The sequence below is a fragment of the Levilactobacillus senmaizukei DSM 21775 = NBRC 103853 genome, from assembly GCF_001592085.1.
Lineage (GTDB): Bacteria > Bacillota > Bacilli > Lactobacillales > Lactobacillaceae > Levilactobacillus > Levilactobacillus senmaizukei.
Window position 1 is genome coordinate 1 of sequence record NZ_BCWD01000015.1, and the last position, 57,671, is coordinate 57,671.

Annotated in this window: 46 protein-coding genes and 1 riboswitch (1 of these 47 running past the window's edge); of the genes, 44 read left to right on the forward strand and 2 right to left on the reverse strand. The window is 50.8% G+C overall.

Features of this window, described 5'->3' with window-relative positions; genetic code table 11:
- The 32 genes from LSE01S_RS06705 to LSE01S_RS06860 form a co-directional block, all read left to right on the forward strand.
- Window positions 1–2,714, forward strand: a 2,714-nt coding sequence (locus LSE01S_RS06705; protein WP_061776863.1) for a leucine-rich repeat domain-containing protein, incomplete at its 5' end; no start/stop codon positions are given.
- An 89-nt stretch (window positions 2,715–2,803) separates the two neighbouring features.
- Window positions 2,804–2,938 (forward strand): LPXTG cell wall anchor domain-containing protein, encoded by a 135-nt coding sequence (locus tag LSE01S_RS11060; RefSeq protein ID WP_169798695.1) that lies wholly within the window; start codon window positions 2,804–2,806, stop codon window positions 2,936–2,938.
- A gap of 338 nt (window positions 2,939–3,276) precedes the next feature.
- Window positions 3,277–4,200, forward strand: coding sequence for a glycine--tRNA ligase subunit alpha (gene glyQ, locus LSE01S_RS06715; RefSeq protein ID WP_061776865.1), 924 nt, complete (start codon window positions 3,277–3,279; stop codon window positions 4,198–4,200).
- On the forward strand, window positions 4,200–6,275 hold the full coding sequence (gene glyS, locus LSE01S_RS06720; RefSeq protein ID WP_061776866.1) for a glycine--tRNA ligase subunit beta: 2,076 nt from the start codon (window positions 4,200–4,202) through the stop codon (window positions 6,273–6,275). The genes glyQ and glyS overlap by 1 nt, the downstream gene beginning before the upstream one ends.
- Window positions 6,276–6,477: 202 nt before the next feature.
- Window positions 6,478–7,086, forward strand: a complete 609-nt coding sequence (locus LSE01S_RS06725; RefSeq protein WP_061776867.1) for an SdpI family protein — start codon at window positions 6,478–6,480, stop codon at window positions 7,084–7,086.
- A 226-nt stretch (window positions 7,087–7,312) separates the two neighbouring features.
- A complete protein-coding gene (dnaG, locus tag LSE01S_RS06730) occupies window positions 7,313–9,151 on the forward strand; it encodes a DNA primase (RefSeq protein ID WP_061776868.1) in 1,839 nt (612 codons plus the stop codon).
- A gap of 10 nt (window positions 9,152–9,161) precedes the next feature.
- Window positions 9,162–10,292, forward strand: coding sequence for an RNA polymerase sigma factor RpoD (rpoD, locus tag LSE01S_RS06735; protein ID WP_420843289.1), 1,131 nt, complete (start codon window positions 9,162–9,164; stop codon window positions 10,290–10,292).
- A gap of 273 nt (window positions 10,293–10,565) precedes the next feature.
- Window positions 10,566–11,087, forward strand: coding sequence for an RrF2 family transcriptional regulator (locus LSE01S_RS06740; protein WP_061776870.1), 522 nt, complete (start codon window positions 10,566–10,568; stop codon window positions 11,085–11,087).
- Window positions 11,088–11,123: 36 nt separating this feature from the next.
- The gene (locus tag LSE01S_RS06745; protein ID WP_235808315.1) at window positions 11,124–14,390 is read left to right on the forward strand and encodes an MMPL family transporter; all 3,267 of its coding nucleotides are present in this window, start codon (window positions 11,124–11,126) and stop codon (window positions 14,388–14,390) included.
- A 367-nt stretch (window positions 14,391–14,757) separates the two neighbouring features.
- Window positions 14,758–18,258, forward strand: coding sequence for a KxYKxGKxW signal peptide domain-containing protein (locus LSE01S_RS06750; protein WP_061776872.1), 3,501 nt, complete (start codon window positions 14,758–14,760; stop codon window positions 18,256–18,258).
- A 136-nt stretch (window positions 18,259–18,394) separates the two neighbouring features.
- Complete coding sequence (locus LSE01S_RS06755; protein ID WP_061776873.1) at window positions 18,395–19,102, forward strand: tRNA (adenine(22)-N(1))-methyltransferase; 708 nt, start codon at window positions 18,395–18,397, stop codon at window positions 19,100–19,102.
- Window positions 19,089–19,895 (forward strand): Nif3-like dinuclear metal center hexameric protein, encoded by an 807-nt coding sequence (locus tag LSE01S_RS06760; RefSeq protein WP_061776874.1) that lies wholly within the window; start codon window positions 19,089–19,091, stop codon window positions 19,893–19,895. The genes LSE01S_RS06755 and LSE01S_RS06760 overlap by 14 nt, the downstream gene beginning before the upstream one ends.
- Before the next feature lie 55 nt (window positions 19,896–19,950).
- Window positions 19,951–21,192: a peptidase T gene (gene pepT / locus LSE01S_RS06765; protein ID WP_061776905.1), complete on the forward strand. Its 1,242-nt coding sequence runs from the start codon at window positions 19,951–19,953 to the stop codon at window positions 21,190–21,192.
- 144 nt (window positions 21,193–21,336) lie between these two features.
- On the forward strand, window positions 21,337–23,943 hold the full coding sequence (clpB, locus tag LSE01S_RS06770; RefSeq protein WP_061776875.1) for an ATP-dependent chaperone ClpB: 2,607 nt from the start codon (window positions 21,337–21,339) through the stop codon (window positions 23,941–23,943).
- Window positions 23,944–24,086: 143 nt separating this feature from the next.
- Entirely contained in the window at window positions 24,087–27,437 is a 3,351-nt protein-coding gene (gene dnaE, locus LSE01S_RS06775; RefSeq protein ID WP_061776876.1) for a DNA polymerase III subunit alpha, read from the forward strand.
- A 94-nt stretch (window positions 27,438–27,531) separates the two neighbouring features.
- Window positions 27,532–28,260, forward strand: a complete 729-nt coding sequence (locus tag LSE01S_RS06780; RefSeq protein ID WP_061776877.1) for a transaldolase — start codon at window positions 27,532–27,534, stop codon at window positions 28,258–28,260.
- A gap of 260 nt (window positions 28,261–28,520) precedes the next feature.
- Complete coding sequence (pyk, locus tag LSE01S_RS06785) at window positions 28,521–30,278, forward strand: pyruvate kinase (RefSeq protein ID WP_061776878.1); 1,758 nt, start codon at window positions 28,521–28,523, stop codon at window positions 30,276–30,278.
- 246 nt (window positions 30,279–30,524) lie between these two features.
- Window positions 30,525–31,415 carry a CvfB family protein gene (locus tag LSE01S_RS06790; RefSeq protein ID WP_061776879.1) on the forward strand — a complete coding sequence of 297 codons (891 nt, stop codon included), beginning with the start codon at window positions 30,525–30,527 and terminating at the stop codon, window positions 31,413–31,415.
- Between the two features lie 21 nt (window positions 31,416–31,436).
- Window positions 31,437–32,324, forward strand: coding sequence for a site-specific tyrosine recombinase XerD (gene xerD, locus LSE01S_RS06795; protein ID WP_420843288.1), 888 nt, complete (start codon window positions 31,437–31,439; stop codon window positions 32,322–32,324).
- A 39-nt stretch (window positions 32,325–32,363) separates the two neighbouring features.
- Window positions 32,364–32,759, forward strand: a complete 396-nt coding sequence (locus tag LSE01S_RS06800) for a hypothetical protein (protein WP_061776880.1) — start codon at window positions 32,364–32,366, stop codon at window positions 32,757–32,759.
- Entirely contained in the window at window positions 32,713–33,504 is a 792-nt protein-coding gene (locus LSE01S_RS06805; protein WP_061776881.1) for a segregation and condensation protein A, read from the forward strand. Before LSE01S_RS06800 ends, LSE01S_RS06805 begins: the two co-directional genes overlap by 47 nt.
- Window positions 33,482–34,084, forward strand: coding sequence for an SMC-Scp complex subunit ScpB (gene scpB, locus LSE01S_RS06810; protein WP_061776907.1), 603 nt, complete (start codon window positions 33,482–33,484; stop codon window positions 34,082–34,084). The genes LSE01S_RS06805 and scpB overlap by 23 nt, the downstream gene beginning before the upstream one ends.
- Window positions 34,085–34,807 (forward strand): pseudouridine synthase, encoded by a 723-nt coding sequence (locus LSE01S_RS06815; RefSeq protein ID WP_061776882.1) that lies wholly within the window; start codon window positions 34,085–34,087, stop codon window positions 34,805–34,807. It abuts the gene before it with no gap.
- A gap of 61 nt (window positions 34,808–34,868) precedes the next feature.
- Window positions 34,869–34,986: riboswitch (FMN riboswitch) on the forward strand.
- A 108-nt stretch (window positions 34,987–35,094) separates the two neighbouring features.
- The gene (locus LSE01S_RS06820; protein WP_061776883.1) at window positions 35,095–35,676 is read left to right on the forward strand and encodes an ECF transporter S component; all 582 of its coding nucleotides are present in this window, start codon (window positions 35,095–35,097) and stop codon (window positions 35,674–35,676) included.
- 97 nt (window positions 35,677–35,773) lie between these two features.
- A complete protein-coding gene (locus LSE01S_RS06825; protein ID WP_061776884.1) occupies window positions 35,774–36,817 on the forward strand; it encodes a helix-turn-helix domain-containing protein in 1,044 nt (347 codons plus the stop codon).
- Window positions 36,810–38,234, forward strand: coding sequence for a RecQ family ATP-dependent DNA helicase (locus LSE01S_RS06830; RefSeq protein ID WP_061776885.1), 1,425 nt, complete (start codon window positions 36,810–36,812; stop codon window positions 38,232–38,234). The genes LSE01S_RS06825 and LSE01S_RS06830 overlap by 8 nt, the downstream gene beginning before the upstream one ends.
- Before the next feature lie 71 nt (window positions 38,235–38,305).
- Complete coding sequence (locus LSE01S_RS06835; RefSeq protein ID WP_061776886.1) at window positions 38,306–38,905, forward strand: LysM peptidoglycan-binding domain-containing protein; 600 nt, start codon at window positions 38,306–38,308, stop codon at window positions 38,903–38,905.
- A gap of 30 nt (window positions 38,906–38,935) precedes the next feature.
- A complete protein-coding gene (cmk, locus tag LSE01S_RS06840; protein ID WP_061776887.1) occupies window positions 38,936–39,616 on the forward strand; it encodes a (d)CMP kinase in 681 nt (226 codons plus the stop codon).
- A gap of 78 nt (window positions 39,617–39,694) precedes the next feature.
- The gene (gene rpsA / locus LSE01S_RS06845) at window positions 39,695–41,005 is read left to right on the forward strand and encodes a 30S ribosomal protein S1 (RefSeq protein WP_061776888.1); all 1,311 of its coding nucleotides are present in this window, start codon (window positions 39,695–39,697) and stop codon (window positions 41,003–41,005) included.
- Between the two features lie 98 nt (window positions 41,006–41,103).
- Window positions 41,104–42,411: a ribosome biogenesis GTPase Der gene (gene der / locus LSE01S_RS06850; protein WP_061776889.1), complete on the forward strand. Its 1,308-nt coding sequence runs from the start codon at window positions 41,104–41,106 to the stop codon at window positions 42,409–42,411.
- 239 nt (window positions 42,412–42,650) lie between these two features.
- Entirely contained in the window at window positions 42,651–42,926 is a 276-nt protein-coding gene (gene hbs / locus LSE01S_RS06855; protein ID WP_011667553.1) for a non-specific DNA-binding protein Hbs, read from the forward strand.
- A gap of 113 nt (window positions 42,927–43,039) precedes the next feature.
- Window positions 43,040–44,299, forward strand: coding sequence for a tetratricopeptide repeat protein (locus tag LSE01S_RS06860; RefSeq protein ID WP_061776890.1), 1,260 nt, complete (start codon window positions 43,040–43,042; stop codon window positions 44,297–44,299).
- Between the two features lie 117 nt (window positions 44,300–44,416).
- On the opposite strand, the gene LSE01S_RS06865 is transcribed toward LSE01S_RS06860, so the two are convergent.
- Complete coding sequence (locus tag LSE01S_RS06865) at window positions 44,417–45,310, reverse strand: YitT family protein (RefSeq protein WP_061776891.1); 894 nt, start codon at window positions 45,308–45,310, stop codon at window positions 44,417–44,419.
- A gap of 162 nt (window positions 45,311–45,472) precedes the next feature.
- Here LSE01S_RS06865 and LSE01S_RS06870 point away from each other — a divergent pair, with 162 nt between their 5' ends.
- The 4 genes from LSE01S_RS06870 to LSE01S_RS06885 are packed head-to-tail and all read left to right on the forward strand — an operon-like array spanning window position 45,473 to window position 50,061.
- Entirely contained in the window at window positions 45,473–46,663 is a 1,191-nt protein-coding gene (locus LSE01S_RS06870; protein ID WP_061776892.1) for a CCA tRNA nucleotidyltransferase, read from the forward strand.
- Between the two features lie 33 nt (window positions 46,664–46,696).
- Window positions 46,697–48,592, forward strand: a complete 1,896-nt coding sequence (locus tag LSE01S_RS06875; RefSeq protein WP_061776893.1) for an ABC-F family ATP-binding cassette domain-containing protein — start codon at window positions 46,697–46,699, stop codon at window positions 48,590–48,592.
- Window positions 48,593–48,603: 11 nt separating this feature from the next.
- Entirely contained in the window at window positions 48,604–49,554 is a 951-nt protein-coding gene (locus LSE01S_RS06880; RefSeq protein ID WP_061776894.1) for a thymidylate synthase, read from the forward strand.
- Window positions 49,555–49,569: 15 nt separating this feature from the next.
- Complete coding sequence (locus tag LSE01S_RS06885) at window positions 49,570–50,061, forward strand: dihydrofolate reductase (RefSeq protein WP_061776895.1); 492 nt, start codon at window positions 49,570–49,572, stop codon at window positions 50,059–50,061.
- 47 nt (window positions 50,062–50,108) lie between these two features.
- Here the strand turns inward: LSE01S_RS06885 and trhA are convergent, their stop codons facing one another.
- The gene (gene trhA / locus LSE01S_RS06890) at window positions 50,109–50,750 is read right to left on the reverse strand and encodes a PAQR family membrane homeostasis protein TrhA (RefSeq protein WP_061776896.1); all 642 of its coding nucleotides are present in this window, start codon (window positions 50,748–50,750) and stop codon (window positions 50,109–50,111) included.
- Window positions 50,751–50,899: 149 nt separating this feature from the next.
- Here trhA and LSE01S_RS06895 point away from each other — a divergent pair, with 149 nt between their 5' ends.
- The 8 genes from LSE01S_RS06895 to topA all read left to right on the forward strand — a co-directional run.
- Window positions 50,900–51,751 carry a DegV family protein gene (locus LSE01S_RS06895; protein WP_061776897.1) on the forward strand — a complete coding sequence of 284 codons (852 nt, stop codon included), beginning with the start codon at window positions 50,900–50,902 and terminating at the stop codon, window positions 51,749–51,751.
- Between the two features lie 67 nt (window positions 51,752–51,818).
- Complete coding sequence (locus LSE01S_RS06900) at window positions 51,819–52,736, forward strand: GDSL-type esterase/lipase family protein (protein ID WP_061776898.1); 918 nt, start codon at window positions 51,819–51,821, stop codon at window positions 52,734–52,736.
- Between the two features lie 15 nt (window positions 52,737–52,751).
- Window positions 52,752–53,351, forward strand: coding sequence for a YpmS family protein (locus tag LSE01S_RS06905; RefSeq protein ID WP_061776899.1), 600 nt, complete (start codon window positions 52,752–52,754; stop codon window positions 53,349–53,351).
- 11 nt (window positions 53,352–53,362) lie between these two features.
- Window positions 53,363–53,584 carry a YozE family protein gene (locus LSE01S_RS06910; RefSeq protein WP_061776900.1) on the forward strand — a complete coding sequence of 74 codons (222 nt, stop codon included), beginning with the start codon at window positions 53,363–53,365 and terminating at the stop codon, window positions 53,582–53,584.
- 129 nt (window positions 53,585–53,713) lie between these two features.
- Complete coding sequence (ylqF, locus tag LSE01S_RS06915; RefSeq protein WP_061776901.1) at window positions 53,714–54,577, forward strand: ribosome biogenesis GTPase YlqF; 864 nt, start codon at window positions 53,714–53,716, stop codon at window positions 54,575–54,577.
- On the forward strand, window positions 54,570–55,355 hold the full coding sequence (gene rnhB, locus LSE01S_RS06920; RefSeq protein WP_061776902.1) for a ribonuclease HII: 786 nt from the start codon (window positions 54,570–54,572) through the stop codon (window positions 55,353–55,355). Before ylqF ends, rnhB begins: the two co-directional genes overlap by 8 nt.
- 31 nt (window positions 55,356–55,386) lie before the next feature.
- The gene (gene dprA, locus LSE01S_RS06925; RefSeq protein WP_061776903.1) at window positions 55,387–56,262 is read left to right on the forward strand and encodes a DNA-processing protein DprA; all 876 of its coding nucleotides are present in this window, start codon (window positions 55,387–55,389) and stop codon (window positions 56,260–56,262) included.
- Between the two features lie 150 nt (window positions 56,263–56,412).
- On the forward strand, window positions 56,413–57,671 hold the 5' portion of the coding sequence (gene topA / locus LSE01S_RS06930) for a type I DNA topoisomerase (protein WP_061776904.1). The gene runs 853 nt beyond the window's last position; only the first 1,259 of its 2,112 coding nucleotides appear in the window; its start codon is at window positions 56,413–56,415; its stop codon lies beyond the right edge, outside the window.

Consider the following 57,671-nt stretch of genomic DNA (forward strand, 5'->3'; position numbering starts at 1 on the left):
CCCTGAGTACCGGATTAATGGGTACGACACTGGTCCATGCGGCCGCAGAACCGGTCATATCCCAGAATTCGGGAAGTAAAGGGGACGCGGGTAAGCCGGTAGTACCCGCAAGTACTGGCGACGATGACCCGCAGGCTAATCAGAATAGTAAAAATAGCGGTGACCCATTGACTGACGATAAAGAACAATCTGGTGATGGGACTGGCGACCTGGCTGACAAGAATGGCTCGGCGGCTGAAAAAGTCACGCCAGTTACCGTGAATGCCAAATATCAGCGTAGGACCCGGGCGCTGGACATTCCGGCGGCACCCACCCCCAACGCCGACGTGACCCCGACACCCGATGCCACGGGCGCGGACACGGCGGGACTTCAGTATGCCCTTAACAGTGACCAGACTGCCTATACGGTAACGGGTTACACGGGCGATGCGACGGCGATCACCATTCCGGAACAATTTGAAAACCTTAATGTCACGGCGATTGCCGATAAGGCGTTTGCTAATGGCAACTTAACTAGCGTGATTATCGGGGATAAAGTGGGCACCATTGGTGCGAGCGCCTTTGCCAATAACAAGTTAACCAGTCTGACCATCGGTAACGAGGTTCAAGTGATCGGGGCCTCCGCATTTGAAAACAATCTATTGGAAACTATCGACTTCCGAGCTAATCAGACGGGTAGCGGTTGGCTTTGGAAGATTGGTGCGGCGGCCTTTAAGGGTAACCAGTTGAAAGGGACGTTGACGCTGCCGGTTGGAGTAGCAGAGATCGATACAGCTGCATTTGAGAATAACTTATTAGAATCAATTGATTTCAAGGGTGTTCAAGCGGGAAGTACATCACTCTGGGACATTGATACGGCGGCTTTTAAAAACAATCGGTTAAAAGGCATCTTAAAGTTACCAGCTGGAGTTAAGAACATTGGTGATTCTGCCTTCGAAGGCAGTGATCAGGAAGCAATCACCGAAAATCAGTTAACCGGTGTCGATTTTGGTGTGCGCCCACTTAATGATGGGAAGAATCTCGACCTAACCATCGGTGTTGACAGTTTTAATTATAATGCCTTGACGAGCATTGCCTTGCCTGATGGCACGACCACGGTGAAAGACACAGCCTTTGCCAACAACCACCTCGTCACGGCAACGTTGGGAACGGATCTGACTACCATTGGCAATGGGGCATTCCAGAATAACCTGTTACAGACCATTACGATTCCTAAAAATGTTGACCCGATTGGTAATTCGGCATTTGCTAATAATCAGCTGACCGAAGTGACCTTTTTAGATGGCAGACTAGACACCATTGGGGTTGGAGCGTTTGAAGAGAATCACATCACTAGTCTAAAAATTCCTGACAGCGTCAGGATCATTCAAGGATCTGCCTTTACAGAGAATCCGCAATTAACCAGTCTGGAACTGGGTAATCATGTGGATACGATCGGAGCCGCTGCTTTTGCTGGCGATGCGATTAGCGGTAATCTAACTTTTCCTGACTCCGTGAGAGTCATTGGGAATACGGCTTTTGCCGGTAACCAATTGACGGGGGTCACGTTCGGTAATCAACACAGCTCTAAGCTGGAGACCATCGGTTCGGCCGCCTTTGTGGGCAACCCTGGCCTGACCGGTGAGCTGGTCATTCCCGATCAGGTTAATTTTATCAACGCTGGGGCGTTCTCAGGGGACGCCTTGACCGGGATTGACTTCGGCAAGAGTACCGGGACCATTGGCAATGGTGCCTTCGCCAATAATAAACTGGTTGGGACCTTAACGTTGTCCGATGGCATTGAGCACATCAATAGTGCCGCTTTTCAAAATAACGCACTGACTGGCTTGAAGCTGGGACAGGCCTTAATGACCATTTTAGGCGAGGCCTTTGCTGGCAATCAGATTGCTGGTGACTTGGTCATTCCGTCCAAGGTGACCACGATTGGTGAGCAGTCCTTTACCGGTAATCAATTATCCCGGTTGACGCTCGGTGATAGCGTCGCAACCATTGGGACGTCGGCCTTCGCCGATAATGCCTTGGTCGGGGATGTCTTGCCGGATGATGATACCAGCGCTGAGCACGGGTTAACGATTCCCGCCAGTGTGACCTCGATTGGCAAAACGGCCTTTGCCGACAACGCTCTCGTTGGCGTCACCTTTGCCGGAACCGTCGATTCGATCGACAACGAGGCCTTCGCCGGCAACAACCTGCAGAAAATTCAGGCGGCCGATCCCGTTACCCACCTGGGTGATCAGGCCTTTGCTGATCAACAAACCCTCACCGCCATGGTGGGTCATGCCAGCGATCAGCTGACGGGCGTCAAGACGGCCATCGCGGCGGCCTTGAAACTACGGAACTTCTCCCTCACGGATCCGATGGTCTTTACCCATAACGGGACACCGTTAAGCTATGATTCCACCACGGATCGGTTGACCTTACCCAGCGGGTTTACCGGAACCAGTCTGGTCTTGACCTTGAGCTCGGGGACCACCGGGCAGGCCACCGATCACTCCGGTAACTATGGGGTTAATCAGTTAACCCTTAAATGGACGGACCCAAGTAGCGGTGGTAGTTCTGGGACAACTGATCCGGTGTCGCCGGATCAGCCCACGCCGCCAACTATCCCGGTCATTCCGGGGAAGACGCCAACGGCCCAACCAATCCCAAGCAGAAGAGGGGCACCCATCGTTCGCCAAGGTCGCCGCAGACTCGGCAACCATGGACGCCATTGAAGGCGTATGGCCGTTCAGGAGTCAAAGCGAACGGCTGGACTTATCGTGAAGGGATCCAACCGGGCCTAACGAGGCAACCGGGTCATTCGGTGGCTGGTCAACGTCCAACGGCTACTGATTTGCCCCAAACCAACGACTCGACGACCGGTTGGTCTTGGATTGGGGCCATGCTCCTGACGATCCTGAGTTGGTTGGGACTGGCTAATCACCGGCGTCAAGGGTAAGGATTTCACCTAAATTCATTGACAAGCCTGAGCCAGACGACTATTATGAAAAACAGTTAAATAAGTCGATTATGATGAATGAAAAACACAGCGATTATTTTCAGCGAATCCGGGATAGTGTTAGCCGGGTAGTGATTTCTGTGGGTTGGCACATTCGGAGTCGTTTCCAATAAAGCTGCTAGTCCATGGACTAGAAGTAGGGTGGAACCGCGAAATTAAAACTTCGTCCCTACGTGAATTTGCCTCGGTGAATTCTCGTAGGGACTTTTTTTGCGCTTATTTATTCATTAGGTTAGCGACATTGACTGAATCACATCTTTTGAGGAGGAAACGCACCCATGACAGAAAAACTGTCCATGCAAGCAATCATCTTAAAGTTACAACAGTATTGGTCCGCCCAGGGCTGCATGCTGATGCAAGCTTACGATACAGAAAAAGGGGCCGGTACCATGAGCCCTTACACCTTCCTACGGGCGATTGGACCAGAGCCTTGGAACGCCGCCTACGTTGAGCCATCTCGGCGACCAGCCGACGGGCGTTACGGGGAAAACCCTAACCGGTTATACCAACATCATCAATTCCAAGTGGTCATGAAGCCTTCACCAGACAACATTCAGGAACTTTACCTGAACAGTCTGCAAGAGTTAGGTATCGACCCACTTGAACATGATATTCGCTTCGTTGAAGATAACTGGGAAAACCCATCCATGGGTTGTGCCGGTGTTGGTTGGGAAGTTTGGTTGGACGGGATGGAAATCAGCCAGTTCACCTACTTCCAAGTCGTTGGGGGGATGGAAGTTGATCCTGTGACCTCCGAAATCACCTACGGCTTGGAACGGCTAGCATCCTACGTTCAAGACGTGAACTCCGTCTTTGATCTGGAATGGGCCGATGGGGTTAAGTACGGGGATATCTTCAAGGAACCCGAGTATGAACACTCCAAGTACAGTTTCGAAGAAAGCAATCAAGCCATGTTATTACGGCACTTCGATGAGTATGAAGATGAAGCCAAGAAACAAATTGCTAACGGCTTGGTTCACCCGGCCTACGATTATGTTTTGAAGTGCAGTCACACCTTTAACCTGCTGGATGCTCGTGGGGCCGTTTCCGTTACAGAACGGGCCGGCTACCTTTCACGGATTCGGAATATGGCCCGGGCTATTGCTAAGGCCTTCGTTGCCGAACGGAAGAAGCGCGGGTTCCCATTAATCAAAGATGACCAGGTACGACAAGCATTATTAGCGGACGAGGAGGCCAAATAATGGCACACACATTTTTACTAGAAATCGGTTTGGAAGAAATGCCAGCCCACGTGGTTACACCGGCCATCAAGCAGTTGGTTAAGCGGACCGCGGATTACTTAAAAGAACAGCGCGTGGCTTACGATGACATCAAGCCATTCTCAACCCCACGTCGGTTGGCCCTGTTGATCAGTGGCTTGGCCGATAAGCAAGACGATATCAGCGAATCCGTTAAGGGTCCGGCCAAGAAGATTGCTCAGGATGCGGATGGTAACTGGAGCAAGGCCGCCATCGGGTTTACTCGAGGCCAAGGTCTCACGCCAGACGATATTACCTTTAAGGAAATCAAAGGGACCGAATACGTTTATGTCGACAAGTTCATTGCCGGTGAACCCGTTGCCGCCGTTCTGGCAGGGCTAAAGGACGTGATTACCGCGATGACGTTCCCAACCATGATGAAGTGGGGCGCCCATCACTTTGAATACATCCGACCAATCCGTTGGTTAGTGGCCTTACTAGATGCTGACGTCATTCCCTTTAGCATCCTGGACGTGACGACCGACCGCAATACTCGCGGCCATCGTTTCCTCGGCAAGGACATCGAGCTGAAGCAGGCGGGCGATTACGAAGCCGACCTGACCAGTCAATTTGTCATTGCCGATGCCGACAAGCGTAAGGCCTTGATCAAGACGCAAATCGACAAGATTGCCACGGATAACCAGTGGACGGTCAATGTCGATGCTGGCCTCTTGGAAGAGGTTAACAACTTGGTTGAATGGCCAACGGCCTTTGCCGGGAGCTTTGACGAAAAGTACCTGACCATTCCGGAAGAAGTGTTGATCACCTCAATGCGGGATCATCAACGGTTCTTCTATGCGCGGGATACTAGCGGCAAGTTATTGCCTAACTTCATCTCCGTTCGTAACGGGAACGATCATGACTTGCAAAACGTGGTTGCCGGGAACGAAAAGGTTCTGACGGCGCGGTTGGAAGATGCCATGTTCTTCTACACCGAAGACCAACACAAGACGATTGCCGATTACGTTGAACGGTTGAAGTCGGTTAGCTTCCATGACAAGATCAGTACCATGGCTGAAAAGATGGCCCGGGTGACGGCCATTGTGGGTGTCTTAGCCAAGCATTTTGACTTAAACGATGCCCAGACGAAGGCGGCTTTGCGTGCCAGTGAAATCTACAAGTTTGACCTGGTTACCGGGATGGTCGGTGAATTCGCCGAACTTCAAGGGGTTATGGGTGAGAAGTATGCCCTGCTTGAAGGCGAAGATCCTGCCGTTGCCCAAGCCATTCGCGAACATTACGAACCAATCTCTGCCGATGGCGCCTTGCCAGCTTCCGTGCCCGGTGCCGTCCTGGCATTGGCCGACAAGCTCGACAGTATCCTGACGTTCTTCGCCGCCGGAATGATTCCTAGTGGTTCCAACGACCCTTACGCCCTGCGTCGCCAGGCAACGGGGATTGTGCGGATTGCTCGCGACCAACAGTGGTCTCTGCCAGTCGCTGACTTGGCACGGGATGCCATTGCCGCCGAAACGGCCGCTAACGTGGCACCAGACCTGGACCAAACGGCCCAAGTCGAAGCGCTAGTCAACTTTGTTAAGGACCGGATTCGGAAGATCTTGCGTTCCAGCAAGCAACGACACGATATTATTGCCGCCGTTACCGAAGGTTCCAGCAGTGACGTCTTGCAGATCTTCACGGCGGCCAATATCTTGGCGAGCCACGCCGATGACGCCAACTTTAAGGATGTCATTGAATCCCTGACGCGGGTCATCCGGTTGGCCCAGAAGGCGCCAGCCGAATTGGCTACGGCCAAGGTTAATCCCGAACTGTTTAATAACGACAGTGAAGGGGCCTTGGACCAAGGCGTCGCCAAGGTCGCTGCGGCTGCCGATCAGGGCTTAGATGCGTTGTACGCCAGCCTGGCTGACATTCAACCAACGATTGCGGCTTACTTTGAAGCCACGATGGTGATGGACAAGGATGAAGCCGTTAAGAACAACCGGCTTACGGAACTCAGTCATTTGGCTCAGTTAGCGCTGACCTTGGGTGACCTGGACCAGTTAGTCGTCAAGTAGCCGTTATTTCATTAAATTGATTAATAAGTTAGCGAGAGTCTGGGATTAATCCCAGACTTTTTTATTAGGGCATCAGCTTTTATCGTTAAGGAATTAACCGATGGACGCAGTGCGGATCGATTGAAAAATTTCGAGCGTGAGGCCATGCTCACGATAATTGATGGGGACTGTCAGTTCAATCGAGCAAGAGGGATGATTGAGAATGTTTAAAACGAAGATGTCTGCTAAGTGGCAGTGGGGAATTCGAATCCTGAATCTTGGCCTCTTAGCGTTAATCGATCTGTTTCAGCGGTTGTCGGTGCGATTCGGGACGGTTCAGCCGGCGCGCACGGTAACCAGTCTCTTGTGGTTTACGTTGATCGCGTTGGTGACGATCAGTCTGCCGGTGATTATTCCTAGCAGCCTTAGGGCGCGGCTAGCGGAATCGGTTCAAACGGAGCTGCCCTTTGACTTAAACGTCGTGTTATTCTTATACAGTCTTATTTTTCTCATTTGGCCAACGGCCTTATTGACAACCCGGCAACCACATCAAGTGGGCGTTGTCGTCATGATCTTTCTGTCGATTATTGCCGCCATCTTGCCTTACGTTCCTCGTAATCACCTGGTCGGCATTCGGATCCCTTGGACCTACAACTCGCCGGTTATTTGGCACAAGGTGAATGTGCTTGGCGGGCAGGTTATGTTAGTCGTTTCGTTGTTGAGTCTCTTAGCCTTGGGCATCAACCAATCTTGGTTTATCGCTATCCTAACGATTGGCACTGTGGTGCTGGTGGGAACGACCATTTGGTATGCCTACGAGTTAGCCAAGTGACCGATTAAAATTTGCAAAAAAATAGTAGCCAAATCATCGTAAAATACCCGGCATTTTTCTCCCGGAACCGCGAGGCCTAAGTGTTGACACCGGCTGTAATAGGAGTAGTATGTATAGTGTATTTTTACGCACGTAGGCCAATTAAAGAGTCGCACTTTTCGGGATTCCGGGGTGCGACTTTTCATAGCTTTTAGCGCGATGGAGCTCACGGTAAGGGAGTGATGGTTTGGCAAAGATACCCGAAGACGTGATTGAAACGGTTCGAACGGCGACCAACATTGCTGATGTGGTTGGCCAATATGTTCAGCTTAAGAAGTCCGGTAAGAATTTGTTTGGACTCTGTCCGTTTCACGAGGAACGGACGCCATCATTTTCAGTAGCGGAAGATAAACAAATTTTTCATTGTTTTAGTTGCGGCCGTGGGGGCAACGTGTTTAAGTTCTTAATGGAACTCGAACACGTGAACTTTCCAGAAGCCGTGGTCAAGGTTGCTGACTTTAGTCACGTTGACCTGGCCAGCGAATATCGGCAAGACGCTAATGGTCCTGCCGTGGATTCCAAGACTGGCCAGCTGATTGACCTGCAGGAACAGGCGGCAAAGCTGTATCATCATATCCTGGTGAATACCGAGATGGGTGAGTCGGCATTAACCTATCTGCACGATCGGGGCCTCACGGATGCAACCATTGAGACCTATCAGTTGGGATTCGCCCCGGCCAAACGATTATTGAAGCCGTTCTTTGACGGTCGGGATGCGGATTATCAGCTGTTACGACAGTCGGGCTTGTTCATTGAGAACGCTGACGGCGAGCTCAGGGACCGATTTACCGAACGGGTCATGTTTCCCTTGCGGAATGCTAGCGGCCATGTCGCGGCCTTCTCAGGGCGTTTGTTACAGGTCACGGATGGCCAACCGAAGTATTTAAACAGTCCGGAGACGGCTTTGTTTAACAAGAGTCGATTGTTGTTCAATTTTGATTTGGCTCGTCCGGCGATTCGGCAACACGGCGAGGTGACGTTGTTTGAAGGCTACATGGACGTCATTTCCGCCGCCCAGGCCGGCGTTCAAAATGGGATTGCTTCCATGGGGACCAGCCTGACGACCGAACAGATTTATGCGATCGAACGGACGACGGATAAGCTCAACGTATGTTACGATGGTGATGAGCCCGGTCAACGGGCTATCGCTCGGGCCTTAACCTTGCTAGGCCAGCATAGTCATTTACAGTTGAGTGTCATCCAGTTACCCGAGGGGCAAGACCCCGACGAGTATCGGCGGGCTAACGGTGACGAGGCCTTTCGGCAGATGTTGCAAACGGCCAAGGAAACCCCAATTCGGTTTCATCTACGGTACTTGCGGCGTAATCGCGCCCTGGATACCGACAGCGAACGACTGGACTACCTGCAGCAGATCATGCCGCTCTTGGCCCAGGTGAAGGAGCCGGTTGAACTGGATCTGTATTTGAATCAACTGGCCAGCGAGTTTCAGTTGGACAAGTCAGCATTGCTGGCTCAGCTCAAGCAAACGCAGCGAACTTCCGCGGCTGAGCAAGAGCGGCAGCGCCCGGCGCAGACACCAACTCGTCAGGAACAGCCGGTGATGGTTCATCAGCAGCAACGGCCGTTGAATCGGCTAGAACGGGCCGAACGAGGGCTCCTCTACCGGTTATTACATGACCGGAACGTGTGGGCTCGCGTGAGCGCGGTTCCCGACTTTTGCTTTGTGCATGATGACTATCAGGTCATTTACACGCTAGCTCAAGGGTACTTTCAAACGCATCAGGTCTATCAGAGTGCTCAGTTCACTGATTTTATTCAGGAGGACCGCTTGCAGCAACTGGTGATTGACTTGGAAACCATGAACATGACGGCGGCCGTAACCGAACGCGAGATTGACGATTATCTCGCGGTAATTATGACCGACGCACCGGTGGAAGAGCAGCTCCGACAAAAGAAGAATCAATTGGCAGAAGCCTCACGATTGGGTAATGCCGAACAACAACAGCAATTAGTGATTGAAATTGTTCGCTTAGAGCAACAACGCCAGGCGAACAAGCAAGTTTAATCTAGGGGGTATTTTGATGGCGAAAAAGACCACAGATCAACCAATGTTTGACCAAAAAGCTTACAACAAGACGGTGCGAGCTTTAATTAAAAATACCAAAAAGGCCGGACACATCACGTATGACGAACTGTCCGATCAGGTTGCTACACCGTACACGTTGGATGCCAAGCAAATGGATAAGTTACTCGAGACCATTTCCGATGCTGGGATTAGCGTGGTTGATGCCAAGGGTGAGCCAGACCCACGGGCGGTTAAGGCGCAAAAGACCGTTTCTAAAAAGGAACTAAAGGACGCCGGCACCACGACCGGGGTTAAGATCAACGATCCCGTTCGGATGTATCTGAAAGAAATCGGGCGGGTTAACCTGTTAACTGCCGATGAAGAAGTGGCCTTAGCACTCCGGATCGAAAAGGGTGAAGAAGCGGCCAAACAAGAATTAGCCGAAGCCAACTTACGGTTGGTGGTTTCCATTGCCAAGCGTTATGTGGGCCGGGGGATGCAATTCCTGGACTTGATTCAAGAAGGAAACATGGGCCTGATGAAGGCGGTCGAAAAGTTCGATTACCGTAAAGGATTCAAGTTCTCCACGTATGCCACTTGGTGGATTCGGCAAGCCATTACACGGGCGATTGCTGACCAAGCACGGACCATTCGGATTCCGGTGCACATGGTTGAAACGATTAACAAGTTAATTCGGATTCAGCGGCAGTTACTCCAAGACTTAGGACGGGAACCAACACCCGAAGAAATTGGGGCCGAAATGGATATGCCAACGGAAAAGGTTCGTGAAATCTTGAAGATTGCGCAAGAGCCGGTTTCCTTGGAAACTCCTATTGGTGAAGAGGATGACTCCCACCTGGGCGACTTCATCGAAGATCAAGACGCGACTAGTCCGGCAGACCACGCGGCTTATGAACTTCTGAAGGAACAGTTGGAAAGTGTCCTTGACACGTTGACTGACCGGGAAGAAAACGTTCTGCGGTTACGGTTTGGCCTGGATGATGGTCGGACCCGGACTTTGGAAGAAGTCGGTAAGGTCTTTGGGGTAACGCGTGAACGGATTCGGCAAATCGAAGCCAAGGCACTGCGTAAGTTACGGCACCCATCACGGAGCAAGCAACTTAAGGACTTTTTGGAATAGATTAGAAATGATGGTGTAATCAGTGATGAGGCTGGTTGCACTATTTTTTTGTTCAAAAAACGCGAAAAAATCCGGTAAAATTTCGTTAGTAGGAGTGAGGACATCACTTACTTGGCGAATGTAGCCAAGTTGGAATCGTTTACATAGAAAAATAGCTGAAGGTAGGTTATTTTATTGCGTCAAAAGTCTTGAAATATTCGCTAAAGGGGATATAATGTATCTCGTTTAAGAATTAAGGCTTTCAAAAGTTTTTGCGGTAAAGGAGGGTCGTTTTTGAAGGCAAAGCCAAGCTTAGAGCAGGCGCTGTGCATTGTGGCATTACTGGGGATCCAGGATCGTGAGATTCCACTACATAGTCAACTTGTGGCTCAACGACTGGGGATTTCGACCAGTTATCTGAAAAAAATTGTTCAAAAATTGGCGGGAGCCAAGATTGTTAAGACGGTATCTGGTCGTGAGGGCGGCATTGTTTTGACCCGCGACCCGCATGAGATCACGTTACTCGAGGTCTTTGAAGCCATCGAAGGACAATCATTGTTTGTTAAGAACACGGGATTAGTGAATAAGGTTTTTGGATTTGACCAGAAACAAGCTTTCATGAACACCTATCAGCTAACGGACCTGCAGGACCAACAACCGGTCGCTAACGTCTTAGCCGTGTTTGGCAAGGCGGAGGATCTGTATCGGCAGGAGTTAGCAAAGTTGACCATTGGCGAGGTCTTACCCACGTCGGCTAACCAACCCGTTGAGTTGGACTGGACGAAATGGTTAAAGCAACACCCATCAGCAGAATAGAGTAGAAAATATTTAGGAGGTTTTCCCGTGCGTTGGATGAATAAACATTACACCTGGAACGTCATCGGGTGGCTAGTGATTGTCTTACTGGCCGTCCTGACGCTACCGAATATGAGTCAACTGGTGGCGGACAAGGGGCAGATTACGGTCCCCGACAGTTATCAGAGTACTCGTGCGACGAATATGCAAAAGCAGTGGGGCCGCTCCCAACGCGGTACCACGGCGGTCGTGGTGGTTTTCAGCAACGGAAACTCGGCCCTAACGAGTTCCCAGAACACCGCGATTGACGAAACGATTCAGCGAATCAAAAATCATGAATCACAATATGAAATCCGGTCGGTGACTGCAGCCAGCGATAGTTCAACGGCGGCATCACAGCTGATTTCAAAGGACAAGAGTACGCAGTTACTGCAGCTAAACGTCCACAAGTCCTCCAGTCATGGGGTGGCCACGATTCGTAGCCAAATCACAAACCTGGCCAAGACTAGTGGCGTTAGGACCTACGTCACCGGTGCCGATGTCTTGAACCAAGACTTCTCCGACGCCACGCAGGCTGCGGTCCAAAAGACCGAAGTGATTGCGGCAATTTTCATCTTCTTGGTCCTATGGTTAGTCTTTCGTTCACCAATCACGCCATTATTCTCACTATTAACGGTGGCCGTGTCCGTTATCACGTCGATTTCCGTGGTGGCCAACATGGTTGACCGCTTCAACTTCCCGTTCTCCAACTTTACGGAAGTGTTTATTGTCATCGTGTTATTCGGGATTGGGACGGACTATAACATTCTCCTATACAATGAATTCCGGGAGCGATTGGCCCAAGGGCAGGATCGCTACTCGGCAACCAAGGATGCCATTAAGATCGGTGGCCGGACAGTGCTTTACTCCGGACTGTCCGTTTTAATTGGGATGAGTGTATTGGGCTTTGCCAACTTCTCACTGTACCGATCCGCGGTTGGCATTGCCGTCGGGGTGGTGGTCTTATTGGCCGTTCTCCTGACGTTAAACCCATTCTTCATGGCGGTCTTCGGCAAGCGGATGTTCTGGCCGGTCAAGAAATTTGCCGGTGAAGGCGACAGTCGGTTGTGGCATGGAATGGCTAAGCACGCCATGATTCGCCCAATTATTACCTTAATTGTTACTGGGATCGTCTTTGTGCCATTAGCCCTCACGTCCCATGGGACCTTGGACTACGACAACCTGGTTGAAATCGGCAATAACGTTCCCGCTAAGCAAGGGTTCAAGATTGTTCAAAAGCATTTCTCTAAGGGGACGGCGGAACCAACGACCATTTATATTCAAAGTGATCATAAGTTGGATAACGAAAAGTCTTTGATGCTAATCGACCGGTTGACCAAACAATTGCAAGCCTCAACTGGGGTTAAGACCGTGGCTTCCGCGACCCAACCGGGTGGTAAGGAAATTAAAAAGCTTTACGTGCGGGACCAAATGAGTACCGTCACCAGCGGATTGGCTCGGGCCCAGGCCGGGGTTAATAAGGTCAACAAGGGCCTTAAGTCCGCCAATGACCAATTGAGTAAGCAAGATGTTTCGGGTTCGGTCACGTCGGCTAAGAAGCTAGCCAGTGGGGCCCAACAGGTCAGCACCGGGACCAACCAGTTACAATCGGCCATTTCTCAGGTTTCAACCGGGGTTAATTCCCTGAATAGTCAGGTATCTTCGGTCTCTGGTGGTAAGCAGGCGGCTCAATTAGCCCAGCTGGAAGCGGCCTTGCCACAGCTAAACGCGGCCATTCAGGAACTGAATCAACAGGTCGCTGGCAGTCGCACCAATACCAGCGGGATCAAGAGTTCCCTGACCACCATTGGCGGGCAGACGCAGGATATTGGGAAGCAATTGGCCACCGTTCAGAGTACGATGAAGAGCTTGCCAAGCATGGATGCTAGCACGGTTAGTGCCGCCTTCACCAAGGCCGGTGCACCGTTATCTGCCGCTCAAAAGCAGGTGTTAGCGGGAGTTCTTAAGCAACAGACCGCGGCTCAAGCGAAATTACAGACCGAATTAACTACGTCGCTGACTAAGATTGGGACGGATGCAAAGGCCATCGGCGCCGCCGACAAGTCGGTTGCCAGCCAATTAACCAGTCTGCAAAATTCAACGTCCACGTTGCAAAAGGCCGTGGCGACGTTGGCTCAAAAGTCCAATATCGCGTTGCCGGGTGCGACAAAAGCCCTGAATGCAGCTAGCGCTCAATCGAGCAAGTTATCCGGTGCCACTGGGAAACTCTCCAGTGCGATGTTTACCATCAATGGTAAGATGCCGGCGTTGACCAGTGGGGCCAGTCAGGTGGCTAATGGAAACCAAACTATGGCCGAAAAACTGGCGGCCATGAGTCAGCAATTGACCGATCTCCGGAATGGGTTAACGTCCGCTTCGAGCGGCTTGACTCAGGTTTCTACTGGAGTTGGCTCGGCCAACGTTTACCTAAAAGAACTGCAGGATTCTGCGGCTACCGAGACCTTCTACATTCCTAGTGCGCAGTTGCATGGGGAATCGTTCAAGCCGGCGCTGACGACCTACATGTCGCCTAACCGCAAGTTGACCAAGTTAACGTTGGTTCTCGATGACGATCCAAGTTCCGCAGCCGCCATGGCTCGGTTGCCGCAACTCGAAAAGGTTGTGAACGGGTCGCTTAAGGGAACGAGCCTAGGCCATGTCAAGGTCGCCTTTGGTGGTAACACGTCACAAACCAACGACATTAACGACATGGCTTCCGGTGACTTTACGCGGACCGTCATTATCATGTTAGCAGGAATCTTTATCGCCTTGATGGTGGTGACGCGTTCACTGGTTCAACCAATCGTTATCGAAGGGATTTTGTTGGTCGCTTACTCCGGGGCATTGACCATCGTTCATTGGTTGGTTAAGCCAGTTCTCGGGGCCGACATGTTGACTTGGAATACGCCATTCTTTACCTTCGTGATGTTAATTTCCTTAGGGGTCGACTACTCAATCTTCCTGATGCGCAAGTACCGGGAATCCTTACATGAACCGGGTGCCACCAGCGATAAGATGCTGAAGGCTGCCACGGTCATGGGGACGGTGGTTATTTCCGCCGGGATTATCCTGAGTGGGACCTTCGCCGCGTTGATTCCTTCAGGGGTCATGACGTTGATTCAAATTGCGTTGGCCGTAATTATTGGGATTATCCTATTGGTTGTCTTGTTGCCACTGGTGATGCCAGCGGTTATGAAGATCACCTATCCCTATCCATATTCTAAGATTGCTCAGAATGCGGATGAGGAGCAGGCCGAACAGTCCACGCGACGTCGGCGTCAATAAAGTTTAAAGAGGAAGCCTCAGATTGCTTTGACAGTCTGAGGCTTTTTTGGCGTTCGGGGAAAAGTTAATTGGGGAGTCGGGTAAGGTGACCGCCAACTTTTCCGATCTGGTTAGTCAAAGTCTCAGTGGACGATCGACGGGGTAATTAACCAAACGATTTCTCGTGGTTTCCCGTTTAAAAATACGGACTCTACAGTAAGATAGAGATGTATCGAGTAAAATAAAATGGCGTGATAGCAATAAAGAAAACGCTTTCTTATTGGCATTGTTTTACCTGTTTAACATTGTTATACTTTAATTAATCAATAGATAACGCACGGCAATTTGTCATTCCTAATGTCAGTCAACCATTGTAGGAGGAAGCGCCATGTATTTTAATCGGAAGTCAATTACTCATGAACATCGTAAAATGTATAAAGTTGGCAAGGACTGGGTGGTTGGATCGATCGCCACCATCGGTCTCATAACCGGGTTGAGTGTCGGCCGGCCGCTGACAGCATCGGCCGCTAGTGAACCGGACCCTCGGGTAGAGCAATCTGATGAGATTGATGGGAAACCGGCGGGAGATCCACCAGTCATTCAGAATAAAACGGGTGAACCGACTTCCGAAGATCTCGGAGATCCAACCGCCACTTCTTCCGCTAGTTTAGCGGATACCTATTCCGATGCCCAAGAGCAGGTCGATGTTGCGAACGGGAAAGCTCAGGCAGTCAATGATAGTCTAGCCAAATTACAAGATCTGCTGAACGCGGCGGACTTAACCGCACAAGCTAATTGGCAAGAAAATATCCGAGCAGCGCTGGCTGAGTACCAGAGTAAGGTGAGCGCCTTTGGTGAGACCAATGCTCAGACGCAGGCCCTAATTACGGCCTATCAAGCCAAAATTAATGAAACAATTAAAGATTCACCCAATGCCGTCAAACAGGTGACCGATACCGAAACCATTGGCGACGACCTGGTCGACTATCAAGAATTGACGGCCAATCTACAGAAAGACGTGGCGGTCCAGGTTCAAACGGTGCAGACAAATTTGGCTAACTATGTCGTGTCAGATCAGGTTAACCAAGCGAGTGAGGCGTTAACAAGCGCCGCTACAAAGTTAAATGACGGCCTTGAGCATCCGGCACTGACGAGTGCGGACCTCATTAAGCTAAAGACGACGTACGATCAAGCACTCATGGCTTACAATACCGCGGTCGTTGCCTATAACGATAAGACCGGAAAAGCCATGGCCGTCATTAGTGCCGATAAGAATCCAGAAATTACTCAGATGCTGGCCGATCTTCAGGTGACGGAGGCTTATTCGCAGGCGGTTGCGAAATACGAAGATTTTCAGGCTAAGGCCAAAGATTATCAGACGGCGGTGAGCACTTGGCAGACGGCGATGAATGAATACAATCAGGCTTTGGGCAGCTTAACTATGCCCGCAATGGCCAGTAAAGTAGAACTTCAGGATGCGCGGCAGGCGGTAGCAGCCGCCGCTAATCAGATGGTGGAGGTGCAAGCCGCCTATAGTAAGGTTGTTCAGGATCCCCAAAATGAAGCCATTGTTTCAGCCTACTTGGATGTCTATAAGGCCCGCTTAGACGCAGTTGCCGAACAAAGTAGTGTGAAAATGGACTATGACAAGTCGCTGGCTGCTCTAGAAAAGCTAGAGGAATACTTGGCGAAGACCCAGGCGGCCGGTGCAGACACCACGCATTGGGAAGCTGAAATTGCCAAGAAATCACCCAGTGTGGCATCAAATAAGATCCGATTTGATGAGGCAACGCAGGTGGTTGAGGCCGCTGAAACGGCCATGCAGGAGCCTAAAGCAGTATTTGATGACATGGCAAAGCGCGAGGAGTCGGTCAGCGAAGCCTTTAATCGGGCCCTCGATGACTTAAATACTAAGTTGGCCGGATGGCAGGAAGCCTACGCGGCATATGAGACGGCGATTACTAAGCCGGTAAGTAGCGAGTCCAGCGCCCCAGACTTTAAGGCGATGGCAACGACGGTGTTGCAGACGCAAGCAGCAGTCCAAGCCGCCCTGTCAGCGATGACAAATAGTCAGGCTGATTATCAGGTCACGTTGACAGCCTATCAAACGGCCTTGGATAAGAGTGGGCGGACCACGGTTAAGGCCACTGATGAGGCGCTCCCTGATCTAGCGGTCCTACAAACAGATTTGTCCCAAAAAATTGAAGACAATGCCACGGTACTAGTTGCCACGCCGAAGTTATTGGCAGTTATCGCGGCGCAAACCGCCTTACAACAAAGAATTAATCAAATCAATCAAATCGTGCTCGCCATTAATAGTGACCAAGCCATGCTAAAAAATATTTATGAAGCAGCTTATGCCGGGAACATCTGGACGGTCTTGACGGATAGCTTTCAAACAATTGGAACCGACTTAGCTAGCAAGGCGGTGGACTATCAATTGGCGATTAACGGCGATGATCAGGTCGCCAGCTATGCCAAACTGATCGCAACTCTAAAGGCTGCCAATGCAGACTACGGCATTACCGATGATGCCTATACTTATCCGGCGAATGATGACGTCACGGCACAATACTCGAATTTTGGCAAGAACTGGACCGGCTTTGAAACAGCTTACCAGGAATTTTTAGACTTCTTGGCTAAGAGTGCGCCAACCGAAGAGAATAATGCGACGGTTGCCGCCAGGATGAAAGATGGCGATTATCTATCAACTAACGGTGTCTACTCTGCCACTGAGGACGATGAGTTTGATCCAGGGGGCTCGCACGTTAATATATACACCCGGTATGCTCAGGGGTTAGATAATTTTCTTGGTAGGTTCGTCAAGGATTGGCTGTTAACATCTGATGTGCAAAGTACGCGCAGCAACTTTGTCACCTTTGATATCGGCAGCACAGACACTGAAAAAGCGACGAGCACAACCGGCGCGAATTATTTGACCGTTAATGAAGACAAAAAAGCCGAACTAGCCGAACTATTACAAGGAATGGTTCTGCCTTTCTATGAGAAGAATGGTACGGTCTACCATCTGACAGCATTCGCCGTTCCGGGGTTAGGACGCGATGGCTATGACAGTCCGCGGCTTGATAGTATTCAAGACGTGTACACCTTCAAGAGTTTTGATCCGGTGGAAGAGGTCATGGCGATGTTTACCGGTATGAATTATAATACCCAAACGAATACGACCTTTTATTTTCTTTACACCGCGTCACCGCAACCGGGGATCGACGATCTGACAAATCTCACCGTTGAGACCACGTTACCAAGCTTACACCCCTTTGGTGAGGGCACCTTGGCGTCTTCGGGAGCCTGGAGTACGGGGTCCTTGACCGCTGGTGGTACTGTGACGGCGTCTGAACCCAATCGAGTTGTCGACAGTGGGAGCACGGTGGCCGGTCGATACGCCGGCGGTGAAATGATTGACCATGCATTTAGCGCGTTATCCGTGAAGCAGGCACCGATCATCAGCCTGAACCGGGTCACCGAAACGCCAGCGGGCAATCCAGGAACGGTTGATCCCGGAACCACCGATCCCGGTAACGGGTCGCTTGACCCCAATGGTGACCAGGTACCAGAGATCAATCCGGGACAACCAACGACCTCGCCAACCGAGTCCCCCGGCGGCGTCGCCTTACCTGGGCGAACAGCGAACAAGGGACCGGCCGGCAAGGCGGTTAAGTTAACCGCAGTCAGGGCTAGTGATGACAGGCTTAGTGTACAAACCGACAATCGGCAACAGAGCGCCAATCGGATACGGGTTTCTGATCATTCTGCGGACGCCACTCTGCCGCAGACCAGCGGACAATCTCAGGGGATCTTAGCCCTCATCGGGAGTCTGTTATTGGCCTTAGCGAGTGGGTCGTTCGTTAAACGACGTCACCAGAATTAACTTGTGAATGACTCATGGGGAAAAGAGGCGGCCAGTGGCCGTCTCTTTTGATTGCCGTTAAATTCGCGGTATTCAATTGTCCGGTGCTGTTTTATACTAGAAGTAATGAAGTTTTACGAGAAAGGAAGATTTAACTATGGATGCAGACCATCTATCAGAACGATTGGCAACGGTCGCCGGCTACGTGCCAACGGGGAGCCGTTTAGCTGACATCGGGACCGACCACGCGTATTTGCCCGTTAACCTGGCCAAGCGGGGCGTCATTATTAGCGGCGTTGCCGGTGAGGTTGTCCGGGGCCCCTTTGAGAATGCGCGTCACGAGATTGACCGCGAAGGGTTGTCCGATCAGATCACGGCCCGCTTAGCTAACGGTCTCAAAGCCATCGAACCTGGGGACCAAATTGATACGGTCGTCATTGCTGGGATGGGTGGCGCCCTGATTACCCAGATCCTGACGCAGGACTTCGGCCGTCTGGAAGGGGTTAATCGCCTTGTGTTACAGCCCAACGTGGGCGAAATGAACGTGCGACAATTTCTGATGGACCACGGTTTTTCCTTGGTGGCCGAGCAAATCTTGGCCGAAGATGGGCACACCTACGAAATCTTGGTAGCCGATCGCCAGCCGGTGGTTCATCCGTATACCGCCGATGAGTTGCGCTTCGGTCCCTTTCTGTTGGCCGAGCACAATCCCATCTTTATCGAAAAGTGGCGACACGAGTTGGCCCGAAGCCAGGCCGTTTTGAAACAAGTCCGGTCGGCCGCGGTGGTGCCCGTCGATAAGGTTGCAGCGCTAGAACAAGCGATTGCCGAAATTGAGGAGGTCCTACACCGTGTTAGTGCGTGAGTTAATCGACCGATTTGAACGGTTTGCCCCACAGACCTGGGCGGAGCCTTGGGACCATGTCGGCCTGCAATTGGGCCGGCTGGATGCCGAGGTGCACAAAGTCTTAGTTACCTTGGATGTTCGTCCAGAGGTAGTTGATGAAGCGATTGCGGTGGGAGCTGACCTGATCTTTGCACACCATCCCCTGATGTTCCATGCCGCCAAGGACCTGGACCTAGCCAATCCGCAAAATCAAATGTATGCCACGCTGCTACAACACGGCATCACGGTCTACGGGGCCCATACGAACCTGGACAGCGCGCCGGGTGGTATGAACGACTGGTTGGCGACGGCCCTGAACTTGCAGGACTGTGCCGGGTTGGTACCTAGTAACGGGGCCACGGCGACGCCGGCGGTAACCATGGGACGCGTGGGGGCGCTGCCGACGTCCATGACGGTCAGTGAGTTTGCGATGACTTGCAAAAAGGTGTTTAACGTGCCCGGTTTGCGGTTAATCAGTCATCGTCCGGAGGCCATGGTGCACCGGGTGGCGGTCTTAGGCGGTAGTGGTAGCGAATTCTATCCGGCCGCTATGGCGGCCCAGGCCGATGTCTATGTGACGGGGGATGTTTCGTATCATCCCGCCCATGACATGCTGGCGGCTGGATTTAGTGTGGTTGATCCGGGCCACCATATCGAGAGCATCTGCATTCCCCATTTGACCCGGATGTTTCAGGACTGGACCACGGCGAATGACTGGCCACTGACGGTGGTGGCAACGCAGATCAATACGGATCCGTTTACTTTTATTTAGCGCGTCAAACGCGTAAACTAAACTTAGTGTTAATTTATTTGAGGAGTGATTTATGTTGGCAAAGTATGAAAATTTGATTCCCCGGTTTCTGAAATACGTTAAGATTAATACCCGGTCGAATCCTAATTCAACGACGATTCCTTCCGAACCGCGCTTGATGGACTTCGCAAAGGGCTTGGTCAAGGACCTAAAGGCCATTGGCTTGGATAACGTCCACATCAATGACCAATCTGCCTACGTCTACGCCACCTTACCAGCGAACACGACGAAGCAGGTGCAAAAGATTGGGTTCATTTCTCACTTTGATACCGCTGACTTTAACAGTGAAAACATCCAGCCCCAGATCGTGGAAGACTACGATGGCAAGTCCGTCATCAAGTTGGACGACGCTGGCAAATTCACCTTGGATCCAGCCGTTTTCCCTAACTTGAAGAACTACGCCGGGCAAACGCTGATCACTTCCGATGGGTCAACTTTGTTGGGGGCCGATGACAAGTCCGGAGTTGCCGAAATTATGGCAGCCATGGAATATCTGTTAGCCCATCCGGAAATCAAACATGGTGAAATCGAAATTGGCCTGGGACCCGACGAAGAAATCGGTTCTGGTGCCGATCATTTCGACGTTAAGGACTTTGGGGCCGACATTGCTTACACGGTTGATGGGGGCCCATTAGGTCAATTGGAATACGAAACTTTCAACGCGGCTGATGCGCAAGTTGAAATTACCGGAACCAACGTGCATCCCGCCGAGGCTAAGGGAGTGATGGTTAACGCGTCCCAAGTTGCCATGGACTTTCACGCCGCCTTACCCGCGCATGATCGGCCGGAAAATACTGAGGGTCGCGAAGGCTTCTTCCACTTGTACAGTATGAATGGGACGGTTGATTCGGCTCACCTGGGTTATATCATCCGAGATCACGATCGGGAAATCTTCGAAGACCGTAAGAAACTCTTCCAAGGGATTGCCGATCAGATGAATAAGGACTTCGGCAGTGACCGGCTCAAGGTGACTATCAAGGACCAATACTACAACATGCGTGAGGTTATCGAGAAGGATATGACGGTGGTTGATTTGGCTAAGGATGCCTTTGCCGCCTTGGACATTAAGCCACTCATTTTCCCAGTTCGTGGGGGGACCGATGGCTCCAAGATTTCCTTCATGGGCTTGCCAACACCCAACCTCTTCGCTGGTGGAGAAAACATGCACGGTCGGTTTGAATACGTTTCCGAAGAGACCATGGAACGGGCAACCGACGTGGTTGTCGAGATCGCCAAACTCGCCGAAGCGCAGGCTTAAATTAATTAGTCAAACTTGGTCAAATTATTTTCATTTTCGATCAAGATCAGTTAGAATATGAATGAAAAATCGAGGTTAACCGGTTGGTTGCCTCTTTTTTAGACCGAAAATTAATGAAATTTAATCGATTGAGGGGGAGTTTAAATGAATCCAGAAAAAATGACGCAAGGCTTAACGGATGCGATTGCAGAGGCTCAACAGATTGCCATGACGCGCCGGCATCAGGATGTGACGGTGGCCCATCTATTCAAGTTCTTAGTTCAGCCGGGTGAGCTGGCCCGCCAGATCTTTCAAGACGCCGGCTTAGACGTGACCGCGCTCGATCAGGAGCTCGACCGTGAGTTGGACAGCATCAGTACCGTTACCGGGAGTGGTGTGCAGTATGGCCAACAGTTCTCGCGAAACCTAACGGAGTTGTTCCAAACAGCCGATCAAGTTCGGGTCGCCTACAATGATGACTTTATGGCCATCGATACGGTGGTGATCGCGCTGATGAAGCTGACGGGTGAGTCACTGACCGATTACCTCAAGGCCCAGGGCGTCACGGAAAAGAAGTTGCGCCAGGCCGTCGACAAGCTGCGTGGTGGCGAACGGGTCACCTCGAAGAATCAAGAGGACCAATATAAAGCATTGGAAAAGTATGGGACCGACCTGGTTAAGGCCATGCGAAGTGGCAAGATTGACCCGATTATTGGCCGCGACGACGAGATTCTCTCGGTCATTCGGATTTTGTCGCGCAAGACGAAGAATAATCCCGTGTTGATCGGGGAGCCCGGGGTGGGTAAGACCGCGATTGTCGAGGGCCTAGCCCAGCGGATTGTTCGTGGCGACGTGCCGGATAACTTGCAGGATAAGACGATTTTCTCGCTCGATATGGGGTCTCTGATTGCTGGGGCCAAGTACCGGGGTGAATTTGAGGAACGCCTGAAGGCGGTGTTGAAGGAAGTCACCAAGAGTAACGGCCAGATTATCATGTTCATCGATGAGATTCACAACATTGTTGGTGCCGGAAAGACTGAAGGCAGTATGGATGCCGGCAACCTGTTGAAGCCAATGTTGGCCCGCGGCGAGCTTCATTTGATTGGGGCGACGACCTTGGACGAATACCGCCAATATTTGGAGAAAGATAAGGCGCTAGCCCGTCGATTCCAACGGGTTGTTGTGGATGAACCCAGTGTAGACGACACCGTCACTATCCTGCGGGGCCTCCGGGAACGCTTCGAAATTCATCACGGGGTCCGGATTCATGACAATGCCTTGATTGCGGCGGCTAAGTTGTCCGATCGTTATTTGACCGATCGATTCCTGCCCGATAAAGCGATTGACCTGGTTGATGAGGCCTCAGCCTCGATTCGAGTCGAGATGAATTCCGCGCCCACCGAACTAGACCAAGCGCGGCGGCAACTTATGCGGATGCAGGTCGAACAGACGGCCCTGAAGCAGGAAACCGATGCTGCCTCGAAACAACGCTTGACGGAATTGAAGAAGGAACTTGCCGATACGCAAGAAAAGGTCGATCAACTGGGTGCCCGGTGGCAGGACGAAAAGAGCGCCATTAAGAAATTGGGCGATCAGAAGCAGGCATTGGACGAGGCTAAGCGTGATTTGGCAAATGCCGAAGCGCAGTACGATCTGAACAAGGCCGCCGAGCTTCAACATGGCACCATTCCACAATTGGAAAAGCAGTTGGCTGCGTTGGAAAAGCAAGATCAACAAGCCAACTGGCTGGTATCCGAGTCTGTGACCGAAAATGAAATTGCCGCGGTGGTTAGTCGGATGACCGGCATTCCCGTGACCAAGTTGGTTCAAGGTGAGCGTGAGAAGCTACTGAAGTTAGCCGATCGGTTGCACGACCGGGTCGTTGGACAGGATCAGGCGGTTTCGGCCGTGGCAGATGCCGTCCTGCGTTCCCGGGCTGGTTTACAGGATCCCACGAAACCCTTAGGGTCGTTCCTGTTTCTCGGGCCAACCGGGGTTGGGAAGACCGAATTAGCCAAGGCGCTGGCCGAAAACCTTTTCGACAGTGAAGACCATATGGTGCGGATCGATATGAGTGAGTACATGGAGAAGGAGTCCGTGTCACGCTTGGTTGGTGCGGCCCCTGGTTACGTGGGCTACGAAGAGGGGGGTCAGCTGACCGAGGCCGTGCGGCGTAATCCGTACACGATTGTTCTGTTTGATGAGGTGGAGAAGGCTCATCCGGATGTCTTTAACCTGTTATTGCAAGTCCTGGATGATGGCCGGCTGACCGACAGCCAAGGTCGGACGGTGGACTTTAAGAATACGATCCTCATCATGACCTCTAACCTGGGGTCCGAGATTCTATTGAATGGTACGGATGATCAGGGGCATATCGAACCAGAAGCTCAGGAACAGGTTGCCCAATTGTTACAGACCCACTTCCGGCCAGAATTTTTGAATCGAATTGACGAGACCATCATGTTTACTCCATTGTCCTTGGCCGATGTCCAGCAGATTGTGGTTAAGTTGATTGACCATTTGGCGGTTCGATTGCATGAACAGCAGCTCGACCTGACCATTTCGCCGGCGGCTCAGTCCTGGATTGCCAAGGCAGGTTATTTGCCGGCTTACGGCGCACGACCATTGCAGCGCTTTATCACAACCCACGTGGAAACTCCGTTGGCTCGGGAGCTAATTGCCGGAAAGATTCCCGCGCATAGTCTGATTACGATCGATGTGGCTGACGACACGTTGACGTTCACCCATGCCCCGCAGCCGGATGTCGATTAATTGAAGACTTGTTTGAAGAGAGCCTGGTATCGTTCAGGCTCTTTTTTTGCTAAACAAGTTCTGAACGTGTGTTCGAACTTGCCGGCTGACGCCAGATTTCTGGTATAATACACTTAACGATTTTTTCAGAAGGGGGCGGCGCCATGTTTGTGCCATTACAGGTGTTAAGCACCTATAGCCTGTTACAGAGTACGAATAGTATTGATCAATTGGTTCAAACGGCCAAGGAACGGGGATACCAGGCCTTGGCCTTGACCGATCGCAACGTTATGTATGGTGAAGTGGCCTTTTACAATGCCTGTCAGCAGGCCGGCATCAAGCCGCTATTGGGGTTGACTTTGACGGTCCAGGGACTGACCGACCCCACGCAGACGGCCGATTGGGTTCTGATTGCCAGTGACTTTCAGGGATATCAACAACTCATGCAGTTGTCGACCGCGTATCAGGTGGCCGATGGTGCCGTTGACTTGTCCCAACAAGTGGCCAATCTGAGCCATCTGAAGGTGATCGCACCGTTAACGGGAGAGATTCAGGATCTCTTGGCGGCGGGAGCCGGGGATGCCGCAGTGCAAGTGATTCGGCAGTTCCAGGCCTGGTGTACACCGGCCAATGTCTTTATTGGTATTAGCCCCGAACAGTTGTCCGCGGAACAGACGGCCCGCAAGGCCTTGGCCGAGCAAACGGCGGCCCCGTTGGTAGGGTTAGCGCCAGTCGATTATTTAGACGCCGAGGATTATTTTGCGGTGACCGTCTTACGGGCCATCGGAGCCGGTGAAACGGTCACCGATTTACCAGCGGCCCAGGCCAAACGTGGCGAACACTGGTTGAAGCCGGCAGTCGAACAGTTGAGCCAATTTCAAGCGGCGGGATTGGCAGCAGCGGCCGCAACCACGGCAGAACTGGCAGCAGCCACGACGGTGACGTTACAGTTCAAACAACCGCAATTGCCGCAATTTCCAACGCCGGATCAGCAGACCTCTCAAGATTACCTGCACCAATTGTGCCAGCGGGGGTTGACGTGGCGATTGAAAGAATTGGGAATTGTCGAGTCGGCACCGTACCAGGAGCGGTTAGACCGCGAGCTAGGGGTTATTCATCGAATGGGATTTGATGATTACTTCTTGATTGTGTGGGACGTCATGCACTTTGCCCACCAGGCTCACATCCAGACCGGGCCTGGTCGGGGCTCCGCGGCTGGTTCATTGGTGGCCTATGTTTTGGCCATCACCGAAGTTGACCCGTTGACCTACAACCTCCTGTTTGAACGATTCTTAAATGAAGACCGGGCCCAGATGCCCGATATTGACCTGGATATTCCGGACGACAAACGCGAACAGGTCTTGCAGTACGTTCATGATAAGTATGGGCACGATCGGGTAGCCCAAATCATTACCTTTGGCACGTTAGCGGCCAAGGCCGCGCTGCGGGATGTGGGGCGAGTCCTTGGCGTGCCACCTTATGAGATGAGCGATTGGAGTGCCGCGATTCCGGCCCAACTCCACATTACTTTGAAGGCAGCCTATGACCAGTCGCAACGGCTGCGTAACTTGGTAGCCGATTCCGATCGCAACCAGTTATTATTTGAGACGGCTCGGCGTTTGGAAGGCTTGCCGCGTAATTATTCGACCCATGCGGCCGGGATCGTTTTAAGCCAAGGGGCGCTGACCGATCTGGTACCGTTACAGCCGGGAAGTGAAGACCTGCTAATGACCCAGTATCCCAAGGACACCGTTGAGGCGGTGGGCCTGTTGAAGATGGACTTCTTGGGGTTACGTAATCTGAGTATCTTGGCTAATGCCTTAGACCTAGTGGCGAAGCAGACCGGGACCCGACCGGACCTGAATCAAATTGACCTGAATGACCCGGCCACGTTACAACTATTTGCCGCCGGGGAGACTAACGGGGTCTTTCAGTTCGAATCGGCTGGCATTAAGCGGGTGTTGCGAACCCTGCGGCCCGATAGCTTCGAATTAGTTGCTGCCGTGAACGCGTTGTATCGGCCCGGTCCAATGGAAAATATCGATACCTTCATTCGCCGTAAGGATGGCCGAGAACCGGTAACCTTTCCGGCGGCGGCACTAAAACCAATTTTGGGTCCCACCTATGGCGTCCTAGTCTATCAAGAACAGGTTATGCAGGTGGCCGCCGTCATGGGGGGCTTTAGCCTGGGTGAAGCCGATTTGCTGCGTCGAGCGATGAGTAAGAAAAAGAAGCAAACGATGGATGCGATGCAGAAGAAGTTCGTAGCGGGAGCCCTCAAATTAGGGTATCCGGCGGCCGTCGCACAACAAGTCTTTGCCTATATGGACCAGTTTGCCAATTATGGGTTTAACCGATCACATGCGGTCGCCTATAGTAAGCTGGCCTTTCAATTGGCTTACCTGAAGGCTCACTATCCGGCACCATTTTACGCGGCATTATTAAACTCGGTGATTAATGTGCCGGTTAAGACCAAAATGTATTTGACCGAGGCCAAACGCCACGGCGTTCAAGTGCTGCCGCCGGATATTAACCAGTCTGGAGCCTACTTTAATCTCCGACAAGGAGCCATTATCTTTGGTTTGAGCTCGATTAAGGGGGTGCGCCGTGACTTTTTGCGGGCGATCCTGGCCGATCGACGAGCTAAGGGGCCGTTCCAGAATTTGCATGAGTTTTTGCAGCGAGTTGAAGATAAATACCGCAAGCCAGATCTGTTGAATGCCATGGTTTACGCCGGGGCGTTCGATCACTTTGGTTACAATCGGGCGGAGCTCTTGGCTGCCATGCCGGAATTCCTCAGTAGTGTGGAATTATCCGGCGACAATGTGGAATTGTTCAGTGCGCTGGCCCCCAAGGTCACTCGGCAACCGGATCTGGACTTGATGACCAAGTTGACCCAAGAGGATGCCGTGCTGGGCGCCTACTTGTCGGGGCACCCGGTGGAACAGTATCGCGACCTAGGTGAACGTCTCCATACGACTGCCATTACCGATCTTGCGGCCGATAACTTGGTGACGGTCATCGTCTATGTGACTAAGATTCGTACCATCCGAACCAAGCGCGGCGAACCGATGGCGTTTGTCACTGGCAGCGACGAGACCGCCGACGTTAGTATCACCATCTTTCCCAACCAGTACCGGCAAATGGCGGATTGGCTGGCCACCAATCAGGTACTGGTCGTCAAGGGGAAGGTGGAGCAGCAACGGGGCTTGCAGATCGTTGCCAACCAGGTGACTTTGGCGGAAAAGATGACGACACCGGCTACTAAGGCGCTACCTAAGGGGCCCCGTTGGTTCATCCGGGTGGATGCCGACCATGATGAGCGGGGGATTGCCGAACAACTTGGTCAATTCCTGACTGACCATCATGGATCGGTTCCGGTCATTGTTTATCAGGTCCAATCCGATCGCAAGCGCGTCATGCCCAAGCGGCAATGGCTTAGTGCCGAAGCAGCGTTGCAACCGGCCCTAGAAGCCTTAATGGGTCCGGGAAATATTGTTCTACAAAATGGATAGACCAATTTTACGAAAAATACCTCTGGACTATTTGTACCAGTGTTGGTATGATTATACCAATAACTGATGTAAATCTACTTTGGAGGTATTTTTCATGCAATTGAAAGTCAAAGTTTATTCTGATGGTGCGGAATTATCCGCAATGAAGGCAGTCGCAGCTAAAGGGGTTGTGGAAGGGTTCACAACAAATCCTAGTTTGATGAAGGCCGCCGGGATTACGGATTACTTGGCATTTGCCAAAGAGGCCGTGGCCACATTCCCCGACCAATCGATTAGTTTCGAAGTCTTTGGTAATACGCCTGAACGGATGTTGGCAGAAGCCAAGGTCTTGGCCGCACTGGGCAAGCATGTCGCGGTTAAGGTTCCGATCATTCGGGCCAGTGGTGAAGACAATGCCGCGGTGATTACTGCCTTATCCGATGCCGGCGTTCACGTTAATGTGACCGCTATCACAACTCTCGACCAAGTGAAGCTGGCCGTTTCCGCCCTGAATGCCGAGGTTGGGGGGATCGTTTCCGTCTTTGCCGGTCGAATTGCCGACACCGGCGTTGACCCAATCCCATTAATGAAGGCTGCTGCAACGGCTTGTCACGCTAAGGACAATGTCGAATTACTCTGGGCTAGCACCCGCGAAGTCTTTAACATCGTTGAGGCCGACGAAACTGATTGTGATATTATTACCGTGCCACCTAAGATTTTGGCTAAGCTGCCAAAGTTCGGGAAGGATGCTTTCCAAGTTTCCGTCGACACCGTCAAGACCTTTGACCAAGATATTGCGGAATTAGGTTTTACCATTCCCGTTGAAGGTGCCCCAGAAGTATAGTTAAAAATTATTCTTAAAATAACCTACTGGTTATACAACCAGTAGGTTTTTAAGTAGGATAATCCCTTTAATACCGGGGAAAGCGCTTACTTTGATAACTATTCAACAATCTCGGTAAAAATCGATGATCTTAGCAGACATAAAATTTTAAAAGTGATAGAATACTTTTGGAATCAAATTTGTGCCGAATAACTGAGACGCATTATTTTCTTGAAAAATAATGGGTTAGTTCGTGCCATTTCTAAAGGAGAGATTTTCTAATGAAGAAAACCAAGATTGTAAGTACCCTTGGGCCTGCAAGTACTGATGTCGATACAATTGTTAAATTAATCGAATCAGGTGCCAACATCTTCCGGTTCAACTTCTCACATGGTGACCATGAAGAACACTTAGGTCGCTTGGAGAACGTTCACAAGGCCGAAAGAATTACTGGTAAAACGGTTGGAATCATGCTCGACACTAAGGGTGCCGAGATTCGGACCACCGTCCAACAAGGCGGTAAGCTGCAGTTTTCCACTGGCGACCAATTCCGAATCTCCATGGATGACTCGATCGAAGGAACCAAGGATAAGATTGCTGTAACTTACCCTGGTTTATATGATGACGTTCATGAAGGCGGCCACGTTATGTTTGATGACGGTCTCTTAGACTCCGTAATCGACAAGAAAGACGATGCAACTAAGGAATTAGTTGTGACCGCACAAAACGATGGTGTCTTGGGCTCACGTAAGGGTGTTAACGCACCCGGCGTTTCCATCAACCTGCCTGGGATTACTGAAAAGGATTCCGATGACATTCGTTTTGGCTTAGACCATGAGATTAACTTCATTGCAGCTTCATTCGTTCGTAAGCCACAAGACGTTATGGACATTCGTGAACTGCTTGAAGAAAAGCACATGGAACACGTGCAAATCTTCCCTAAGATTGAATCCCAAGAAGGGATCAATAATTTTGATGATATCATCAAGGTTTCCGATGGGTTGATGGTTGCTCGTGGGGACATGGGTGTTGAAATTCCAACGGAAAACGTGCCATTGGTTCAAAAAGCTTTGATCAAGAAGTGTAACGCTTTGGGCAAGCCCGTTATCACGGCTACTCAAATGTTAGACTCCATGCAAGAAAACCCACGTCCTACTCGTGCCGAAGCCTCTGACGTTGCCAACGCCGTCTTCGATGGGACCGATGCCACGATGCTTTCTGGTGAAAGTGCTAACGGTGAATACCCAGTTGAAGCCGTTGCTACCATGAACCGGATCGACATCAAGGCCGAAAACGCCTTGAAGGAATTCGGTCGTGACAACTTGAACTTCGATAACGGTGACGTTACTGAATCCATCGGTGCTTCCGTAGCCCGGGTTGCTAACGAACTGGGTGTTAAGACGATTGTTGCTGCTACTGAAAGTGGCTACACGGCTAAGATGATTTCCAAGTACCGGCCAAATGCTGATATCTTGGCAATTACCTTCGATGACCGGACTCGTCGTGGTTTGATGGTTAACTGGGGTGTTTACCCAATCGTTACCGAAAAGCCTGGTAATACTGACGAAATGTTCGATTTAGCAGCTGCTAAAGCTGTTGAAACCGGCTTGGCTAAGGAAGGCGATTTGATCCTGATCACTGCCGGCGTGCCAGTTGGCGAACGTGGGACCACAAACTTAATGAAGATCCAATTGATTGGTTCTAAGTTAGTTCAAGGTCAAGGTGTCGGTGATGACACGGTTATCGGCAAGGCAATTATTGCTAATACCGCTGCTGAAGCTAACGCTAAAGTCGTTGAAGGTGGTATCTTGATTGCCAAGAACACCGACAAAGACTACTTGCCAGCAATTGAAAAGTCTAGCGCCGTGATCGTTGAAAACGGTGGGTTGACTTCTCACGCTGCGGTTGTTGGGATCTCAATGGGGATTCCAGTTATCGTGGGCGCCGTTGGTGCTAGCGATAAGATTTCCGATGGTGAATTGATTACCGTTGACTCACGTCGCGGGATCGTTTACCACGGTGCATCTAACGCACTTTAATAAGAGATAAACCTGTTATGAAAAGCGGACCCTCTGTCGGGGGCCCGCTTTTTGCTGTCTGGCGTACGCGGCCGACGGGGCTGGAGTTAGGGCAATTTCGACAAGACGATTTGCAGCTACTGAAGATTCGAGCGGCTAACTCTTAGTTTGTGAGATTGAAGCTGGCTAGTTGTGGGGTTTCCGTGTAAAATAAGCGTTAGACAGTTTTGAACGGACACTGGTTTACCCAGTAGAATTGAGGAGAATATGGCAGATTTATTAGGACGACTGATTACCGGTAAAGTCACCGATGAGAACGAAACGGATTACTTTGTTCAGGTTGAAGGGACTACCTTCCGCCTCGACAAGGCAGAAATTAAGAAACCATTGCGGATGAATGGAACCTTTACGGGTTTTGCTTACGAAAATGAAAATCACGACATGCAAATGACGCGGGATGCGCCGAAGTCTCAAATTGACCGGTATGGTTTTGGGACGGTGGTTCGGAGTCAACGGACTCTGGGTGTTTTCGTGAACATTGGCTTACCCAACAAGGATATCGTGGTGTCATTGGATGACCTACCAGATATGATGGAACTCTGGCCACAACAGGGCGACCGGTTACTGATTGCTTTGCGCGAAGACGCCAAACATCGTCTGTGGGGTGTCTTGGCCGATGGTGACATCTACCAGGCCATTGCTCAACCAGCGAATAAGCGTCTCCAAAACAGTAACGTGACTGTGACCGCTTACCAACTGAAGTTAGTCGGGACCCGGGTGATTACTGACCACTTTGAACTGGGATTTATTCATCCATCAGAACGGGAAACGGAACCCCGTTTGGGTGAGGAACTCAAGGCACGAGTGATTGGCGTCCATGATGACGGGACGTTGAACTTGTCCTTGCGTCCGCGGACCTTCGAGGCCATCGATGACGATTCAGCCATGTTGTTAGCTGCGCTGGAACATAGTGAAGACGGTCACTTAGATTTTAGTGACAAGAGCGATCCGGCGGCCATCAAGGCCTATTTCGGGATCAGCAAGGGTCAATTCAAGCGGGCCGTGGGTCATCTGATGAAGGCCCGGAAGATCACGCAACACGATGGTGGCCTCTGGTTGGCCGACGAAGCGTCCGAGACCAGCAAAACGACCAAATAAGGAGGGGATAACGTGGCAGATTTGATGACCGCGGTGGCCGACTTCGGCCACTACTTAACGGTTGAACAGGGCCTGGCCGAAAATTCAGTCAAGAGCTATGTTCAAGAACTGACCACGTTTACTCACTATTTACAGAGTCGAACGGTGGCGACCTTCGCCACCGTTGACCGCCTGACGGTCCTAGCTTATTTGAATCATCTGACCGAGCAGGGAAAGTCTCGCAACTCGGTCATTCATGCCGTTTCGGCCCTGCGGAAGTTTTATCGTTATCTGGTCCAGACGCATCAGTTGGCGGTGAATCCGATGGCCAACGTGGCCGCTCCCAAGCACGCTCAACACCTGCCGGCGGTCTTAACCGTCGCCGAGGTTGATCGGCTACTGGCGGCCCCCGACACCGCAAAAAAATTGGGATTAAGGGACCGTGCACTTCTAGAGGTATTGTACGCCACTGGGTTACGGGTGAGCGAACTGGTTCATTTGAAGCTGGCGGACCTGCACTTGGAGATGGGGTTGATTCAGACCCTGGGTAAGGGCGATAAGGAACGAATTATTCCGATTGGCGACGTGGCTGGTGACTGGATTAACCGGTACCTGCAGCAGGTCCGCCCCCAACTCTTGAAGCAGCGAACCAGTCCCTACCTGTTTCTCAATGCGCATGGCAGTGGTCTGTCTCGGCAGGCGATTTGGCAGAAGATTAAGCAGTATGTCCGGGTTGCGGGGATTAAGAAGGATGTGACGCCGCATACGCTACGTCATTCCTTTGCGACCCATATTTTAGAGAATGGGGCGGATTTGCGGGTGGTTCAGGAACTCCTGGGCCACGCCGACATCACGACGACCCAGATCTATACCCATATTTCGAAGCAGCGGTTAGTGAAGGTGTATGACCAATATCATCCCCGTGCCTAAATTGAAATAACGTTAAATAACCCTGATTGGAGGACCAAGATGTTACGGAAATACCGGAGCGATTATCAGAAGATAGCCATGGGACTACTCAGTCTGTTACCGAACTTCAAGGATTGGGATCGGTTACAGGCGGAATTAACCTGGTATTTAAGTGGCGATGACCGGACCCTCTACCTGTGGAAGGATGAGCACGATGATTTTGCCGGGATTATTGGGGCAGAGGAACAGGGAAGGTACCTAATTGTCCGGCTCCTCACGTTGATGCCCGATAAGCAATCAACCAAAAACACCTGGCAAATGTTAGACGAGTTAGCGGCTGCGGCGCCCAAGTTACGCTTGATGGGGACCCTAGCCACCGCAAAGATTATCGCAAAATGGGAGTATTACCATGGACAAAGCAACGACGAGCGGCCAGCCACTGATTCAGGTCAGTGATTTTGAGGGACCGTTAGACTTATTGTTACACCTCATTAAAACCAATGAAATGGACATCTATGATATTCGGATCTCGACGATTACGAGTCAATACTTGACGTATCTTCATCAGATGCAGACTCTCCGGCTAGACATTGCGGGAGAGTATTTTGTCATGGCCGCCAATTTAATGGCGATCAAGGCTAAACTCCTGTTACCTAAACCCCAAACCGTCGCGGTTGATGAGGATGAGGATCCCACGGTGGACCCGCGCGAGGAGCTGGTTAGCCAGCTGTTGGAATACCAACGTTACAAGCAGGCGGCGCAAAACCTGAAGGAACGGGCGGCCGATCGGCAGCAACACTTTACTCGGCCGGCGGCACCGGTGCCCGATTCGGTGGCCTTAACGGTGGCGCCAGGGGTGACCCCGGTCGATTTGCAACAAGCCTTGGTTAAGCTTCTCCACCGAGCCACGGTGATGAAGCCCGTCACTCAGAACATTCATCAGGAACATTTCACCATCAAAGCCCAAATGCAAGTGGTCATGCGACGGTTGCAGGCGGCCCATGGACTGGTTGACTTTGACCGGTTGGTGGCTAAGGTCCCCGCGATGGAAGAAGTTGTGACCACCTTTTTAGCGGTCCTCGAGTTAGCCCGGCAACGGCAGGTTCGTTTGCAACAGGTTAGTCGAATGGCCCCGTTAGAGGTTAAATTTTTACAGGCAGAAGGAAGGTACGATGCGGATGACGCCACTAGCACAGATTGAGAGCCTGCTCTTTGTGAGCGGAGATGAGGGGGTGACGGTGGCTGATCTGGCCGCGGCCACCGGTTTGATGCGGCCCGCAATCTTGGCTAGCCTCGAGCGATTGGCCCAGAAGTATGCGGCCGATCAAGATTCCGCGTTGGAACTCATGGTGAACGACACGACCTATCGGTTAGTGACCAAGGCCGCCGCCCAGGATCTTATTAAGCAGTACTTCGAGAATCCGTTGAGTACCAGTTTGACGCCGGCCTCACTGGAGGTCTTGGCCATCATCGCCTATCGGCAACCGGTCACGCGAATCGAAGTTGATGAGATTCGGGGGGTTCAGAGCGCGTCAACCGTACAGAAGTTAGTCTTGCGCCGACTCATTGAGGATGCCGGTCGCTTGGACGAACCGGGACGGCCCAAGGTCTACCGTACCAGTGAGTATTTCTTAGACTACTTTGGCCTCAAACAACTCGCCGATCTGCCACCCTTACCGGCCGCGGCCAAGCCGGATGCTACAGACGAGGATGTTCCCAACGGAGATTTATTCTTAAAAGCCTTTAACCAACAATTAAATTCGTCAGGAGATGAAGCCTAAATGGAACGATTACAAAAAGTCTTAGCTCATGATGGCGTGGCTTCACGTCGTCAGTCAGAAAAGCTGATCATGAGTGGCCGGGTTCGCGTCAACGGGACCGTAGTCACGGAATTGGGAACCAAGGTGGGGGTCCACGATGAAATTCTTGTGGACAATGTGCCAGTCAGTACCGAAACACCCGTCTACATCATGCTGTATAAGCCCCGTGGGGTCATTTCCACGGCCAATGATGATAAGGGGCGGCAGACCGTCGTTGACTTGCTTGAAAACGTGCCTCAACGGGTCTACCCGGTTGGTCGTCTGGATTACGACACGGATGGCTTGCTCCTGTTAACCAACGATGGGGAACTTGCCAATCGGCTGACGCATCCCAAGTATGAGGTCGAGAAGACCTATATCGCCCGGGTGACGGGGATTCCCACCAATGATACGCTGCGGCAACTGCGTCAGGGGATGACGATCGATGGGGAAACCTACGCGCCGGCTAAGAGCAAACTGCTTAGTGTGGATGACAAGAAGCATACGGCCATCGTTCAGCTGGTGATTCATGAGGGTAAGAACCATCAGGTCAAGAAGATGCTGAGTGGCGTGGGGTATCCCGTCGAGAAGCTTAAGCGTGAACAGTATGGTTTCTTGACGCTGAAGGGCTTGAATGCCGGGGAAGCCCGGTATTTGAAGCCGGCCGAGGTCCAAGAACTCAAACGCTTGACGGGACTAGCCTAAGCCAAACGTTTGACACGTCAACGAAAGTTTCGTATATTAACATTGTAATAAAAATAATCTGGTTCATCTTCAAGGCAGGGTGTAATTCCCGACCGGCGGTAAAGTCCGCAACCCGTGTGAGCGGTTGATTCGGTGCAACTCCGAAACCGACAGTAAAGTCTGGTATGCAGAAGATGAGACGTTGCTTTTTGCGTACTCTAACGTAAATCCCAAGGTCTTGCCCTTCTGTGGCAAGGCCTTTTTCATTGGGGCTTGTCACGAGATGACCGCAAGGAGGAACAAGTATCATGGAAAAAAGTCATAGTGGGTTAGGTGTTCGAGCAATGGTCCTGATGGCGTTGTTTGCCGGGATCGCGACGGTGCTCATGTTTGTCTCGGTGCCCATCCTACCGTACGTGAGTTATATGAAGTTAGACATCAGCGACCTCTTTGTCTTACTCGGCATGGGGATCTTTGGACCCGCCGGTGGGGTTGCGATTGCGGCAATCAAGGAACTGCTGTATTTTATTCTGACGGGGTTTAACCTGCAAAACTTCATTGGCATTTTGACGGCTTTCGTCGCCGACGTGGCCTTTATTTTGCCAATTGGTTGGATCTTAAAGAGGTCGACCAATAGTCTGCAACGGCAAGTGGTTGCGGTGGTCGTAGCAACGATTAGCCTGACCGTCATCTTGTCGCTGGCTAATTGGTGGGTGGTGACGCCGCTCTATCTGAAGTTGTTTGGCTTTTCTTTGGGAATGCCCGTTAAGCAACTGGTTCTAACCGGTGTTGTGCCATTTAATCTCATTAAGGGAATTGTATTGGGGGTATTATTCATCTTGCTTAACCGCCGACTAGGTCCTTGGATTGAAAAGCATCGTCTGTACTAAAATAATAAGACGTGATGTAAACGGGGACTGGCACTGAGCCAGTCCTTTTTGTATGGTAAACTAGGTTTTAAATAGGCTTTTTGAAAGAAGGATAACCATGGGGCCAACGGATTTATTACAACTATTGGATCGAGTCCAGCCCCGACGGGTTCGGGCCATTGAAAATCTTTTGCGGGGTCGCCGGACGGTATCGACCCTGTACTGGGGTCAGCGTTACCAATTGTTACCCTTGTTGAATCTCGCCAAGCAGCTGGATCGTGGGGCCCTGGATGCCGCTGCTCAGCAGGTCGTCCATCAGGGCTTAGCCACGTGGGATATCAATCAAGAACGGCTGGTACTGACCCCGGCCGGCCTAAGTAAACAACGGGCAGACCATTACTTTGTGCCCCAAACGGCCGATTGTTGGCCCACCATTGATCTCATTGCGGTGCGTCAACGAATCCTGCTAGCCGTTCAGGTAGCCTCACAGTTCAGTCACCAGGCCGGGCATTACTTACCCTTAACCACGGATATGGCGACGCGTCAGTTTGTTCGTCACTGGTTCCATCAGGTCAAGAACGACCAGTTGGGGCCACAGGTCTTGACGGCGCTGATGACCAGTCTAGACAAGCTGGACCCGGTGGTGGCGACAGTCATGACGGCTCAGTTTACCGGCTATCAGCAGGCGGGTCAGACCTTAGGACAATTGGCCCTAGCTTATCAGCGGACCGAATGGGAAATCCAGCTCATGCAATTCGAAGGCTTGGCCCAGATCATGGGAGATGCTAAGGAGCCCACGAACCCCTTTAATTCGTTGCTGCAACCCCTGTGGCAGACCCCGGTGAGTCGTAGTGCTCAGATCACTTTGAACACGGTGAAGCAGGGGCAAACCTTAGCCCAAATTGCTGGAGAGCGCCGGGTGAAGGTCAGCACGGTCAGAGAACATCTATTGGAAGCAGCCATTATGCTACCCTTAGCCGACTTCCCGTATGATCGGCTGTTATCGCCGGCTGCGCGCTCGCAATTTAAGGCGGTCGTCTCGGGGCCGGTGGATGATTGGCAATACACGGGGCTGCCCGAGGCGTTGCAACGGCAGTATGAATTCTTTTATTTTCGACTTTACGCAATTTGGGTAGGAAAGCGGGGTGCATTACATGACTAATGAGGCGCTGACCACGAGCTTGCAACGGGTGTTCGGTTATCGGAAATTTCGGCCGGGACAGCAAGCGGCCTTGGAGGCCTTGGAAGCTGGGCAAGACAGTCTGGCGATTTTGCCAACCGGTGCGGGGAAGACGCTCATTTATCAGCTATATGGTTATCGCCATGCTGGGTGCACGGTAATTGTGTCGCCCCTGTTATCCTTAATGGCGGATCAAGTTGACCGGATGCGTTTGACCGGTTTTCGGTGTTCGGCGGCGCTTACCTCCCAAACCAGTTACGCCGACCGGCAAACGATTCTGACCCAGCTGGATCAGTTACAGTTTTTGTTTCTATCACCGGAGATGTTGGCCCAACCGAAGATGTTAGCCCAGATTAAGCAGCTGACCATTAGTCTCTTGGTGGTCGATGAGGCACATTGTATCGTACAGTGGGGACCGGACTTCCGGCCGGAGTATCTTTTGCTGGGGGCGATTAAGGAAAAGCTTGGGAACCCCTTGACCCTGATGTTGACGGCCACGGCGGGGAAGGCTACCCGGCAGGAGATTGCTAAGCAACTACGCAGTCGGCCCACGGTGGTCACCGAGTCGGTCAATCGAGCCAATATCTTCCTGGATGTCGATCGCGTCAACGATGAGGGAGAAAAGAAGGCACGCCTGCAGACCTTAGTGGGACAGCTACGGGGGCCGGGGGTCGTTTATTTCTCTAGTAAGCAGTTAGCTACCGACACGGCCGAGTGGTTACAGGCCACGGCCGGCGTAAAAGCGGCCGCCTACCATGCGGGACTGAGTGGCGAGGATCGCTTCAAGATTCAACAACAATTTATGAGTGGAGAAATCGATTTGATTTGTGCCACGAGTGCCTTTGGGATGGGGATCGATAAGAATGATATCCGATACGTGATTCATTACCACCTTCCTGGCGATCTCGAAAGCTATGCCCAAGAGATTGGACGAGCTGGTCGGGACGGCCAACCGAGCGTGGCGATCCTGCTTTATGCCCCGGGGGATGAGCAGTTACCACTCGCTCTGGGACAGGCGAACCGACCCGATGAGGATGAGATTGCTCGCTATTACGCTCAGCCAACCAAGTTTGATGATACGGAACCAACCGTTCACCTATTGGCCTTTTATCGCCAGCACGGGATTAGTCAGGCAGCGGTACAGGAGTTGTTCGTGAAACGAGAGCGGGAACGAAATCGTGCCCTGGCGGGGATGGTGGCGTATGCCCGCGAAGACCATTGTTTACGTCAACGTTGGCTAGCGGCGTTTGATGAGCAGGCACCAGAACACTCGGAGGGCTGTTGTTCTCCCCAGAATCAGCCGTTGGCCATCGATCGGTTGGGTCTTGAACGTCAGACGCCAACCCAGGAAAATGGTGGCCCAGTCGACTGGCAAACGCAATTGGCCCGGCTTTTTTAAGAAGAATTTAGAGAATTCAAGTTTCTGGTATGGTACAATTACGGGTGAAAGTTTTTCAGGGAGGTTAGATGATGAGTCAAAAGCAGGACGATCAAAAGTCAAAGGCAAAGGATACCCACCCGTGGGATCAATCGTTTGCGGATGACCGTGATGATCAGGGAAACTTTTCCCGAACCAAGATGCGGCGACAGAACCATGGTAATACTATGGTGACGGTGATCCTGGTGGCCATTATTATTGTGATCGCAGCGGCTTCACTGGTCTATGGATTAGCCCGGCAGAGTGCGGTCAATCGGCCACAGAACACGGAAAAGGTTGCGGCCAGCTCTTCCAGTTCATCACATAAGAAGGCGAAGACCTCGTCAAGTCATAAGAAGGCTGCGAAGGCCAGTTCGTCAGCAACGAGTACCACGAAAACCAGTTCATCCAAGACTGCTAGCTCAAAGACAGAGGCTAGCAGCTCTTCTGTTACCACCAACAGCACCGGTCATGCCTCCAGTAGTTCACATGCCAGTTCAGCCGCGACGAAGAAGTACGCCACGGTTGAGGCTGGACAAGGGGTCTACCGGGTTGCCACGAATGCTGGGATTTCAGTCCAAAAACTCTATGAACTTAATGGCATGTCTTCCGGGTCACCACTTCACCCCGGACAACGGCTGCGAGTTCGGTAGATAAATAATTTTAGAGGGAGTCTGGATTTCATGGAGAAACAAGGATTACAAGTAGCCATTGATGGTCCCGCTTCGGCCGGCAAGAGCACGGTTGCTAAGATTGTCGCAACACGCTTTCATTACATATATTGTGATACCGGGGCTATGTATCGCGCTATTACTTGGAAAGTCTTACAAGCGGGCGTTGCCTTAGATGATGAGGCCGCGGTTAAACAATTATTAGATTCGATTACCATTCGGTTTGAGCCGGGTGAGCCTGTCCAAAAGGTCTTTGTTGACCAAACTGACGTGACGTTGGCCATTCGCCAGCCGGACGTCACCAATTCCGTTTCTGCTGTATCGGCGTTGCCGGCAGTCCGTAAGGAATTGACGGCCCGGCAACGAACGATTGCCGATGCCGGTAAGATCGTTATGGATGGCCGGGACATCGGATCGACGGTATTACCTGATGCAGAGGTTAAAATTTTCTTGGTTGCCAGTGTTGATGAGCGGGCACAACGACGCTTGAAGGATAACGCGGCCAAGGGGATTACAACGCCACTGGCAACCCTCAAGCATGAGATTGAGGAGCGGGACCGTAAGGATTCTACTCGGAAGGTCTCACCGCTTACACAAGCAGCAGACGCCATTCGGTTAGATACGACCTCAATGTCAATTGATCAGGTCGCCGATAAGATTGCTGAAATCATCAAAGAAAAAGAATCCCTATAATATGGGCTTTTTACTAGCTTTTACAGAAACAATCAGCTAAAATAGTATATAGAGTTGTCGCAAGGAGGAAAAATTCGCATGAGTGAAAATGGCACGAGTCAAAACAGTGAAAACAATGAATTATTAGATGCTTTAAACAGCATCGACAACGTTAAAGTCGGTGACGTTGTTAAGGGTGAAATCTTAACAATCGATGACGACCAACAAGCAATCGTCGGTATTGCTGATACTGGTATTGAAGGGGTTGTTCCCAAGAAGGAACTTTCCACTAAGCCAGTTGACGATATTAACTCTGTAATTAAAGTCGGGGACGTCTTAGACCTCGTCGTAATTTCTCGGATTGGTACGGATAAGGAAGGCGGTAGCTACTTACTGTCTCAACGTCGTTTGGAAGCCCGTAAGGTTTGGGACGACATCCAAAAGGAATTCGAAGCAGGTCACACATTGACTGCACCAGTTACCCAAGTTGTTAAAGGTGGCCTGGTTGTTGATGCTGGTGTCCGTGGATTCGTTCCTGCATCCATGGTTTCTGACCACTTCGTTGAAGATCTTGCTCAATTCAAGGGCCAGACGCTTGAATTCAAGATCGTTGAAATTGAACCTAGCGAAAACCGGTTGATCTTATCTCACCGGGCTATCGTTGAAAAGGAACGCGCTGCACAAAAGGAAGAAATCATGGCTAAGTTAACTGCCGGCGACATTGTCGAAGGCAAAGTTGCTCGTCTGACTAGCTTCGGTGCATTCGTTGACCTTGGTGGTGTCGATGGCTTGGTCCACGTTTCAGAAATCGCTTTTGAACGGGTTGAAAAGCCTAGCGATGTCTTGAAGGTTGGCCAAGACGTTAAGGTTAAGGTCTTATCAGTTGACCCAGACCGCGACCGGATTTCACTTTCTATCAAGCAAACCTTACCAGAACCTTGGGATGGTATCGAAGACAAAGCCCCACAAGGTAGCGTCTTAGACGGAACTGTTAAGCGTTTGACTAGCTTTGGGGCCTTCGTTGAAGTATTCCCTGGCGTTGAAGGCTTGGTTCACATTTCCCAGATTTCCCACCAACACATTGCAACGCCTGCTGACGTTTTGAAGGTTGGTCAAGAGATCAAGGTTAAGGTCTTGGATGTTCGTCCAGACGATCACCGTTTGGCATTGTCCATCAAGGCCCTTGAAGAAAAGCCACAATCCGCTGACGAAGGTTCTGAAGACCGGAGCAGCAATAACAACAACCGTAGCCGGAGCAACAACGGTGGTAACAACAACCGTCGTCGTAACAACCGGAACTCTGCTGAAACTTCAACGGCTAACGCCCCAGAAGAAAGCACTGGTTTCTCCTTAGGTGATCTGATTGGTGATAGCCTTAAGAAGGATATGGAAGATAACGAAAACAACTAATACGTTTGGTTGAGAATTGGGTCTAGAGCGGAACTTTGTTGGTTTCGTTCTGGACCTTTTTCATGTCAAATGAGAATGATGTAAAAGGAGGGATTGTCGTGGCATTTCCAGTAGTTGCCATTGTTGGTCGACCTAATGTGGGTAAATCAACGTTGTTCAACCGGATCGCCGGTGAACGGATCTCTATCGTGGAAGATACTCCCGGGGTCACGCGTGACCGGATCTATACTCGCGCGGAATGGTTGGGGACTGAGTTTCGAATGATTGATACCGGGGGGATTGACCTCGGTGATGAACCATTTCTAACACAAATTACTCAGCAAGCAGAAATTGCGATTGAAGAGGCAGATGTCATTGTCTTTATTGCCAGTGCGCCTGAAGGTGTGACGGATGCTGATGAGAAGGTTGCCAAAATTTTATACCGGGCCGATAAGCCGGTTCTGTTGGCCGTTAATAAGGCCGACAATCCAGAGACCCGGGAGTCAATTTATGACTTCTACTCGCTTGGTTTTGGCGAACCTTATCCGGTTTCCGGGGCCCATGGCCTGGGTCTTGGGGACCTGTTGGATGCTGTTGTGAAGGAGTTTCCCGCAAAGGAAGCTGGTCCGAAGGATGATTCGATTCGTTTCAGCCTGATTGGTCGGCCTAACGTCGGGAAGTCCTCCTTGGTTAACGCGATGCTTGGTGAAGACCGGGTGATCGTTTCTAATATTGCCGGAACGACCCGTGATGCTGTTGACACCAAGTTTACAGCCGATGATACCAAGTTTACGATGGTCGACACGGCCGGGATTCGTAAACGCGGCAAGGTCTACGAAAATACGGAACGTTACAGTGTCATGCGGGCGATGCGAGCGATCGATGATTCCGACGTGGTCTTGATGGTCCTGAATGCCGAAGAGGGGATTCGCGAGCAAGACAAGCGGGTTGCGGGCTATGCCCATGAGGCAGGTCGAGGGATTATCATCTTGGTTAACAAGTGGGATACCCTGAAGAAGGATAACCATACGTTAACTGACTTTCAAAACCTTATCCGGATTGAATTCCAATATCTGAGCTACGCACCGATCGTCTTTGTGTCGGCGAAGACCGGACAACGGTTGGAACAGCTGCCAGCAATGATTGAACGTGTGGCTAAGAACCATAATCAACGGGTTCAATCGGCAACTCTGAACGACGTGATTATGGATGCCATCGCCTTAAACCCAACGCCTTCCGATAACGGGAAGCGGTTGCGGGTTTACTACGCGACGCAAGTGGCCGTGGCACCACCAACCTTCGTGGTTTTCGTGAACGATCCGAAGATGATGCACTTCTCCTACGAACGATTCTTGGAAAATCAGATCCGGGAACACTTCGATTTTGAGGGGACACCTATTCACCTGATTGAACGGGCACGAAAGTAGTTGAATCGGCGTAGGAAAGGGTTTTAACAGGATTTTAACGATTTTTCAGTAAAAATGAGAATTTTGAGCTGTTAATTAGTAAAAAATGCCGTTATCCCTTGTCATACAAGGCTTCCTGTGCTATCTTTGATAAAGAAATGATGCGGCTGACCGTATTTGTTTCATCATTTTTGGACCACTCAAAAATGACCACTAGATGTTCATTCATCTAAGCTTCTATTCAGGAGGTGAATTCACACATGGCAAACAAAGCACAATTGGTTAGCGATGTTGCAACTGCAACTGGCTTAACTAAAAAGGACGCAACGGCTGCTGTAGACGCAGTCTTCGATTCTGTCCAAGCAACGTTAGCAAAAGGCGAAAAGGTTCAATTGATCGGCTTTGGTAACTTTGAAGTTCGTGAACGTGCAGCTCGTAAGGGCCGTAACCCACAAACTGGACAAGAAATCCAAATTCCTGCAAGCAAGGTACCTGCATTCAAGCCAGGTAAAGCTTTGAAGGATGCTGTTAAGTAATTAAATTAATTATTTAACCGTTGAAAGGCCAGTCCGGTCCTTACTGGGCTGGTTTTTTAATACGCTAAAATTAAATTGAACATTAAAACAAAAACACGTAATGGAGGCGGGTCATGAGCTATGCACAATCAGCATTAGATCAATTGGAAAAGGGGCAACTTGAGGACTTTAAGAAGCAGTACGCCTTGGCACTGCGCCACGATGACGACGATACCCTGTTTAGTCTGGCAGAAGAGCTCTACTCCCTAGGCTTCTTGAATCAGTCTCGGCGAATTTATGAAAAACTGCTCGAAAAGTTTCCCGACGAAGACGAATTGCGGACTAATTTGGCCGACATCGCCATCGACGAGGATAAGAACGATGAGGCGCTGGATTACTTGAACCAGGTTAAGCCGGATTCTCCCGCATATGTTGAATCTCTGCTGGTAGCGGCCGATCTGTACCAAACCCAGGAACTATTCGAGGTCAGCGAACAGAAGCTCCTAACGGCTAAAGAATTGGCACCAGACGAGCCGGTCATCACGTTTGCCCTAGCGGAATTATATTTTACCATGCGAGAATTTCAGAAGGCGATTCCGCTGTATTTGGATCTGATTATGGCGGGGACGACCACGCTGTCTCGGGTGAATATCGTTGAACGGCTTGGAGTGGCATATGCTAACGCCGGGCGTTTTGAACAGGCGATTGGGTACCTGAAGCAGATTCACTCTGGTGAAATGACTCCGGACGTTAAATTTGAAACGGCATTTACTTACCTTCAATTGAAGGACCGGACGTCGGCCATCCGGTTGTTTGAGGAATTAAAGGATACCGATGCGCATTACACCTCACTGTACCCGTACCTGGGACAGGCCCTCGAGGAAGAGAACCGCCTTCCTGAGGCCTTGACGACGCTCCAAGAAGGTTTGGGGGTTGACCAGTACAATGAGAAGCTTTGGCTGCAAGCGGCGCACGTCGCCACTAAATTGGATGATGAGAAGCTGGCGGAATCCTACCTGGAACATGGGCATGAGCTCGATGGGGACGATCTGAACGCGGTTATTCAATTGAGTAATCTGTACGTCAAGCAAGAACGGTGGGCGGATAACGCCAAGTTGGTTCAACCGTACGTGAAGAACGACGACGCCGATCCCCAGTTGTATTGGAATTTAGCAGCGACCGCCGAACACCAAGAAGACTTTGAGCTGGCACGCAAGTATTATGATGCTGCGCAACCATTCTTCATGGACCAGGCGGACTTCTTACAGTCAGCGATCTACTTCTATCGAGAAGAAGGGGCTAGTGACCAAGTAGTTAAGCTGCTGAAGGCTTATCTGCAGGTGGTACCAGACGATGCCGACATGGCGATGATGTTAGAAGGTTATCAAGACTAATAATTCCCGGGGTAACTTCTTAATTGAGGTTGCCTTTTTAGTTAGCACACAATAATTACTTTAACTTATCTCCATCAAAAAAAGCAACCGCAAAAACCGCGGTTGCCAACCCAGAACTCAATGTCGAAACCGACTGAACCAGTTTTTCTGAGGAATTTCAAAACTAAATCCTTCACCTAAAGCTTCATTCACGTTAATCACGGAGACAAACGCACGCGGATCGTTCCGCTGAATGATTTGTCGAAGCCGGTGTAACTCACTAGGGGCTACGACGACGTAAATCATTTGTCGTTGCTGGTGGGAGTAGCCGCCTTCTCCATGAATGAGGCTAACCCCTCGTTGGAGCTCATCCATGATCTCATCCGCAATCGCCTGATGTAAATCGGAAACCACGATGACGCCCCGAGCAGCATAGGCGCCTTCCTGAGTGAAATTAACAATTCGAGCAAAGACGTAGGAATAAATCAGGGTGTAGGCCATGTGTTGAATATCGATATAGACCAATGAAAACATCAGCACAATCACATCCAGCCACAGGAGTGTCTGACCCATGGGGACGCCCCGAAAACGTTCAAAGATTCGGGCAATGATATCGGTCCCTCCGGTTGTTCCACCATACCGGTACAACAACCCAGAGCCAAATCCACCGATAATTCCAGCACCCAGAGCAGACAGTAGCAGGTCACCGTGTAGGGCGATATGGATGGGGACTCGTTGCCAAACCCATAAGAACAGGGACAGCATGAAGGTGCCATAAATGGTATAAATTAGAGATTGCCGACCTAGATACCGCCAGCCAATCAAGATCAGGGGCACGTTAATGATAATGGTCGAGTAAGCTGGATCGATGTGAAACAAGGCCCGAAAAATAAGCGTGATCCCTGATACCCCACCGTCCGCCAAATGGTTTGCGATGTTGAAAAAGACCAGCCCAAAACCAAACATGGCACAACCAATGCCAATCATGACTAAGTCAATTAACCGAATTGATTCATCCTTACTCGTACTCATCCAAATCTACTCCTCGCCGAAGACGTTTACTACCTTTCATCATAGCACAGGAACCGGTGAAACCACGGGACCAATTCGGGGTTTCAATTCAATTCTGACAGGGAATCTGTTAGACTGACATAGGGAACCACAACAGAAATTGCTGGTAGAAGGGTGAATAATTTGAAACTAGAACACTTACCACAAGAATTTGAATTGGCGCGACCAGTTCTGCAAACGATTGAAGCTGCCGGCTACGAGGCCTATTTTGTCGGGGGAAGCGTCCGCGATACCATCCTAGGCAAAAAAATCCATGACGTTGATATTGCCACCAGTGCCTATCCGGAAGAGGTTAAGCGCCTGTTCAAACGGACCGTGGACACCGGCATCGAACACGGTACCGTGATGATCTTAGACCATGGAACCGGCTACGAAACGACAACCTTTCGATCAGAATCAACCTATACCGATTATCGACGGCCCGACCAGGTCACCTTCGTCCGGTCACTAGCTGAAGACTTGAAGCGACGGGACTTTACAATTAATGCCCTGGCGATGAAGGAAAATGGGGAAGTCATCGACCTGTTCGATGGCCTAGCCGACTTATCGGCCAAGCAACTGCGAGCCGTTGGGGATCCGGAGCAGCGTTTTCATGAGGATGCTTTGCGGATGATGCGGGCCGTGCGTTTTGCCAGTCAACTGGACTTTACCATCGTACCAGCAACCTTGACGGCGATTGCCGATCACGCGTCGTTACTGGCAAAGATTGCGGTTGAACGGACACAGGTTGAACTTCTCAAGCTCCTGCAAGGACAGACCCCTAAGCGCGGTCTGGCTGCGTTTATGACAACCGGTCTTTGGCAATACTGCCCAGAGTTTTCTGGGCATGAGGCTTCACTGAACGACCTCAGTGAGCGACTGAGCACGGGAATGTCCTCCGAAACGGCGGCATGGAGCCTATTGACCACCCAATTTAGCCTGGATGCTAGTCAAATTAGCCCCTTTTTGAAGGCCTGGAAAACCGCTAATCAAATGATTACGGACGTTCAAGCAACAACTACTGCCGCGCGATTATTGTTGGAGCGTGAACTCCAACCCTGGGAGGTCTACCAGTGCGGCGGTGAGCGACTCACCATTGCCAACGAGGTGGCGCTCATCTTGGGAGCACCCGATCGCGGGTCACAATTAGCCACACAATGGGCCGACTTACCCATTCAATCCAAGAAAGAACTTGCCGTCACCGGTCGCGATCTCATGCAGGCCGGCGTGCAACCGGGACCACAATTAGGTCAGGACCTGCAAACGCTCGAGCAACGAGTCGTTTGCGGTGAACTGACCAACGATGCGTCCCAACTGATTGCGGCAATTCAGTAATCATAGACTGTAAGATAAGAAAGTGAAGAGATTATGCAGACATTAAGAGCGGAACATTTACATCGAACTTACGGAGAAAAAACCTTATTCGATGATCTTAACTTCATTATTAATGAACACGATCGTATTGGCCTGATCGGGGTCAATGGGAGTGGGAAGACGTCACTACTGAACACTTTGGCCGGGATTGCTAACGAACCCGATGGGGAGCTCACCACGCCTAAGGACTACACCATTGGGTATTTAACGCAAAAGCCCGATCTGGATGAGAACCTAACGGTGATGGACGCCGTATTCTCCGGTGACCAGCCAGTCTTCGTCACGATTCGGCGATACGAGGCGGCATTAGCGGCTTATGGGGCTCATCCGGAAGACGACACGGATCAGAAACGGTATCTGGATGCGGAAGCCCAGATGAACGAAGAAGAGGCCTGGACGGCTGAGAGCGACGTTAAAACCATCCTAACCCAATTGAAGATCACCGATCTGTCACAATCGATTAAGACCATGTCCGGTGGCCAAATCAAGCGAGTTGGCCTAGCACAGGTCTTGATTCAATCGCCTGACTTACTATTACTAGACGAACCGACAAACCACTTGGACTTCGATTCGATTGCCTGGCTGCAACAGTACTTGGCTTCCTACAAAGGGGCCTTACTGGTCGTGACCCATGACCGGTACTTCCTGGACCAAATTGCCAACCAGATTTGGGAACTCGACTTCGGGAAGCTCTATCAGTATCCTGGAAATTACCAGGCTTACGTCCAACAAAAAGCCGAACGCGTCAACTTGGAGGCTGAGGCCGAGAAGAAACAAAAGCGCCTCTACCAGCAGGAATTAGCCTGGATGCGCGCGGGTGCGCAGGCCCGTTCAACCAAGCAGCAGGCCCGGATCAATCGGTTCAATGACATTGAGAGTCAACAAGGAACCCGCCAAGTTGAACATCATGTCGCCATTTCACTGGGTCAACAACGACTTGGTAAAAAGGTTATCGAACTCAAAGATGCCAGTTTATCCTTAGGCGGGCATGTGATCCTGAAGGACTTCAGTGACCTGATTCAGGGTGGTGAACGCATCGGGATCAGTGGGGAAAACGGCGCGGGGAAGTCCAGCCTGTTGAACGTTATCGCCGACCGCCTACCCTTGGATTCTGGGATCATCTCGATTGGAGAAACGGTCAAGATGGCCTACTATACCCAACAAATCGAGCCCATTCCCGAAGACAAGCGAATGATTAGTTATCTATCCGAAGTTGGCCAACAGGTGACCGATAAGCAAGGGAATTCCGTTAGTGTTACGGAGCTTCTCGAACAATTCCTGTTCCCAAGGTTTATGCATGGGACCCTAATCCGCAAGCTTTCTGGTGGGGAGAAGCGCCGGCTCTACCTGCTGAAGCTCCTGATGGAACAACCAAACGTTTTACTCCTAGATGAACCGACCAATGACTTGGATATCAGCACGTTGACGGTACTGGAAGACTACATTTCCCAATTCGCTGGCACTGTGATCACGGTTTCTCATGACCGGTACTTCCTGGATAAGGTCGCCGACCGGTTACTCATCTTCGATGGTAACGGTAAGATTGATCGGTATTCTGGTCAATTTAGTAGCTACCTGGCTGCCAGCCAAGCGGAATCCAAGCAGGCGACCAAGGCCAAACCAAAGGCACCCGCCAAGCCGGCAAATAGTCCCTCGGACCAACCGAAGAAAAAGGTCAAGCTGACCTATGCCGAACAAAAGGAATGGGAAGGTATTGAAGGCGAGATTGATGGCCTGGAGGATCAAAAGTCACAGGTTCAAACGGCGATGAACGCCAACGGTGATGACTATGGCAAGCTGGCCGAATTACAATCACAACTAGATGACCTCGATCAGCAACTCGACGATAAGATGACGCGTTGGGAATACTTGAGCGAATACGCGGAATAGGAGCGGCAACCATGTTAGAAGATGCCTATCTAGATTTAGCAAAAACGGTGCTCACGACCGGTCACAAGAAAACCGACCGTACGGGTACTGGAACGATTAGTTTATTTGGCTACCAGATGCGGTTTAACCTTCAAGAAGGTTTCCCACTCCTAACCACCAAAAAAGTTCCCTTCGGCTTAATCAAGTCGGAACTGCTGTGGTTCTTAAAGGGCGATACGAATATCCGTTACCTGCTCCAGCATCATAATCACATTTGGGACGAGTGGGCCTTTCAGCGGTATGTCGAAAGTTCAGACTATCAGGGGCCAGACATGACCGATTTCGGTCGACGTTCTTTGACCGATCCGGATTTTAACGCTCAGTACCAAGCGGAAAAGAACACCTTCTGCGAGCGTGTTTTGAACGATCAGGTCTTCGGCGACAAGTATGGCGACCTGGGGCTGGTTTACGGTAGCCAGTGGCGGGCCTGGCAAGGGCACAATGGCGAAACCATTGACCAACTGGCCAACGTCATTGAAACCTTGCGAACTCATCCGGATTCACGCCGGATGATCGTTTCAGCTTGGAATCCGGCCGATGTGCCTTCCATGGCATTGCCACCTTGTCACACGTTATTCCAATTCTACGTCAACGACGGTAAATTGAGCTGTCAGCTTTATCAGCGGAGCGGAGACATCTTCCTAGGCGTGCCGTTTAATATCGCGAGCTATGCCCTGCTAACCTCCTTAATTGCTAAGGAAGTCGGTCTGGAGGTGGGTGACTTCGTTCACACCCTAGGTGACGCCCACATTTACAGCAATCACATTGACCAGATTACGGAGCAGTTGACGCGAACCCCTAAGGCAGCGCCACAGCTCTGGTTGAATCCCGACAAGTCCAGCATTTTTGATTATGAAATGGCCGATATTAAGCTCACTGGTTACGATCCGGCACCGGCGATTAAAGCGCCAGTTGCCGTCTAGAAGGGTGGTATTCTGATGTTAATCTTTCTTTGGGCGGAAGGTCACGATGGGGTGATTGGTCAAAACGGGCAATTACCTTGGCATTTACCCGCTGACATGCACTTCTTTAAGACCGCTACGACTGGTCACACGGTTATCGCGGGGGCCAAAACCTTCGCATCGTTTAAGCGGCCACTACCTAACCGAACAAATGTGGTGGTCACCCATCAAGCTGCGGAAAAGTTTCCAGATGAGGTTGTGATCCTTCACAGCATCGAGGCTATCCGTGGGTATGCCCGTGAACGGCCAACCGAGAAGCTGTTCGTCGTGGGCGGCGCCCAAATTTTTGCGGCATTACTGGATGATGTCGATTGGCTCTACCGCACCGTCATTGATGCCGACTTTCGTGGCGACACTTGGATGCCCGCGATTGACTATGACCAATTTAACTTGGTGAAATGTCAAACGGGTATGCATGATGCCGCCAATCCATATGATTATCGATTTGAACAATATCAACGTAACTAAAAAATGGATGTGAGAAATTAATTTCTCACATCCATTTTCATTTGGGTTTAGGCGTATAACAAGATGCTGAAGTACATGAGGGCCGTGCCCAGCATGACAAACAGGTGCCAGATGACATGACCAAAGGGCACGTTCTTGAAGCTATAAAGAACGGCGCCTGCGGTAAATGCCACACCACCCAAGAATAACAGTAGGAATCCAACGGGGCCTAAGCCGTGATACAGGGGTTGAATCCCCATGAGACACATCCAGCCCATGACCACATAGATGATCGTTGAGAGCTTTTGGTATTGGCCCAACCAAATGGCCTTGTAAATAATTCCCAGGATGGCCATGGCCCAAATGATGCCAAACATCGTCCAACCAAGCTTACCGCCAACCACCACCAGGCTGAAAGGCGTATAGGTTCCGGCAATCAGGAGGTAGATAGCACAGTGATCAAATATTTGAAACACGTGGCTGGCGCGAGTAAAGTACAGGCTATGAAATAGGGTTGAAGCTAAATAGAATAAGACTAGAATGATGCCATAAATGGTAAAGGTGGTCATCCTTAGGACGCCCCCGTGGGCGTGGGCTTGTAGAATCAAGATGACCAATCCCGCAATACTCAAGGCGGCACCAATTCCATGAGTGGCGGCGTTTAAGATTTCATTAATGATCTGATAGGTACGGCTCCGTGTATTTGGCAAGCTCAATCCTCCTAACAGGGTTAGCGGGCAGCCAAGCCCGATAACTCCTACTTAAAAAATGTTATTAACTCTGCTATACTACTACTGTATGTTTCATTACGCATATTGTAGCATAAACCAAATTCTCTGGTTAGAAAGAGTGGGACCTAATGGCTAAAATTAAAATCGTTACGGATTCGTCTGCCGGGCTTACCGAACAGCAAATCCAAGATTACGACATCACCATCATCCCGTTAACGGTCATGATTGATGACACGATTTACGTTGAACGGGAATCCATCACAAATAAAGAATTTATCGAAAAAATGAAAACGTCGAAGACCTTACCAAAGACCAGCCAACCACCATTAGGCAAGTTTGTTGAGACCTTTGACAAGTTGGGAGCAGACGGCAGTTCCGTAATCTGTTTTACCATGTTAGCGGCTATCAGTGGTACCGTCCACACCGCCGAACAGGCTGCGCAATTGACTAAGACCGACGTGACCGTAGTTGATAGCCAATACACCGACCAAGCTCTGGGTTTTCAGGTCGTTGAAGCGGCCAAGCTTGCAGCGGCCGACGCCGATAAGCAAACCATTCTTGACCGGGCCGTGGCCGTTCGTGATCACACCCATCTCTTTATGGGGATTGTGACCTTAGAGAACATTCTAAAGGGTGGCCGTTTAAGCCGCGCGGCAGGTATGTTAACCTCGTTATTAAATATCAAAGTCGTTCTCCAAGTTACGGGTGGTGAACTCAAGATCCGGGCTAAGGGTCGGGGAATGAAGACCATTGACCGGTACTTTGATAAAGTCTATGACCAAATGAAACAAACGCCAGACATCATGGCGATGGGAATCTCACATGTTGAGGCCTTTGAGTCCGTCGACAAGGTCACCAGCCACCTGCACGAACTATTCCCTAAGCAAGATGTGTTAGTACGTGAGACCGTCCCAATCATCGCCACTCATGGTGGTATGGGTGCGTTTGCTCTGATGTACTATACCGACCCAACTAAATAGTAACTGTGTTCTTGGAAGAAGGGGTGGCGACGTCACCGCTTTTTCTTTATCCTGAGGGGGATCTAACATGAAACTCAAAAATCTAAGCAAGGTGATTGGGGTTGCCTTGCTGGTCGTCTTAATTATCCTAGCTGTCGTCACGTATTGGCATCCGGGCGCGCGGACAACCGTCTCAAGTACCCCAAACAACAAACGGTCAGTGGTTCGCGTGGTGGCATTAGGAGACTCCTTAACCGAAGGCGTCGGTGACCATCAGAAGCAGGGTGGTTATACCGGCCGATTAAAAACCATGATTCATGAGAAGGACCACGTGCGCGTGATCATGCATAACTATGGCAAGTCGGGCGATCGGAGTGACCAGATCGAGCAACGGCTCACTGCGAGTCGTAAAATGCAACGTCAAGTCAAGAAGGCTCAGGCCATTACCATGACCGTCGGCGGCAATGATCTGTTGCAAACTCTAACCAAAAATGTCACCATCAACCAGCAATCGAAGTTGAATCATCAACTGGATTCGGCGGAAACGGCCTATCAGAAAAGATTGAGGTCGTTGTTGACCGTGGTGCGTGAACTGAATCCAGATGCCCCCATTTATCTCTATACGATTTATAACCCGATCTACGTCTACTTTGCCAACCTGAATCAGATTACGGAGGCAGTCGACGATTGGAATGCTAAGACCATTGCAACGGCCACTGGCTTTGACCACCTTTACATGGTGAACATCAGCCGGGCCATGTCGGTCGGCCAATTCAAGTCGGCCACGCAGCAGGCTAAGCTCAAACGAGACGCCCAAAAGGCTAACGATGGCAAATTATCTGCCCAGAGTTTCCAAACTCAGATATTAGCGAGTGATAGTAGCGACGAGCTCAACGATTATTTGTCCAACGAAGACCATTTTCACCCAAATGCCAAGGGGTATCGACTGATGACTCGCTATGCCTATCGGCAGATGCAGGCTCATCAGCAATGGTTATTGAAGTAAGGAGGAACCTAATTCATGCAACGACGTGCCAAAACGAATGCACCACGGAATTGGTGGAAGTGGGGCTTTATTGCCCTAGTCACCATTATCCTACTAACCGCGGTTACCGTGAGTGTCAAAGTGTTCTCGGGTAACCAAGCGGCTACGACCACGAAGACCGTCACCGGTGGAACTAACGTCAATGTGACGCTTAACAAGAAACAGGTGAATGCCCTGGCCGACTACTACGTGAACAAGTCCTTGAAGGGACACCCACTGAAGTATCGTTTCCAGGTCACCGACCACGCGATGCTGACTGGTTCGACCAAAGTCTTAGGGGCTAATGTAAACTTTGTGTTACTGTTTAACCCAACGGTCTTGCCGTCCGGGGACGTAAAATTAAAGGCGCAGAAACTTTCAATTGGGTCTTTACCGGTCCCGGTAAGCTTTGTGATGAGCTACATCGATAAAAATTATCCGTTACCAAAGTGGGTCGCCATGAATGTGAAGGATGAAACGATGACCTTACACTTAACAGCCATTGGCCATGGCAAGAAGTTGTCCTATGCCGCCAAAAAGATTGATTTAAATGGCGCCGGAAAATTTGTCTTCCAGGCCCGGATTCCCAAAAACTAAGGAGGATTTAGATGCCAAAGTCTTTTTACCAATATCTAATGACCCAACGTAACCCCGAAAGTTATGATCCGGTCGCGACTTTTGCCAACAATGCCTTCTATGACAGTTCCTTTCCTAAACAAGAAACTGACTTTACCGAGATCTCAAAATATTTGGAGGAAAATGCCGGCTACTTGCCATCGATGACCATCTTTGACGATGCTTGGCAACTCTATCTCGCTGCACTAGCCTAATTGGTCAGCTCCAGCGAAAATCCGTTTAGCGACGTCCTAAACAATCGGTAGTGCCCCAATTTCCCGAGTGAGAGTTGCTGCGCTAAAATTAACGATAAATCGTTTTGTATGAACAAAGGAGATTAACTTATGAGCAACATTCAATGGTTCCCCGGCCATATGGCCAAGGCCATTCGCCAGATGGAAGAAAATATTCACCTGGTCGATATTGTATTTGAACTCGTCGATGCTCGAATTCCCGGTGCCTCTAGAAATCCCGAGATTGCCCGGATCGCTAAGGACAAGCCCCATTTAATCATCTTGACCAAGCAGGACTTGGCCGATCCGCAACAAACCGCAGCCTGGATTCGATACTACCGTAGTCAGGGTAAGGGCGCGATTGCGATTGATTCTCGGGCCAACGTGACCCCAAAACAAATTACGAAACTGGCACTCAATCTTTTGGCAGATAAATTAGCTGCGGAACAGGCCAAAGGACTGAAGGAACGGCCAGTTCGGGCCATGACGGTTGGGGTGCCCAATGTGGGCAAATCTACCTTGCTGAACCATTTGGTTAACCGCAAGGCAGCCCAGGTTGGCAATACCCCGGGGGTTACCAAGGGGCAACAATGGCTACGTTCCAGCAAACAACTGGAACTCCTGGATACCCCCGGAATTCTCTGGCCAAAATTCAAGGATCAAGAAACAGCGCTCAAACTGGCTCTGACCGGAGCTATCAAAGAAAAACTGTATGCTAAGGACGATGTCGCTCTGTATGCATTGGGGTTCTTCCGTCAATATCACGCGGACGCTTTGCAGGACCGTTACCACTTAAGTACTGCTGACCTGGCTCTGAGTGACGTCGATCTTTTACTGAAAATTACCAGTAAGATTGGTATGCGAGACGACTACGAACGGGGCAGTGAACGCCTCATTCAAGATGCTCGGCGAAAAAAACTTGGCGGATTTACCTTGGATCGAGCACCTCAAGGCGAGGTGACAGCCAGTGACTAAGCAACCCAGCCTCAGCCAACTAAAACAGAATCTAAACGACGTGGTTAGCCTCAAAGATGAGCGTTTAACCACGCTTCGTTTGGATTCACGTAAGGGAGCCCAACAATTAGTCGGCCAAATTGAGCGGCGGATCGCCAAGGCTCAGGCCGCCGAAATGGCCTTTCAAGCACGACTCAAGTACGAGCGGACCTTCTGGGCCCAAGGCGACCAGGTTGCTGGGATCGACGAAGTGGGGCGCGGCCCGCTGGCGGGCCCCGTTGTCACCAGTGCCGTCATCTTACCACGCAACTTTGATATTCCCTGGGTGAATGACTCTAAGCAGTTAACCGCCAAGGAACGGGAACGACTTTATCCCTTGATCCTGGAGCAAGCGGTGGCCGTGAGCGTGGGAATCGGTAGTCCCAAGTTAATCGACCAGATCAATATCTACCAGGCTACTCGGGTGGCCATGCGGCGGGCGGTCATGGGATTAGGGGTTGTCCCACAGCAGCTAATCGTTGATGCCATGCAGATCCCCGTTCAGGTTCCGCAAACCCGCTTAATCAAAGGCGATGCAAAAAGCGCTAGCGTCGCGGCAGCCAGCATCGTGGCCAAGGTCTACCGTGACCATTTGATGGCCACCTACGACGTCCTATACCCCGGTTATGGGTTCGCCAACAATGCCGGTTATGGCACCAAGGAACACCTGACTGGACTCGCGGACCGCGGGGTTACCCCGATTCATCGGACAACTTTTTCACCGGTACAAAAGATAATTAAGCAGTCATCACGGAGTTAATCCTCAAAAGAGGAAAAGGGAGGTTGCGGCTATGCAACTGACACTTCGTGATTTTTTCATGCGTTTACCACTGATTTCTGGCATCGGGCAGCAGGCTTGCCGAACTTGTTGGCATTGGATTCAAGCCCGGCCAACTTTATCAGGACTCACGGCGGACTTAGTCGACCAGCTCTGTCGCGAGACAACCTTGACGAGTCCACAAGCCATTGCGATCAGAGAGCAACTATTCTCGCCAAGACTCGACGACCAAGTCCGTAAAAATTTGATCTTTGGCGGCTGCCTGACCATTGCTGATCAAGCCTATCCCGACCAGCTGCGTGAGATTTATGCGCCACCGGTTGCTCTATACTTTCGGGGCGACGTTCGTTTATTACAGGCCACACAGTTAGCGGTCGTTGGGTCGCGGCAGCCCACAGCGTATGCCATCCAAGCCATGCGTTGCCTATTGCCTGCCGTCGTCGATCACCAGATTTGTATTGTCTCCGGGCTGGCCCAGGGCGTCGATACGCTAGGTCATCAGGTTGCCTTGGCCCATCACGGGCAGACCGTGGCCGTGATCGGTACCGGGCTCGACCGCTGTTATCCGGCCAGCAACCGCGATCTCATGACAACGTTGATGCGGGAACAACTGGTGCTCTCGGAGTATCCGTTGGGAACTCCCGGAGCGCGCCATCATTTTCCGGAACGAAACCGTATCATTGCCGGATTGGCACGGACCATCCTCGTCGTGGAGGCCGCTCACCATTCGGGAAGTCTGATTACCGCCAATATTGGCCTACAGGAAAACCGAAATATTCTTGCGGTTCCAGGACCGATCACGCAAAAGAATTCGGTGGGAACGAACGAATTAATTCTAGCGGGGGCAAAGCCAGTTCTTAATTCCGGCCATATAATAGAAGAATTTTAGTTGACAACCCACCCTATGTTGAAATATCATGTGTGGGATTAAACGTGAAAAATTTCGCGAACTTAAAATTCCGCAAAATAATCAATTATGGGGACACGAAACCCAGACCTTACAGGGATCTTCGTTGTTCATTCGAGGGAGTAATGTACATTGCCTACCAAGACAAAAACCAAAACCAGTACCAAAAAGCGGCGGGCGCCGCAAAAAAAATTAGTTATCGTTGAATCGCCCGCAAAGGCTAAAACGATTGAAAAGTATTTAGGACGGACTTACAAGGTCGTTCCTAGTTTGGGCCACGTGCGTGACTTGCCTAAGAGTTCAATGGGAGTCGATGTCGAGCATGACTATGACCCACATTACATCTCAATTCGGGGTAAGGGTGATGTCATCAAAGGCCTACGTTCCGAAGCCAAGAAGGCCAAAGCCGTTTATCTAGCATCTGACCCTGACCGTGAAGGGGAATCCATTGCTTGGCATTTGGCCCACGTCCTAAATCTAGACGTAACGGCCAAGAACCGGGTCACCTTTAACGAAATCACTAAAGATGCCGTTAAAGAGGCTTTTAAGACGCCCCGTTCGATCGACATGGACCTGGTCGATGCCCAACAGGCTCGGCGGATCTTGGACCGGTTGGTGGGATATTCCATTTCACCATTACTATGGAAAAAGGTTAAGAAGGGCCTCAGTGCCGGGCGAGTCCAATCCATCGCCCTGTCATTGATTATTCAACGGGAAAAGGAAATTAAAGCCTTTCAACCTGAAGAATACTGGACCATCGATACCGAATTTAAGAAGGGCCGTGCCACCTTTAACGCCAGTTTCTATGGCTTAAACGGCAAGAAGGCCGGCCTGAAGGACAACGATGCCGTTCAGGACATCTTAAATAAGCTCGACCGCAAAGGTAATTTCGATATTACCAACGTCGTTCGTAAGGAACGGAAGCGGTCACCACAGCCGCCATTCACGACGAGTTCCATGCAACAAGACGCCAACCGGAAGCTAAACTTCCGGACGCGGAAGACGATGATGGCGGCGCAACAGCTTTACGAAGGGATCAACTTGGGTAAGGAAGGGACGCAAGGGCTTATTACCTATATGCGGACCGACTCCACCCGGATCTCTAGCATTGCCAAGCACGAAGCTTCAACCTTCATTCATGAAAAGTATGGGGCCGAGTTTGCGGCAACCAAGCCCATCAAGGGTAAGTTGCCTGAAGGCGCTCAGGATGCCCATGAAGCCATTCGCCCAACCTCGGTATTCCGGACCCCAGCCAGCCTTAAAGAAAAGCTGACGCGGGACCAATTTCGACTCTACCAGTTAATTTGGAACCGGTTTGTTGCCAGCCAAATGACCAATGCGATCATGGATACCATGGCCGTAACCATTGAACAAAATGGAGTGACATTCCG

Coding starts and splice junctions, on each gene's coding strand:
- clpB (WP_061776875.1), top strand. CDS start 21,337: ATGAATCCAGAAAAAATGACGCAAGGCTTAACGGATGCGATTGCAGAG.
- LSE01S_RS06880 (WP_061776894.1), top strand. CDS start 48,604: ATGTTAGAAGATGCCTATCTAGATTTAGCAAAAACGGTGCTCACGACC.
- glyS (WP_061776866.1), top strand. CDS start 4,200: ATGGCACACACATTTTTACTAGAAATCGGTTTGGAAGAAATGCCAGCC.
- LSE01S_RS06805 (WP_061776881.1), top strand. CDS start 32,713: ATGGACAAAGCAACGACGAGCGGCCAGCCACTGATTCAGGTCAGTGAT.
- hbs (WP_011667553.1), top strand. CDS start 42,651: ATGGCAAACAAAGCACAATTGGTTAGCGATGTTGCAACTGCAACTGGC.
- scpB (WP_061776907.1), top strand. CDS start 33,482: ATGACGCCACTAGCACAGATTGAGAGCCTGCTCTTTGTGAGCGGAGAT.
- cmk (WP_061776887.1), top strand. CDS start 38,936: ATGGAGAAACAAGGATTACAAGTAGCCATTGATGGTCCCGCTTCGGCC.
- rpsA (WP_061776888.1), top strand. CDS start 39,695: ATGAGTGAAAATGGCACGAGTCAAAACAGTGAAAACAATGAATTATTA.
- LSE01S_RS06780 (WP_061776877.1), top strand. CDS start 27,532: ATGCAATTGAAAGTCAAAGTTTATTCTGATGGTGCGGAATTATCCGCA.
- LSE01S_RS06725 (WP_061776867.1), top strand. CDS start 6,478: ATGTTTAAAACGAAGATGTCTGCTAAGTGGCAGTGGGGAATTCGAATC.
- dprA (WP_061776903.1), top strand. CDS start 55,387: ATGCAACTGACACTTCGTGATTTTTTCATGCGTTTACCACTGATTTCT.
- LSE01S_RS06885 (WP_061776895.1), top strand. CDS start 49,570: ATGTTAATCTTTCTTTGGGCGGAAGGTCACGATGGGGTGATTGGTCAA.
- ylqF (WP_061776901.1), top strand. CDS start 53,714: ATGAGCAACATTCAATGGTTCCCCGGCCATATGGCCAAGGCCATTCGC.
- LSE01S_RS06910 (WP_061776900.1), top strand. CDS start 53,363: ATGCCAAAGTCTTTTTACCAATATCTAATGACCCAACGTAACCCCGAA.
- LSE01S_RS06790 (WP_061776879.1), top strand. CDS start 30,525: ATGGCAGATTTATTAGGACGACTGATTACCGGTAAAGTCACCGATGAG.
- LSE01S_RS06820 (WP_061776883.1), top strand. CDS start 35,095: ATGGAAAAAAGTCATAGTGGGTTAGGTGTTCGAGCAATGGTCCTGATG.
- LSE01S_RS06800 (WP_061776880.1), top strand. CDS start 32,364: ATGTTACGGAAATACCGGAGCGATTATCAGAAGATAGCCATGGGACTA.
- glyQ (WP_061776865.1), top strand. CDS start 3,277: ATGACAGAAAAACTGTCCATGCAAGCAATCATCTTAAAGTTACAACAG.
- LSE01S_RS06745 (WP_235808315.1), top strand. CDS start 11,124: ATGAATAAACATTACACCTGGAACGTCATCGGGTGGCTAGTGATTGTC.
- LSE01S_RS06905 (WP_061776899.1), top strand. CDS start 52,752: ATGCAACGACGTGCCAAAACGAATGCACCACGGAATTGGTGGAAGTGG.
- LSE01S_RS06900 (WP_061776898.1), top strand. CDS start 51,819: ATGAAACTCAAAAATCTAAGCAAGGTGATTGGGGTTGCCTTGCTGGTC.
- LSE01S_RS06835 (WP_061776886.1), top strand. CDS start 38,306: ATGAGTCAAAAGCAGGACGATCAAAAGTCAAAGGCAAAGGATACCCAC.
- LSE01S_RS06825 (WP_061776884.1), top strand. CDS start 35,774: ATGGGGCCAACGGATTTATTACAACTATTGGATCGAGTCCAGCCCCGA.
- LSE01S_RS06860 (WP_061776890.1), top strand. CDS start 43,040: ATGAGCTATGCACAATCAGCATTAGATCAATTGGAAAAGGGGCAACTT.
- LSE01S_RS06755 (WP_061776873.1), top strand. CDS start 18,395: ATGGATGCAGACCATCTATCAGAACGATTGGCAACGGTCGCCGGCTAC.
- pyk (WP_061776878.1), top strand. CDS start 28,521: ATGAAGAAAACCAAGATTGTAAGTACCCTTGGGCCTGCAAGTACTGAT.
- dnaE (WP_061776876.1), top strand. CDS start 24,087: ATGTTTGTGCCATTACAGGTGTTAAGCACCTATAGCCTGTTACAGAGT.
- LSE01S_RS06815 (WP_061776882.1), top strand. CDS start 34,085: ATGGAACGATTACAAAAAGTCTTAGCTCATGATGGCGTGGCTTCACGT.
- LSE01S_RS06830 (WP_061776885.1), top strand. CDS start 36,810: ATGACTAATGAGGCGCTGACCACGAGCTTGCAACGGGTGTTCGGTTAT.
- LSE01S_RS06895 (WP_061776897.1), top strand. CDS start 50,900: ATGGCTAAAATTAAAATCGTTACGGATTCGTCTGCCGGGCTTACCGAA.
- LSE01S_RS06875 (WP_061776893.1), top strand. CDS start 46,697: ATGCAGACATTAAGAGCGGAACATTTACATCGAACTTACGGAGAAAAA.
- LSE01S_RS06865 (WP_061776891.1), bottom strand. CDS start 45,310: ATGAGTACGAGTAAGGATGAATCAATTCGGTTAATTGACTTAGTCATG.
- LSE01S_RS06750 (WP_061776872.1), top strand. CDS start 14,758: ATGTATTTTAATCGGAAGTCAATTACTCATGAACATCGTAAAATGTAT.